Here is a 53,145-nt window from a genome sequence, read left to right as displayed (position 1 = left end):
ATTTCGACGTGAAGCCGGGTGTGAGTTCGTTCTGGTGTTCGTAAAGGCGGCCGGGGAGATCGCGCGTCACGCCGATATACAGCGTACCATTGCGTTTAGAGGCGAGAATGTAGACGTAACCCTTCATGGTTGAAGTGTGGCGCCGGCGACTATTGTACGCAAGTGGTCTTTTGCACCGCCGACGCGGCGCTGCTGGATTCCTGTGACAAGCACAGGATTGAGGAGGAGGGGATGACCCTCGGTCTCCTTCAACCAACGTGGTGAAAAATCTGCAGCCGCTGGCCTCACAACCCCGATGCCACCCGTGGCTTCTCCCGTTCGTGGATCAGCCTGATCGCCTCCGAATAACTGACGCAGGCGACGTCTTGCTTCCCGCAGACTTCCGTCACCAGCCGCTCCATCGCCCGCCAATAGGCGCCGCCGTTCATTTCGACGAAATGCAGGCCAATCTGGAGGGGGATGCGGTCGCCGTCATATTCCTTGTCGAAGGCGGCCCTGAAGGCGGAATAGGCGCGTTCCTCGAATTCGACGGTACTGCTCGGATTGTCGATGCCGCCGGAATGGCGGATGAAGAGGTTGTAGTCCATGGCGATGATCGGCCGATTGGACGGGCCTTCTGGAATGAGCGGCAGGCCGAAACGGATGAGCCCGCCCTTTTCCTCCGGCATGACCGGTCCCTTGGTGACGAGGCTGGCATCATAGCGGATGCCGGCCCGTCTTTCGGCTTCGACCAGGCCGGGGCTGGTGGAAAAATAGGGCGCGCGGAAACCATTGATCCCGGTCGCGACGAAATCCTTCCAGCCGGCCGGCTCCTCCGATCCGGCGCCGGCCGCCTTCCAGGCATTGGTCAGCACGTCGTGAAAGGTGTTGAACTCGGCGGTCCAATCTGCCGCCGTCCAGTCCTTGCCGTCGAAATGGCCGCAGGTATGGCTGGAAATGTCGTGGCCTTCGAGATGCGCTTGCCAGACGTGGCCGAGCCGTTCGCGAGCCTCTGCGGTCGTTTGGGCAAAGCCGATATTCGACTTGCCGGGCTTCTCGTTCGGCCCCTGATAGCTTTTGGCATTGGCGCGCTCGATCACCAGCGTGCAGGAGAGAAAGTAAGTGAAATGAGCATTGGTGCGCCTGGCGAGATCGCGGCTGCGCTGCCAGAGGTTGTTGGCGCCGGCACCGTCGAACGAGACCATCACCAGTTGTTTCGGCTTGCCAGCGGTATTGTCGGCGGCGCTGGCTGCGAAGGGCGCGGCGAAAAGACAGAGAGCGAGGGGAAGGGCAAGCGAACGCATAAGGTACCTGAATCATGGCGAAGGGCAGCGGGCTTTGTGGCCGCAGAATAAGGCGAAGCTTTGAGCGGCTAGCTTTAAGTGTGGATTCCGCCCGAAAGGCCACCAACGGGCTTCCTGGCGGATGTTTTCGCCTTTGCGCTCGCCGACTTTGCAAAACCGGTGACCACTTTTGCGCGACGGGAGTTAAGGGGGGCCTTACATCTCCGGGAAAATAGGCTAGAAGGCGCTTTTCCGCATGATGGGCCGGTTGGGCCGGAGACTTTGATGGCGCAGGACGACGACAGTTTTATTCGCGAAGTGAACGAGGAGCTTCGTTCCGATCAGTTCAGGGGTGCATGGCAGCGTTACGGCAGGATTGTGATCGCGGTCGCCGTGCTGATCGTCGTCGGTACGGCTGGTTATCGTGGCTATGAATACTGGAACACGCATAATTCTTCGCAATCGGGCGACCGTTTCCTGGCGGCCCTGAAGCTTGCTTCGGAAAACAAGAACGACGAGGCACTGGCCGCCTTCGGCGCGCTCGAAAAGGACGGCAGCGGCGCCTATCCCGTGCTCGCCAAGCTGCGCGCCGGCTCGGTGCAGCAGTCCAAGGGCGATGCCACCGGGGCGATCGCCACCTTCTCGGCGGTCGGCAAGGATGCCAAGGCGCCGCAGTCGATGCGCGACCTTGCCCGGATGCGCGCTGCCTGGCTGCTGATCGACAACGGCACCTATGAACAGGTGGCCGCCGAAGTGCAGACCATGGCCGTGCCCGCCAATCCACTTGCCAATTCCGCCCGCGAGGCGCTTGGTCTTGCCGCCTACAAGGCCGGCAAGGTCGCGCAGGCCAAGGAATGGTTCCAGCAGATCGCCAATGACGCCTCTGCGCCGCGCAATGTTGCCAACCGCGCGCAGATCATGCTCGACAACATCGCCTCTTCAGGCAAGGCGCCCTGACGGTTTCCGCCCAGGGCTTTAAGGATATAGAATGAGCTTCACCGTCGCCATTGTCGGACGCCCGAACGTCGGCAAGTCCACGCTTTTCAATCGCCTGGTTGGAAAGAAGCTGGCGCTTGTCGACGACACGCCGGGCGTCACCCGCGACCGCCGTCCCGGCGACGCGAAGCTCATCGACCTGAAATTCACGATCATCGATACCGCCGGTCTCGAAGAGGCCGGCCCTGAGACGCTCGAAGGCCGCATGCGTGCCCAGACCGAGGCCGCGGTCGACGACGCCGACCTGACGCTGTTCGTGGTCGACGCCAAGTCGGGCCTGACGCCGCTCGACAAGACCTTCGGCGAGCTTCTGCGCCGCAGCGGCAAGCCGGTCGTGCTGGTCGCCAACAAGTCGGAAGCGCGCGGTTCCGACGCCGGTTTCTATGATGCCTATACGCTGGGTCTCGGAGAGCCTGTTCCGATCTCGGCCGAGCACGGCCAGGGGATGATCGACCTGCGCGATGCGATCGTCGAGGCGCTCGGCGAGGAGCGGGCGTTTCCGGAAGACGATGACGAGGCGGAGACCAATATCGACGTCCGGGATTCCGATTTTGCGGACGAGGGCGAGGACGAGGCCGAGCCGGAATACGACGAGACCAAGCCGCTGCGCGTCGCCATCATCGGCCGCCCGAATGCCGGCAAGTCGACGCTGATCAACCGCTTCCTCGGTGAAGACCGGCTGCTGACCGGCCCGGAAGCGGGCATCACCCGCGACTCGATCTCTGTCGAGTGGGAATGGCGCGACCGCACCATCAAGATGTTCGACACCGCCGGCATGCGCAAGAAGGCGCGCGTCCAGGAGAAGCTTGAAAAGCTGTCTGTTGCGGATGCGCTGCGCTCGATCCGGTTTGCCGAAACGGTGGTCATCGTTTTCGACGCCACCATTCCGTTCGAGAAGCAGGACCTGCAGCTCGTCGACCTGGTGTTGCGCGAAGGCCGGGCCGCGGTGCTTGCCTTCAACAAGTGGGATCTGGTTGAAGACACGCAGGCGGTGCTTGCGGATCTCCGCGAAAAGACCGAACGGCTGCTGCCGCAGGCGCGGGGGCTTCGCGCCGTGCCGATTTCCGGCCAGACCGGCTACGGTCTCGATAAGCTGATGCAGAGCATCATCGACACCGACAAGGTGTGGAACAAGCGCATCTCGACCGCCAGGCTCAACCGCTGGCTCGATGGCGTGCAGACCCAGCATCCGCCACCGGCCGTCTCCGGCCGCCGCCTGAAGCTCAAGTATATGACCCAGGTCAAGGCCCGCCCGCCGGCCTTCATGGTGTCCTGCACCAGGCCGGACGCGCTGCCGGAAAGTTATATCCGCTACCTGATCAACGGGTTGCGCGCCGACTTCGACATTCCAGGCGTGCCGATCCGCATGCATTTCAAGGCGGGTGAAAATCCCTTCGAGGGACGCAAGAAGAAGCGGTGAGGGGTTTCTGGGTTTGTATCTGGCGTTTTTGGCTCTCCCGCGAGGCGGGAGGTCATCGCCTGTGAGGAACGGGGCGGTGCATCCTGCCGATCTCCCCCCTTGAGGGGGAGATGCCCGGCAGGGCAGAGGGGGGTGTCGCGGCACACTCTTCTGCCGCTGTATTTGCCGAACCGTCGTCACCCCCCTCTGTCACTTTCGTGACATCTTCCCCTCAAGGGGGGAGATCATTGGGAGACTGCCGCACCGTCTCTTTTCCTCCGGGCGAATATCGTCGTATGCAGGGAGAGCGCGCCTTGCGAGGCGAGCGGATGGGGATTGGCGTTATACCGTCGAAGGCCTAATTCCACCCCGTGGGGCCGGCAGTTTCGGCCGCCCTTGGGCAATCAGCACATTGTTCAAAAACTGTTTCGACGCCGCTTCCCAGGTGAATTTGCGGGCGAGCTGCCTTGCGTTTTCGCGCGAGCAGCCAAGCGCCGCAAGGCAGGCCAGGCGGAGATCTTCGTTGAGCGCCCCGGCACCCGAACCGTCCTCGATGATGTCGATCGGGCCGGTGACCGGGTAAGCGGCGACCGGCACGCCGCTGGCCAGCGCTTCCAGGATCGTGTTGCCGAACGTGTCGGTCTTCGACGGGAAGACGAAGACGTCGGCCTGGGCATAGGCGCGGGCGAGATCCTCGCCGGTCTTCATGCCGGTGAACAGCACGTTCGGATATCGCTTTTGCAAATCGGCGCGCGCCGGGCCGTCGCCGACCACGACCTTGGAGCCGGGCAGATCGAGATCGAGGAAGGCCGGCAGGTTCTTTTCCACCGCGACGCGGCCGACGGTCATGAAGATCGGGCGCGGCAGGTCGAAGGGCCGTTCGTCGAGATCCATCGGGTGGAACATCGTCTGGTCGATGCCGCGGCTCCAGCGCAGCAAGTTTTTGAGGCCGAGCTTCGAAAGCTCGCGTTCGAGGCTGGCGGTCGCCACCATGCAACCATTGCCGGCATTGTGGAACCAGCGCACGAAGCCGTGCAGCCAGCGGACCGGGATGGGGAACCGCGCCGCCACATATTCCGGAAAACGGGTGTGATAGCTGGTCGAGAAGGGAATGTTGTTCTTCAGGCACCAGCGGCGTGCGAGCAGGCCGAGCGGACCTTCGGTGGCGATGTGAACGGCAGTCGGCATCGACGCCTGAATGGCGCTGGCGATCTGCCAGTAGGTGGCGACCGACAGGCGGATTTCCGGATAGGTGGGGCAGGGAACGCTGGTAAAGTCCTGTGGCGTCACCATCGTCACGTCGACGCCCATCTGGGCGAGTTCCCGGTTGGTATTCTCGATCGAACGGACGACGCCGTTCACCTGAGGGTACCAGGCATCCGTCACGATGGTTATTCTTGTCATGGAAGGTCGAACCCGGTTGCCGATCCGTCCACGACTCGCGCCAACGGACACGTTTTCAGCCTTCTATCGGGAAAGTTTGTTACAGGCTGATGAAGGGGGCGTGGCGGGCACAGGTTGAACGGATTTCAGATAGGTAGCGTCATCAGATCAGCTGAGGAGGATTGCCCCATGATTACGTCGATCGTCGAGCTTCGCAACGTGGGCGGAACCGAGGCGGCTTTGGGCTGGGCCGGCAGCCATACGATCGTCGTCGACCGGCCGGAGGGCAAGGCCGGCGGGCGCAATCTCGGGTTCAACGGCGGACAGCTTCTGGCGCTGGCGATCGGCGGGTGTTTCTGCAACGACCTCCGATACGCGGCGCACGAGATGAACATCGATACCGAGGATATCGCGGTCAGCGTCACCCTTCAGCTCGAGGGCGCGCCGCTGATCGCCGTCGGTGCTGAACTCGACGTCATCTGCACCTCGGGCGATGGTGCCGACACCAAGGCCCTGATCGAACGCGCCAGAAGCGTCTGCACGGTCGCCAATTCGGTGATGCGGGGCTTTCCGGTGTCGTTCCGGGTTGCCGGCTGACGTCCTAGACGCGATGATCATGTCAGGGTTGTGACAGTCCTTTTTCTCTGTTTTTTCAGTTGCAAAATTCCCCATCGCATACTACCCATACATCCGTTCATTTCGGGGGATATTATGAAGCTTTCTCAAGTAGTTGCGTTAGCGGTTGCGGCCGCGTGCCTCGCATCATGCGGGCCGACACGAAATCAATATGAAGTGGTTGTAACCGCTTTGGAGGGGAGTTCCCGGGCGCGGAATGCCGTCTATGCAAATTGCCTTAAGAAAGAACGCACGACGGCCTGGAAGAAGGAGGCCTCCGTCTTCATGAACGTCTCGGAGGCGAAAGCCCCGGCTGTGTTCTGTCAACGGGCGCTTGACGGTCTTGTCAAACGCAGGATTACATTCGCGGATGTTTCCGCCGTTTATGCAGGCGATCTGACGCCGAATATCGTCAAGGTCCTGCAGGGACGATAAACTGGAAAACTGCGCAATGTAGCCGAGGCCCTGATCGAACGCGCCAAAAGCATCTGCACGGTCGCCAATTCGGTGATGCAGGGCTTTCCGGTGTCGTTCCGGGTTGCCAGCTGACCTCTGAGCGAGGCAGCCGGCGCCGGGGCGGTTAGTTGGCGGCGATGGTGAATTCCTGGTCGAAAGTCGAGGTCTGGTCACCGCTCATGTCGTGGATCGTGTAGGTCAGCGTGTATTTGCCCGCCGGCGCGCCCGTCAGCGTCAGGGTGAAATCCATCGAGAATTCCATGTTGGCGTTGTGGCTCTGGAGGACATTGGTGGAGAAGGCCTTCTGGTCGAGCATGACCTCGCCGTTCGCCGCCTTGATCTTCAGGTCCGATACGAAGTTGAGTTCGTACATGTCGTGGGGAAGCTCCTTCCAGCCGTAGCCGATCGGCTCGACATAGGTGATGACCTTTTCACCCGGCTTGAAAATGCTGGACTGCTTTTCCTGGTAGATTCCGTAGCCGGTCGAGGGCGCGGTGACGAAAGTCACCAGCCGTTCCGTCAGGCCGAGCTTTCCCCATGCCTCATAGGTCTTCGTTTCGGCCTTGGTCAGGGCGTCGATCGGGGCGGACTGTGCTGCGGGGGATAGGGCCAGGACGGTCAGGAAGGCAAGGGCGATACGCATTTTCATTTCCTCGTTGGGAGCGATCGTTTAATCGCCCCAACCCTTTCACAGAATGACTGAAAATTAATTTATGACACGGGCACGGAAAACAACGGAGATCTGGCGCCGATCTCGGCCTCTGTCGTCGGTCGCTGCCGGTCATGTCCGTCGGCGTTTCAGCCTGGCAGCAGCGCCGGGCTGATCAGCGCGCCGTGGTGGCCGATGACGACCGAGGCGACCGAGGCGCCGTAGGCGGCGGCCTGCGCCGGCGGGATACCGCGGACGAGGCGGGAGAGGAAGGCGCCGTTAAAACTGTCGCCGGCGCTGGTGGTGTCGACGAGCTCAGCGGTCCTGACCGAAGGGACGTGGACGGGAGCGGTGCCGCCGAAGCTCAGCGTTGCGCCATCCGCGCCGTTCTTGACCACGACGTCTCCGACGCCGAGCGCATGGTAGCGGGCGATGGTGTCGGCCACCGTCGCGTCGCCGAAATGGGTGGTCTCGTCGTCGAAGCTCGGCAGGACCAGCGAGGCCGCGCGGGCGCCTGCCTCGATCGTCCTCAGCATATAATCCTTGTTCGGCCAGAGGCGGGGGCGGATGTTCGGGTCGAAGGCGACCATCTTGCCGGAAGCCTTGGCGCGGCGCAGTTCCGACAGCAGCGTCTCGACCGCTTCGGGGCTGAGGATGCCCAGCGTGATGCCGGAGAAATAGAGGATGTCGGCAGCCTCGACAGCACTGCGCAGATGGTCGGCATCGTCGGCGAGTTTCTTTGCGGCGGCGGTGTCGCGCCAGTAGCTGAAGGTGCGTTCGCCGTTCTTCAGCGTGATCAGGTAGAGGCCGGGCGTCTTGCCTTCGATGCGGCGGATGAAGCCGGTGCCGATGCCGGCATCCCGCATCATCGACAGCATTTCGGTCGATAGGGGATCGTCGCCGACGGCGGTGAAATAGTCCACCGACCATTCGGCGGGCAGGCAGGCGCGCGCGTACCAGGCGGTGTTGAAGGTGTCGCCGGCAAAGCCTTTGCGCAGCAGGCCTTCGCCCGCCTGCGACAGCTCCACCATGCATTCGCCGATCGAAAGAAGCCGTCCGCCCAATTGCATTCCTCCCGTATTTTGAAACTCGCATAGGCCGAAGTTTCAGCCGTGGCAAGAGAGTGGATCCGGAACTTCGCAGAGCCTTGCTTATGCGTTGTCTTTTGAACGGGGGGCACTAGGTTGGGCTGGAACATTTGAGGAAGGAGAGTCGGACGATGGCGACACAGGCGGTGAAGGCGGTCGATGCAAACTGGTGGCGCGGCGCGGTGATCTACCAGATCTATCCGCGCTCCTTTCAGGACACGACCGGCGACGGGATTGGCGATATCAAGGGTATCACCGCCCGCCTGCCGCATGTCGCCTCGCTCGGCGTCGACGCAATCTGGCTTTCGCCCTTCTTCACCTCGCCGATGGCCGACATGGGCTACGACGTCTCGGATTACCGCAATGTCGATCCGATGTTCGGCGCGCTTGCCGATTTCGACGAGATGATGGCGGAGGCCGATCGCCTTGGGCTGAAGGTGATCATCGACCAGGTGATTTCCCACACCTCCGACCGGCATCCGTGGTTCGTCGAAAGCCGCTCAAGCCGTACCAATCCGAAGGCGGACTGGTATGTCTGGGCCGATCCGAAGCCGGACGGCACGGCGCCCAACAACTGGCTGTCGATCTTCGGCGGGCCGGGATGGGAATGGGACGGCGTGCGCAAGCAATATTACATGCACAACTTCCTGATCGCCCAGCCGGACCTCAATTTCCACAATCCCGATGTCCAGAACGCCATGCTGGACACGGTGCGTTTCTGGCTCGACCGCGGCGTGCACGGGTTCCGGCTCGATACGGTCAACTACTATTTCCATGACAAGCAGCTGCGCAACAACCCGCCGATGGTCTACGACACGGACGGTGCCGGCATGGAGACCGATACCAACCCCTATTCGATGCAGAACCACCTCTACGACAAGAGCCAGCCGGAGAATATCGACTTCCTGAAGCGGCTTCGGGCGCTGCTCGACACCTATGAGGGGCGCGCGACGGTCGGCGAGGTCGGCGACGGCCCGCGCTCGCTGACGACGCTTGCGATCTACACCAGCGGCAACGACAAGCTGCATATGTGCTATACGTTCGACCTGCTCGGCCCGGCCTTCAATGCGGCCTATATCCGCAAGGTAATGACGACCGTGCAGGACACGGTGACCAACGGCTGGGTGTGCTGGGCCTTTTCCAACCACGACGTGGTGCGGCATGTGACCCGCTTCATCGAGGCTCCGGAAGAACAGGACCGGGTCGCCAAATTGTCGATCACACTGATCTCGGTTCTGCGCGGCTCTATCTGCCTCTACCAGGGCGAGGAGCTGGGGCTGACCGAGGCGGAGCTTTCCTTCGAGGATCTGCGCGATCCCTACGGCATCCGCTTCTGGCCGGCCTTCAAGGGGCGCGACGGATGCCGTACGCCGATGGTGTGGGAGACGAGCGAACCGCATGCCGGCTTCACCACGGGTTCGAAAACCTGGCTGCCAGTTCCGGGCGAACATGCGGCCCGAGCGGTTGACGCGCAGGAAGCGCTTTCGGATTCGGTGCTGCACCACTACCGGGCGGCACTTGCCTTCCGCAAGGCGCATCCGCCGCTTGTCGACGGCGACATGACCTTCCTCGATACCAATCAGGACCTGCTCGCCTTCGTGCGCGAGAAAGGCGGCGAAAAGCTGCTGTTCGTCTTCAACCTGACCCGCAAGGCCCAGGATTTCACCCTGCCGAAACGGCTGAGCGAAATCCTGCCGGTCAACCTGCCGGGCTTCGTATCGCGGCTTGAGAAGGGCGTGGTGCAGCTCGACGCCCTTGACGTGTTCTGCGCGCGGGTGTGACGGTCCTTCAAGCCGTCGGCATATTCTCGAATTTCGGCAGGGCCGGATCGAGATGGTCCCAGGCGTGGCCGGCGGCATGCCAGGTCACGAATTGCGGCTTGTATAGGCTCGGATCGTCGAGGCTGCCGGCGCGGACGACGAAATAATCCGGCATGGCCGGGAACGTCATGTAGACCGGCGAACCGCAGGTGGGGCAGAAGGCCCGCCTTTTGACGGTTCCGCCGTCGCCTGTCGCCTCCCAATGGGTTGCATTGCCCTCGACCTTGACGGCAGCGCTTGGGAAGGTGAGGTGGGAGGCGTGGCCAGTGCCGCTTTCGCGCTGGCACTGGCGGCACTGGCAATCGACCATGACCGCCGGTTCGGCGGAGATTTCATAACGAAGTGCGCCACAGGCGCATCCGCCCGTAAAATGGGTGCTCATATCTTGTCTCCATGGGATGGCCCAGTCGCGGGCGGTGGGCGTTGGCGAAAACCTCCGCCCCGAGTCTCCCGAGGCGTCGTGGATCATGGGGCGGAGGTGACGACCGTGCTTCAGGCCGGGATGCGGCGGTCGTAATCTTCCTTGAGGCGGCTCCAGCCTTCCCAGAACGGTTCAGGCTTGGCGCCGGTCGCCCGGGCGACCAGGATGTCGAGATGCATGTGCCAGCCGGCGCCGACCATGACCATGTTGCGGCGATCGGAGATCCGCCGGTGCGTGACGGTGAGCAGGATTTCGCTGCCGGCTGGCTGAAGTTCAAAGCTGACCTCGCCGCGTGGCGGCCACGAGAAGACGAGGCGATGCGGAGGCTCGAAGGCGATCACTTCGCTCTGAATGCTGTGTTCGGCGGGAAAGCCTTCCGGCCTGCCTTCGGCCGAGCCGGCCAGTTCGTCGTTGCGCCAGGTGAGTTCGAAGGAGCTGCCCGCCTGTGCCGGTATGATGCCCGACGCGAGCCACTGGCGGCGAAGATCGCTGTCGGTGAGATAGTCCCAGATTCGTTCGATGGGGCCGGGCAACCGGCGCTGGATGCTAAAGGCGAAAGGTTCGGCCACAGCGCCGTATTTGTTCAACGATGTCATGTCGTTCATTGGTCTTCTCCCGTTTCAGATTTCCGTGGGGCAGGGGATTTCAGCGGGCTCTTCCGGATCTCGTCCCGGGCGCTCTTTTGAGCGTCCTCCTCCCTGAGAAGGCGTTCCAGGATATCGAGCCTGTTGGTCCAGAAGCGCTCATAGAAGGTGAGCCATTCGTGGGCGGTTGCAAGCGGGCCGGGTTCGAGGCGGCAGAGATGGGTGCGGCCGTGAATTTCGCGGCGGATCAGCCCGGCGCCTTCCAGCACCTTGATATGTTTCGAGGCCGCCGCGAGCGACATGTCGTGCGGCTCGGCCAACTGGCTGACGGTGCGCTCGCCCTGCGCCAACTCGCGGAGCATGCGGCGGCGTGTGCCGTCGCTGAGGGCGTGAAAGACCGTATCGATCGGATATGTGCTTAATTCAACCATGTGGTTGAATATGCGCGCATGCGATTTTATTGTCAACCGATCGGTTGAATAATTTTTGCGAAGAGGGAACCGGGCGGATCAGGCCTCGGCGTAGCGGACCGGTTCGCTTCTGAGCCGGGTGATATCCTGGATCGGCGGGGCGCCGAACAGGCGACGGTATTCGCGGCTGAACTGCGAAGGACTGTCATAGCCGACCTGATGGGCGGCGGTGGCGGCATCCATGGCATTGCCGAGGATGAGGCGGCGGGCCTCCTGCAGGCGCAGTTGCTTCTGGTATTGCAGCGGGCTCATCGCCGTCACCTCGCGAAAATGCTGGTGCAGAGAGGACGTGCTCATGCGTGCTTCGATCGCCACCTGCTCGATCGAAAAGGGGGCGGAAAAGTTCTGGCGGATCCAGGAAATCGCCCGGTTGACCTGCTGCAACCGGTTTTCAGGGGCGAGGATTTGACGGATCATCTCGGCCTGATCGCCACGCAGCAGCCGGAACATCAGTTCGCGCTCGATCAGCGGTGCGAGATAGGCGATCTCGTCGGGCCTATCGAGAAGCTGGGCGAGGCGGAGTGCGGCATCAAGGAATTCCGGGGTTGTGTGACTGAGGCCGATGCATTTCTTGCGCATGCTCGGGACACCTGGCGCAGCCGGCATGTCCACCAGCATCTCGCTCAGCAGCTTCAGGTCGAGATCGAGGCGCAGGCAGAGATAGGGCTTGTCCTGATTAGCCTCGATGACCTGGCCGGTGACCGGCATGTCGACCGAGACGACCAGATACTGGCCGGGGCTGTAGCGAAAGATATCGTCGGCCAGCATGACCTGTTTCGCCCCTTGCGCGATGATGCACACCGCCGGCTGATGGATGGCGTGCAGCGGCTCGGTCGGCTTCGACATGCGGATCACCGACAGGCGCGGGATCGCCGTTTCGAACACGCCGTCGCCATCGGTGTTTTGTGCAATCAGTCGGGCGAGTTGATCGAGTTTTTCCATCCTGGGCCTCGTGCGGAGGTGTGAATGCCGCGGAATACAGGATGTCCGCGGTTTGGTGTGGGCATCATATGGTGGCGCCGGTGGCCATTTCAATTGAGCTTCGGAGGATCGTGCAATCATGCCGGAGGACTGGTCTACCGCTCGCCCGCTGCTTTCCACCATATTCGGCTCGTCCGATCGAACCAGCCCGGATGCAAATGGAGATGGTGATGAGCAATTTTCAGCGCTTACTTGAAAGCCCCTTCCATTGGGCCGCCGATTTTGCCAGCGGCTTCCTCAAACGTTCCCGCGGCACGCAAAGACGCCGCCGCGAACGGATGCTCAGGAGGGAATATCTCAATGGCTGAAAGACTTTTTCGCGCCCCCTCGGGTTTCCGAGCCCCGCTCCCGTTTGCCGCCTTTGCGGCAGCCTTCGCCTTCATCGCGACGTTTACGGCGCTTGCACACGACATCACGGAACAGGAGAAGACCATGGCTGAACATCCCTATGCCGGAATGTGGGTGACCGAGGACAACCACATCCGCCACGAACTGCTGCCGAACGGCCGTTATGTGGAAGCGCGCGGCACCCGCGAAAGGGCCTATGAGGGCCGCTACTGGGTGACCGGCGACCATATCGACTACAAGGACGACACCGGCTTCACCGCCGACGGCGATTTTCGCGACGGAGTGCTCTATCATGCGGGGATGGTGTTGCGGCGGCGGTGAGCTAACCGATCAGCTTGTCGTAATCAGCGTGCGAGCCAATCCAGAACCAGATGAAATCCTCCCCGTCCTGGATGGCCAGCGCCCTCCAGGATTTTCCGACCCGAACCGACCAACGTGTGCCGATGCGCTTGAAATGTAATGATGGATGCTTCGGATACAGCTTCAGGAGTTCGAAATTTTCGTCGGCAAGCTTTTGCACCTGTTTGGGCAGCTTTGCATAGGCGGCCCAAAAGCCCGGGGTCGCATAGTGCTTCACAGCGATCTTGTCTTGCCGGCACGGAATTCGGCCAGGGCTTCCTCGGCAAGGCGATCGAATTTGCCTTCCGCGTCGTCTTTTTCGATCTGCCGATCCCAGCGTTCGGCTTGAAACTCTTCGAACCAGAGCGAGAATGCTTCCAGTTCTTTCGGGTCAAGTTGCGCCACGGATTTTTCAATCTGCTCGAGCTTGGTCATAGATCACCTCATTTCCGAGTAAGATAATCGTCGGTCGAGAATTTGCAAACTCACCCGATCAGCGCAAACCTATCCACATCGACCATGCCCTTGTCGGAAATCTTCAGGTGCGGAATGACGGGCAGCGGCAGGAAAGCGACCTGGAGGAAGGGTTCCTGGAGCGTGGTTCCGAGCGCGTAGGCGGCCTGGCGGAGGTGGTGGAGGGTGTCGCGCACCACTTCGTAGGGCTCGAGGCTCATCAGGCCCGCGATGGGCAGGGCGATCTCGCCGGTGACCTTGCCGTCCTCGACCACCACGAAGCCGCCGTGGATTTCGCCGAGGCGGTTGGCGGCCATCGCCATGTCGTCCTCGCTGACGCCGACGACGCAGATGTTGTGGCTGTCGTGCCCGACAGTTGAGGCGATCGCCCCTTTCTTCAATCCGAAACCCTGAACGAAACCATTGGCATGGTTGCCGTTCTTGCCATGCCGCTCGATGACCGCGACCTTGATGATGTCGCGATCGAGATCGACGCCGGTCTGGTTGCCCGCCGACGGCAGGCGGTAGCGGCGGTGTTCGGTGATGATCTTGCCCGGCATCACGCCGATGACCGGAGTTTCGCCCTCGGTGAAAGGCAAGCCGAAATGCATCGCCTGCACCGGGCGCGCCTTGACGCTGTCGAGACCGACCGGGGCGACGGGTCTGCGGGTGGCGAAAAGTTCGTCGGTGACCTTGCGGCCGGCGGAGAACACCATCTCAGCCTTGCAGTTTTCGAGGCTGTCGACGACGACGAGATCGGCCCGCCAGCCGGGGGCGACGAGGCCGCGGTCGCGCAAGCCGAACGCCTTGGCGGCGGAAATCGAGGCGGCGCAGTAGACGGCGAGCGGCTCGACGCCATGGGCGATCGCGGTGCGGATCATGTAGTCGAGATGGCCCTGTTCGGCGATGTCGAGCGGATTGCGGTCGTCGGTGCAGAGAGCGAGATAGGGTGACAGCCGCTCGGTGAGGAGCGGCATCAGCGCGTGCAGGTCTTTCGACACCGAGCCTTCGCGCACCAGGATATGCATGCCCTTGCGGATCTTTTCGAGCGCCTCTTCGGCGGTCGTGCATTCGTGTTCGGTGCGGATGCCGGCGGACAGATAGCCGTTCAGATCATTGCCGCGCAGCAGCGGCGCGTGGCCGTCGATATGATCGCCGTAGAAGGCCTCGAGCTTGGCGAGGCAGATCGGGTCCTTATAAATGACGCCCGGGAAATTCATGAACTCGGCAAGGCCGATGACCTTGGGGTGATCGCGGAAGGGCAGCAGCTTTTCGATCGGCAGATCGGCGCCGGCCGTCTCCAGATGGGTGGCCGGCACGCAGGAGGAGAGCTGGACGCGGATGTCCATGATCGTTTCCAGCGAGGAATCCAGGAAAAATTGTATGCCCTCGGTGCCGAGCACGTTGGCGATCTCGTGGGGATCGCAGATCGCCGTCGTCACCCCGTAGGGCAGGACGCAGCGGTCGAACTCGTGCGGTGTCACCAGCGAACTCTCGATGTGGAGATGGGTGTCGATGAAGCCCGGGACGACGATCTCGCCAGAAATGTCGATTTCAATCTTGCCGGCGTAGTCGCCGCAGGTGCCGACGATACGGTCACCGCAGATGGCGATGTCGGAGGCGACGAGTTCGCCGGTGACGAGATCGAAGAAGCGTCCGCCCTTCAGCACGATATCGGCGGGTTCGCGGCCGGTGCCCTGGTCGATGAGCGTTTCGAGACGGGTGGTCATGGCAGGCTCCTCGCTGAATCGGTCTCCTAACCTACCCGTTCCATGAGGAAACGGGGAGGGGCGATCGATGCAGGCGAGACGTCATGCGATATCCGTGCGGACATTGCCGCCGCAGAGGATGGTGGCGACGGTTCGGCCTTTGAGGTTCGCGCCGTTTTCCAGGAGACCGGCAATGCCGGCGGCGCCGGCTTCCTCGACAATGAGGCCGTAGTGGATGCGGCAGAAATCCCGCGCCTGGCGGATGGCCGCTTCGCTGGCTTCCCAAACCTCATCGACAGTCGTCCTCATGCAGTCCAGTGCGTAAGGGACGCATTCCCGAACCGCGATGCCATCGGCCGCGGTTGCTGCGGTCTCCGTGGAGACGAGCCGGCCGGTTTCATGAGATTGCTTCATGGCAGGCGCATTGGCGGCGACCACGCCGATGACCTTGCAGTTCGGTGCCCTGGCGCGGATCCAGGTGCCGATCCCGGTCAGAAGCGCGCCATTGCCGAGCGGCACGAGGATGGCGTCGAGTTCGACAGCTTGCCGGGAGAGGCGCTCGGTGATTTCCAGCGCGATCGTGCCTGCCCCTTCGGCGATACTCCGCAATGCGCCGTCTTCGACAAAGGGGCAGCCATTCGCTTGCGCATAGGCACGTGCGGCGGCTTTGGCGGCGTCGAAATCACTGCCTTCCAGCCGCACGTCGGCGCCGAGGCGGCGCATCGCCTCGATCTTGCCGGGATTGGCGGTGGTGGCGGAAAAGATCACCACCTTGCGTCCGCGCGCCCGGCCGGCATAGGCGAGCCCCTGGCCGAAATTGCCGGCGGAGGCGGAGACGACGGGCTGGTCGCCGGCCGGTTCGTTCTGCATCCACCAGTCGGTGCCGCGTCCCTTGAAGGAACGGATCGGATTGAGCGTCTCCACCTTCGCAAGGAGGCGAAGGCCGAGAGCCGTATTGGCCGTCTGCTGCTCGATCAACGGGCTGTTGGTGAAGACGGGATCGATGCTTTTCGACGCAGCGAGAATACCGTCGGCGGAAGGGTGTGGCTGGTTTTGTGTCATGGGGTTAAGATGCCAACGAAAAGCCGGTAGAATTCCTGAAGTCATGCTCATAACCAGGAATATCTCCCGGAATTTGCTTTAAAACCGGGAAATTCTCTTATGGCACTGACGAAAGCCGATCGCCAAATCCTCAAGCTCGTGCAGCGGGATGCGACCATCACCTTGAACGAGCTGGCCGAGCATGCGGGTCTGTCGCTCTCCTCGGCACAGCGGCGGCTGCAGAAGCTTCGAGAGGACAAGGTGATCCTGCGGGACGTTTCGATCGTTGATCCGAAAAAGGTGGGCATGGCCGTTTCCATGCTGGTGGAGGTGGAGCTGGAGCGCGACCGGCCGGAGCTCATGCCGCCGTTCCTGCGCTGGGTGGCGGATACGCCGGAAGTGCAGGAGGCCTGGGGTACGTCCGGCCGGGGCGATTTCACGCTGGTGATCCTCGTCCAGTCCGTCGAGCATTTCGATGTGCTGGCGGACCGGATGATGGAGATGAACCCGAATATCCGCAAATTCACGACGAGCGTCGTGCTGAAGACGCTGAAGCGGACGCTGGCGGTGCATGTCGAGTGAGCCCAGCCGGCGTCCGAGAACGAGGCTCAAAACAAACGGGCGCCCGAAGGCGCCCGCTGGTCATGCGATTTGAAAGATGTCACTCGGCGGCGACGATCTTGCCGTCTTCCCATTTGAACAGGGAAAAGCTCTGCGAGGTGAGGTCGCCCGTCTTGCCGTAGGTGAGCTTGCCGATGGCGGTGGCGATCGGTTCGCCGGACTTGATGGCCGCGGCCACCGCTTCCGTATCCTCGGCGCTCTTTGCCTTTTCGATACCGGCCTTGATGACTTCGACGGCGGCATAGGCGTTCAGCGTGAAGGCTTCGGCGGGGATTTTGCGGGCGGCGAGCGCTTCGGCGGCAGCCTTGGAATCCGGGCTCTTGGTGGCGTCGGATGCGTTGGTGAACACCGTGCCGGCCGCGGCCTTGGTGCCGATGTTCCAGAACTCGCTGTTCGACAGGCCGTCGCCGCCGATGATCGTCGCCTTGACGCCGAGATCGGCGAGCTGGCGGGCGAGCAGGCCGCCTTCCGGATGGTAACCGCCGAAATAGATCACGTCGACATTCTGCGACTTCAGGCGGGTCGTCAGCGCGCTGAAATCCTTGTCGCCCGGGGTGACCGCGTCGTCTAGCACTTCCTTGACGCCGCCGGCGTTCAGCGCTGCCTTGAAGGCGTCGGCAAGGCCTTTGCCATAGGCGCCCTTGTCGTTGATGATCGCGACTTTCTTGTCCTTGAAGGTCTTGAGAACGTAATTGGCGGCGACAACGGCCTGCTGGTCGTCGCGGCCGCAGGTGCGGAACACGTTGGTGAGGCCGCGCGTGGTGAGGGCCGGTGTGGTGGCGGTGGGTGTGACCATCAGCACGCCGTTTTCGGCAAGCGCATCGGAAGCCGGCATGGCGACGCCTGACGTCACGGGGCCGACGACGAAGCGGATGCCTTCGCCGACCAACTGGTTTGCGGCCGAAACGCCCTGCTTGGGTTCCGCGGCGTCGTCGGCCGCCTTCAGGACGACCTTTTCGCCGAGAATGCCGCCCTTCTTGTTGATTTCCGCAACGGCGGTTTCGGCGCCGTTCTTGACCTGGTCGCCGTAGGCCGCGACGGGGCCGGTGAGCGGGGCGATCAGGCCGATAACGATATCGGCATGAGCAAGCGGTGCGAAGGTCAGCGAGGCGAGTGCTGTCGCTCCCAGAAACGTCTTGAGGTTCATTTTGGTCTCCTTGGATGGGGGGCTCAAGCCCGCGGTGAACGCCGCATCCCTGCCTTCCGTCTTCGATGTCGCGCCGGGCGCGGTCGTGCCAAGGACGGATGGCGATGCGGTCGATACCGTGCCGAGCCATATTTGGCTTTCGGCGACCGGCCACCAATTCTGTATGAATTCCGCCAGATTTCCGCAAGAAGATAACAAAACGGCCGCGAATTTTGTGGTTTTCAACAGGGATTGCCCGGAAATTGCGGATGTTTGCCGACTTCCATGATTCCCGGCGAAGCTAGTCCTTGCGTTCCAGGGCTCCGAGGAAGGCCTGGATCTGCCCGTTGAAGGCCTGGAACTCCTTCGGGGTCATGCCGGACCGCTCCATCAGGGTGTCGCCGAGGCATGTGCTCTTCGCAATCAGGACGCGGCCGGCATCGGTCAACCAGACATGTACTTGCCGCTCGTCCGTCTTGCTGCGGCGGCGCTCCAGCAGTCCGGCCTGTTCGAGCCGCTTGACGGGCGGGGTGATGGTGCTCGATTCCAGGCCCAGCCTTTCCGCGATCGTGCCGATCGTCGAGCCGTCCTGTTCGCCGAGCACGCTCATAACGAGGTATTGCGGATAGGTGATGCCCATGTCGTCGAGCATCGGCTTGTAGACGCGATTGATGGCGATGTGGGCCGTATAGAGCGAGAAGCAGAGCTGCTCGTCGAGCGGCGGAAGGGGGGAGGCGGGCATGCTTGCTCCGGTGTTGTTCCAGGTCCTTCGCGACGTATAGCATAATTTTGATATCGCGATAAATATTTTTGTAGACAGGATCACAGGATGCCGCTACCCATATGTTTATCGCGATAACAAATATCGAGGTATAGAGATCGCGAGAATCCGAAGGGTGCGGTTCAAAGGAACGACACGCAACGGTACTATGAATGCCTGGCCGGCCCTTTTACTGCCGCGCCCGCCATTCATGTCGCAGTCATTGAAAAATCAGTTTCGAAAGGACACGAGAACCATGACCAGCAATTTCATCACCACCAAGGACGGCACGCAGATATTTTACAAGGACTGGGGTTCGAAGGACGCCCAGCCGGTCGTCTTTCATCACGGCTGGCCGCTCTCGGCCGACGATTGGGACGCCCAGATGCTGTTTTTCCTGCATCAGGGTTTTCGCGTAATCGCCCATGACCGCCGCGGCCACGGCCGTTCGACCCAGACCGACACCGGCAACGAAATGAATACCTACGCTGCCGATGTTGCCGAGCTCGCCGCCCATCTCAACCTGAAAAACGCCATCCATGTCGGCCATTCGACCGGCGGCGGCGAAGTTGCCCGCTACGTTGCCCAGTATGGCGGCGGTGGCCGGGTTGCCAAGGCCGTGCTGATGGGCGCCGTGCCGCCGATCATGTTGAAGACGGACAATAACCCGGGCGGCCTGCCTCTCGAAGTCTTCGACGGTTTTCGCGCAGCGCTTGCTGCCAATCGTGCGCAGTTCTTCCGCGACGTTCCGGCCGGCCCGTTCTACGGCTTCAACCGTGAGGGCGCGACCGTTTCGGAAGGCGTCATCGCCAATTGGTGGCGGCAGGGCATGATGGGCGGCACCAAGGCCCATTACGATTGCATCAAGGCGTTTTCGGAAACCGACTTCACCGAAGACCTGAAGGCGATCGACGTGCCGGTTCTCGTTTTGCATGGCGACGACGATCAGATCGTCCCGATCGCCGACTCGGCCCTGCTCGCGGTCAAGCTTCTCAAGAACGGCACGCTGAAGGTCTATGAAGGTTTTCCGCACGGCATGGCGACCACGCATGCGGATGCGATCAACGCGGATCTGCTGGCGTTCTTCAAGGGCTGAGGTTTTAGGGGTAGTGCTCAAAAATGAAAAGAGACGGCCGTTAAAGCCGCCTTTTTTGAAGGGCCGTTCGCTCGGCGATACCCCTCATCCGGCTGCCGCCACCTTCTCCCCGTTCTGACGGGGAGAAGGGATATGCCGCGCCGGTCTGCCCCAATCGCAGGGGCTTAGAACGGGCACGTCCCCTCGCCCCGCGCGCGGGGAGAGGGTTAGGGTGAGGGGCAAATTCCGTCCGCTTCGACCTTGCCTCAGATATTGCTCGTCAAGATCTCGCGCAGCTTGCCGAAAATCTCGTCGATATGGTGTTTTTCGACGATCAGCGGCGGGGACATGGCGATGGTGTCGCCGGTGGTCCGGATCAGCAGGCCGTTTTCATATGCCTTCAGGAAGGCCGTGAAGGCGCGCTTGGTGGGTTCGCCGGCGATCGGATCGAGTTCGATCGCGCCGATCAGGCCGAGGTTTCTGATGTCGATGACGTTAGGCAGATCCTTCAGCGAATGCAGGCCCGCTTCCCAATAGGGGGCGATGTCGCGGGCGCGGTCGAACAGGCCTTCTTCCTTGTAGGTTTCAAGCGTCGCAAGGCCGGCAGCCGAGGCGATTGGGTTGCCGGAATAGGTATAGCCGTGCATGAACTCGATCATGTGCTCGGGGCCGGTCATGAACGCGTCATGGATCTCGGAGGTGACGAACACGGCGCCCATCGGGATCACGCCGTTGGTCAGGCCCTTGGCGGTGGTGATGATGTCCGGCTTGACGTCGAAATACTGGGCGGCGAACGGCGCGCCGAGGCGGCCGAAACCGGTGATGACTTCGTCGAAGATCAGCAGGATGCCGTGCTTGGTGCAGATCTCGCGCAGTTTCTGCAGGTAACCCTTCGGCGGGATCAGCACGCCGGTGGAGCCGGCGACGGGCTCGACGATGACGGCGGCGACGGTCGAGGCGTCATGCAGGGCGACGATGCGCTCGAGTTCGGTCGCAAGATCGCCGCCATGTTCCGGTTCGCCCTTGGTGAAGGCGTTCTTGGCCGGCAGATGGGTGTGGGGCAGGTGGTCGACGCCGGTCAGAAGCGTGCCGAACATCTTGCGGTTGGAGACGATGCCGCCGACCGAGATGCCGCCGAAATTGACGCCGTGATAACCGCGCTCGCGGCCGATCAGGCGGAAGCGCGAGCCGTTGCCCTTCACCCGGTGATAGGCGAGCGCCACCTTCAGCGCCGTCTCGACCGATTCCGAGCCGGAATTGGTATAGAGAACGTGGTTCATGCCTTCTGGCGCGATATCGACCAGACGATTGGCGAGTTCGAAAGCCTTGGGGTGGCCCAGTTGGAAGGCGGGCGCATAGTCCAGCTCGCCGGCCTGCTCGCGGATCGCCTCGGTGATCTTCGGGCGGCAGTGGCCGGCATTGACGCACCAGAGGCCGGCGGTGGCATCGAGCACTTGGCGGCCGTCATGGGTCGTGTAATGCATATCCTTGGCAGCGACGAAAAGGCGGGGTTCCTGCTTGAACTGGCGGTTTGCCGTAAACGGCATCCAGAACGCCCGCAGGTCGTTGGGCGTGGTATTCAGGCGGTTGGACATGACATTCTCCATGGCCATTCGGTTTCTTCGGGTGGCCATTTCCCGGTCGGCGTCATTGCACCAAGTTTTGACTGCATGGTCAAATTATCAGGGGGATCGGAGGCGTCAACCGCCTTCGAACAAAGGGCCGCTGCGAATTCCTGCGTTGGAGCGAAATCGATTCGGACTGGCGTTGCTGGGTGGGGCAATCGATACGGATTTCGATAAAGGCTCAAGATTTCAACGCGGTTTCCACCGGTCGTGAAATTTGATTGCGTCTCTCTGGTCTTTTGGCGAAAGCTGCCAATATCGCCTGAAACTTCAATTCCGAGACCCTCATTGGCCGATCCCGATCCGAACGAACAAATCCATCTTGAGCGGCTGGAAGCGCTCGATGCCTATAATATCATGGACACCGAGCCGGAGCCGGAGTTCGACGATATCGTGCTTGTCGCTTCCACGCTCTGCGGCACGCCCGTGGCGCTCGTCAGCCTGGTCGAGAAGGACCGGCAGTGGTTCAAGGCGCGCGTCGGGTTCGAGGCTTGCGAGACGCCGATCGAGCAGTCGGTCTGCGCCCATGCGCTCGGAAGTTCCGATGTGCTGGTCATCCCCGACCTGCAGCTCGACCGGCGCACCCGCGCGAATACTCTGGTTACCGATGAACCGCATATCCGCTTCTACGCCGGCGCGCCGCTGATCACGCCTGACGAGGTGGTGATCGGCACGCTCTGCGTCATCGATGTCGAGCCGCGGCCGCAGGGGCTGGAGGAGGGGCAGAAGGCGGCGCTGCAGGCTCTTGCCCGGCAGGTTATCGCGCTCCTCGAAATGCGGCGCATCTCGCAGCGAAAGGATGACCTGTTCCGGCGCCAGAAGTCGATCAGCGCCAATATTCGCTCCAGCGTCAATGCGAGCCTGGCGGCGCAGGAGGCTGGAAGGGTCGGCACATTCGAAATTGATATCGGGACCTCGATGATGCGGGTGTCACGGGAGTTCTGCCGAATTTTCCACCTGCCTATCGCCGATACCTATCCCACCCGAGTGGTCGAGGAGATGGTCCTGGCGCAGGACAAGGATCTGCAGTCCAACGATGCGACCAGACGGAAGGGCAGTGCCCCGCTCGACGTCGAATATCGCATTCGCGTGCCGGGCTATGGCGTGCGCTGGATCGCCCGCAATGCCAGCTTTCGCCATGATGAGAGAGGCCGGCCGGTCAAGATGATCGGCACCGTCAGGGATGTAACCGCCGCCAAGCGGGAGGCTGCCCGCGTGCAGGCCCTGCTCGATCTTGGCGACCGGCTGCGCGACCTCAGCGACATGGAATCGATGGCGATCGCAGCCGGCGACCTGATGGCCAGGGCACTCGACGCGACGCGCGCCGGTTTCGGCATCGTCAACGCGGCCGACGAGACGGTGTCGGTGCCGCCCGAATGGTGCGCGCCGGGCGTGAAAAGCCTTGCGGGACTGCACCATTTCCGAGATTACGGGTCTTTTGTCGACGACCTGAAGCGCGGGGAGGCCGTTGTCATCGCCGACGTCGCCACCGATCCGCGCACCCGCGACCACGCGCCGGCGCTTCTTGCGCTTGGCATCCGCGTGCTCGTCAACGTGCCGATCTTCGAACTCGGGCGCTTCAGGCTCGTCGCCTTCATCCATCACGACCAGCCTTATCCCTGGATGGAGGAAGAGATTTCCTTCGTCCGCAGCTTCGGCAACCGCATCCAGATCGCGATGTCACGGGTTCAGGCCGAGCTAGAGCAGCAGATGCTCAGCAGGGAAATGAGCCATCGGCTGAAGAACACCCTGTCGATGGTGCAGGCGATCGCCACCCAGACGCTGCGGCCGGTGACCGAGCGCGACCATGTGGAGGCTTTCGAGAAGCGGCTGCATGCGCTGAGCACTGCCCATGACATCCTGTTCGAGCAGAACTGGACCAGCGCCTCGGTCTATGCCGTCGTCGACCGAACGATGAACGGGATCGGCATGCGGGACCGGATCGACGCGCAGGGTCCGAACGTTCGGTTCGGCCCGAAGGGCTCGCTTTCGCTTTCCCTGCTGCTGCACGAGTTGACGACCAACGCGGTGAAATACGGAGCGCTCTCGAACGATACGGGGAGGGTTGCGATCGACTGGCGCATTGAAGGCGCGGGAGACGGCGCGACCTTCTATCTCTCCTGGCGGGAAACCGGCGGGCCGCCCCCACGCCAGCCGGAGCGCACGGGTTTCGGCTCAAAACTTATTCGCATGGGATTGATCGGAACCGGCGGTGTTCTCGTTAGTTATGATCAACCGGGGTTCAGCGCTGAGATGACAGCTGTGCTCCTTCAGCTAGCACAGGCAGACTGACCGGATGGGACGATCCGCACCGCCAAAAAAACAGGCTGTCCTCGTTGTCGAGGACGAGCCCATCCTGCGCATGATGGCAATCGACCTCGTGGAGGATGCAGGATTCGAGGCGGTCGAGGCAGCCGACGCCGATGAGGCGGTGACGATCCTGGAAACGCGCACGGATATCCGAATCGTTTTTACCGATATCGACATGCCGGGCAGCATGAACGGCATGAAGCTGGCGGCTGCCGTGCGCGACCGCTGGCCGCCGATCGAGATCATCATCGTTTCGGGACAGGTCCGCTTGAGCGAGGAAGACCTGCCCGATCGCAGCGTGTTCTTTTCCAAACCCTACGATTGGCAGAAGGTGACCGCAACGCTGCGTCGCATGGCCTCGCATTAGGCGTGGTCGCGCGGATACGGAGCGTCATATCCGGTCGGCAGGCGGGCACGGAAATGCCCCAGCTGCCGGCGTTATGCCGGCCGCTGAGGCGGGTCAGCGTTATGCTATGTCAGCGCTGTCATTCCTACGCGGCTGCGGATTTCTTCTGCACCGGAGCACAGTAGATTTCTTCCAGCGTTTCAAGGACCTTGAGAACCGACTCGGACGAGCTGGAGTAATAAATGGTCTGCGCATCGCGGCGGGTCTTCACCAGCTTCTGAGCCCGCAGCTTGGAGAGGTGCTGAGACAGCGCAGATTGGCTGAGGCCAACCTGCGACGCGAGCGCACCCACGGCGACTTCGCCCTTCACCAGGCAGCACAGGATCATCAACCGCTTCGGGTTGGCCATGGCCGACAGCAGGCCCGCGGCCGCGTTGGAATGCTCAGATAGTGCCATCGTATCCATACGTTTTAAATTCCCCTCGTATTCCAAAGCGGCCCCCGGCTTCAAAATCCGGCCCATCGTCCTATGGGTGAAAATTAGCAAGGAGCAAAAGGGATTGTATATCCCTAAATTTCAGGTAACCAGTTATCGTATTTTAGTGATCTCAAAAACATAATCAAGAACGGCTTCGGGAGTCTTTGCAAGAACTTCGAATTCGTGCCTGAGTTGAAAATCCCCCGCAATAAGGTCGATTCCCGCTCGATCGACGCCTCCGAAGCGCCAGAGTTTCCCGTTTTCCGTGCCGATATGGGCAGCAAATTTCTGAGCCTGCTCGGTCATATTTTTTACATTTTCCTGGAGGTCCAGCCACTCCGCCGTGATTCCCGGCTCGGGAATCACGAGGTTAGATCCAGGCAGCATGTATGCACGGCCGAATCCTCCATTCAGGGATGCTGCCTGTGGAGTGATTCGGAAAAAGCGGAAATCACCGAAATCTGCATACAATGCAGCCTTGGGATGACGATCCAGAAAACGCTGGCGTATGCGTGCATGTTCGGGCGTGTCGCGGGCGACGTCCTCGGCGAGACATTGAACGGTGATCCGCGGATGGGCGAGCGGATCGCCCTTGCCGGGCTCGCCGGCCAGAAGCGAGCAGCGTGGGTCGGCGATGAGGCCTTTCGTATGGCCGGAGAGGCCGGAGACGAGAATGACCGGCACGCCGTCGACGTCGGTGCCAGTGAGGGCTCGGCTGGCTGAGGGGAAACCGGTTTCCGGATCGAGGACCGCCAGCGCCATGTGACGCGCTCCACGGACCAGCGTGCGGGCAAGCCGGCGGGCCTCGTCGTCGGTGTCACGCAGCACCTGCGGCCTGTCGGTCTTCCCGGTCTGCTGTTCGTCCGTCAACGCGTCCCTCTCCTTGTTCAGTTGCCGGGAAAGCGACCCGGCTCAGCCGTCGGCATACCATCCGGCGACACTAAACGAAAGGTGATTTTGCGGCTCAGCTTATCAGCCGTCGCGTCGGCGATGGCGGGTCAGGCCGGCAATCACGTCATCGGACGAAATGGTACCGATGATCGTGCCGTTGTCGACCACCCCGATGGCGCCCGGCTGACGCGACAGCGCATCGAGGATATCGACGAGCGGCGTTGTCGACAGCGCGGTGCCAGCGACAGTCGTGGTGCCTGCCGTGGTGCTTACGCCGGCCCGCATCACGTCGCCTGCGGTCAGCATGCTGATCGGGTTGAGGTGCTGCACGAAATCGGCGACATACTGGTCGGCCGGCGCCCGGACGATCTCCTGCGGCGTGCCGCATTGGATGATGTGCCCGCCCTCCATGATGGCGATGCGATTGCCGATCCGGAAGGCTTCGTCGAGATCGTGGCTGACGAAGAGGATGGTCTTCTTCAGCCGGCGCTGGAATTCGAGAAGCTCGTCCTGCAGGCGGGTGCGGATCAGCGGATCGAGCGCCGAGAAGGGCTCGTCCATGAGTAGGATCGGCGCACCGGTCGCAAAGGCGCGAGCAAGGCCGACGCGCTGCTGCATGCCGCCGGAGAGTTCGCCGACCTTGCGGCCGGCCCATTTCGTCAGGTTGACCAGTTCGAGCTGTTCGTTGACCTGCTTGGCACGCTCGGCATCCGGAACGCCGGCAAGTTCCAGCCCAAAGCCGACATTTTCAGCGACCGTGCGCCAGGGGAGAAGGCCGAACTGCTGGAAGACCATCGAGACCGTGTGCATGCGCAGATCCCGCAGCACTTTGGGGCTCGACTTGTAGGGATCGACCGGGCCCGAGGACGTGGCGACGCTGACATTGCCGCGCACGACCGGCGCGAGCCCGTTGACGGCGCGCAGCAGCGTTGATTTGCCCGAGCCGGACAGGCCCATCAGGACGAGGATTTCGCCCTCGTGGATGGTGAGCGACGCATTGGCGACGCCCAGGACGATGCCGGTCGCGGCACTGATCTCGTCGCGGGTCTTGCCCTGGTCGACCATCGCCAGCGCCCGTTCCGGCTTGTCGCCGAAGACGATGTCGACATTGTCGAAAACGACGCAATCGGTTTTCTGGGCTGTCATTGGCCGTCTCCCGTCGATGTGCGGAACATGCGGTCGAGGATGATCGCCAAGATGACGATGCACAGGCCTGAATCGAAGCCGCGCGCGACGTTGACGGTATTCAGTGCCCGCAGCACCGGTACGCCGAGGCCGTTGGCGCCGACCAGCGCGGCGATGACGACCATTGAGAGCGAAAGCATGATCGTCTGGGTGAGGCCGGCCATGATCTGCGGCATTGCGTAGGGCAGTTCCACCTTGCGCAGGATCTGCGACGGAGTGGCACCGAAGGCGACCGCCGCTTCCCGAAGCGAGCTCGGGGTCGAGACGATGCCGAGACGGGTGAGGCGGATAGGCGCCGGGATCGCGAAGATGACGGTGGCGATCAGGCCCGGAACCATGCCGAGGCCGAAGAGGATCAGCGCCGGGATCAGGTAAACGAAGCTCGGCAGTGTCTGCATCAGGTCGAGGACCGGCCGCATGGCTTCGTAGAACCATTGGCGTCGGGCAGCGGCAATGCCAAGCGGCACGCCGACCACCATGCTGACGGCGGTCGATGCGAGCACCAGAGCCAGCGTTTCGGTCGTCTCTTTCCAGTAACCCTGGTTAAAGATCAGGAGCAGACCGAAGAAGGTGAAGGCTGCGAGCACGAGGGAACGGCGCAGCCACCAGGAAAGCCCGGTCATGGCGGCCATGACGAATAGCGGATGCGGTGTCGCAAGACACCACAAAAGCCCGTCGATCACGGCCAGGAGAACGGAAGAAAGCCAGTCGAAAAACCAGTCGGCATTCGCCGTCAACCAGTCAACGACCGCCTTCGCCCAGGAACCTATAGGTATTCGATGGTCTGCGATCCAATCCACGAGAAAACTGCCGTCCATAAGGAGAGAAAGGGCGGGCTCCGGGGCAGGCGGTGCGCCGCCCCGGAAACATTTTCGGGACTGTTAGAGGCCGAGTGCCTTCTTGACGGCGGCAAGGCCGTCCTTGCCGTCATAGGTGGTGACGCCGGCAACCCACGGCTCGATGACCTTCGGATTGGCTTTCAGCCAAGTCTTGGCCGCGGCGTTGGCATCCTCGCTGTCGTTGAGGATCTTGCCCATGATGGTGTTTTCCATGTCGAGCGAGAACTTCACGTTCTTGAGCAGCTTGCCGAGATTCGGGCATTGGGCGACAAAACCGCCGCGCGCCACGGTATAGACCGTCGCGCCGCCGTAGTTAGGACCGAAGACGGTGGCGTCGCCGCCGGCGAGATAGGTGATCTCATGGGCGACGTTCATCGGATGCGGCGCCCAGGCGAGGAAGACGACCGGCTTGCTGTCCTTGTCGGCGCGGGTGACCTGGGTCAGCATGCCTTGCTCGGAGGATTCGACGACCTGGAAACCCTTGAGGCCGAATGTGTTGGCATCGATCAGCGAAACGATCATGCCATTGCCTTCGTTGCCCGGCTCGATGCCGTAGATCTTGCCGTCCAGTTCTTTCTTGTGGGTGGCGATGTCCTTGAAGTCCTTGATGCCGAGCTTGGCGCCGGCGGCATTGGTGCCGAGCGTGTACTTGGCGCCTTCAAGGTTGACGGCGACGCTCTCGATCGACTTGTCGTCGAGATAAGGCTGCAGCGCGTCCTTCTGCGCCGGCATCCAGTTGCCGAGGAAGAGGTCGATATCCTTGTTCTTCATCGAAGAATAGGTGACCGGGACGCCGAGGGTCTTGACGTCGGCCTTGTAGCCGAGGGCCTCGAGGACCTGGATGAAGGATGCGTTGGTCGAGGCAAGGTCGGTCCAGCCCACATCCGAGATTCGGACGGTCTTGCAGGCTTCCGGTTCGGCGGCAGATGCCGTGCCGACGATCGCGAGGATCGATGCGGCAGCGACGAGCGTGGTCTTCAGTGAGGTAGTCATGCGCATGGGCTGCTCCCGTTTTTTTGGTTCCCGCCATTATCAATATATGCTGCGACGAGGCAAGCGCGCGCATTCGCGGCGGACAATGGGGTGCATTTGCGACATTTGTGACTTTCTCGCCCAGCGTTGCGCAGTCTACAGTTTCCTGTGGTTTTCGGCAAAACCCGCTTTTTTCGAATCCCGATCGCGATCAGAAGGCAGATATGGCCAAGCTTTATTTCCACTACGCGACCATGAACGCCGGCAAGTCGACCATGCTGCTGCAGGCTTCCTATAACTACCGGGAGCGCGGCATGCGCACGGCGATCTTCACGGCGTCGCTGGACGACCGCGCCGGCCGGGGCCGGGTGGCCTCGCGGATCGGGCTTTCCTCCGACGCCATTCCCTTCGAGCCGTCCGACGATCTCTTTATGGGCATCGAGGCGATGCACCGGGAGGAGCCGATCGCCTGCGTGTTCGTCGACGAGGCGCAGTTCCTGTCGCCCGAGCAGGTCTGGCAGCTCGCCCGGATTTCCGACCGGGTGGGCATCCCGGTAATGACCTATGGCTTGAGGACCGATTTCCAGGGCAAGCTGTTTCCCGGCTCGCTGGAACTGCTGGCGATCGCCGACGAGCTGCGCGAGGTGCGCACCATCTGCCATTGCGGGCGCAAGGCGACCATGGTGGTGAGGCTCGACGAGGACGGCAAGCTGGTGCGCGAAGGTGCCCAGGTCGATGTCGGCGGCAGCGAAAAATATGTTTCGCTCTGCCGGCGGCATTGGGAAGATCAGATGCATTGCGATTGATGCTCGGAATTTAAACCTCCGTTCACCGTACGCAACGGAAGACGGCGGCGGCGCGGCAAAATTGATGCTGGTCAAAGTCTGCGGCCGGAAACATATTTATGTATCACATCCGAAACGTCCCGGCCTGACGGGGCGGTGGTTCCAAGCAGGAGTTCCCCGCATGCGCAAGACCACCAAAACCTTTACCCTTGCCACCAGCCTCGCCCTGTTCGCCCTGCCGGCCTTCACCGCCGAAATCGAGGTGAAGATGCTCAACAAGGGCAGCGACGGCGAGGCCATGGTGTTCGAGCCGGCGGCCGTGAAGGCGCAGCCGGGCGATACGATCAAGTTCGTGCCGGTTGACAAGGGGCATGACGTGGTTTCGATGCCCGGCCTAGTGCCGGAAGGGGTGGCCGAAATCAAAGGCAAGATCAGCCAGGAAGTTTCCTTTACCGCCGACAAGCCGGGCGTCTACGTCTTCAAATGCACGCCGCATTTCGGCATGGGCATGGTCGCGGTGATCGTCGTCGGCGACGCGCCGGCCAATCTCGACGCGGTGAAGGCTGCCAAGATGCCGAAAAAGGCAAAAGACCGGCTTGATGCGGAGATCGCCAAGCTGAAGCTCTGATCCTTCCAGGACTTTTTGCCGCCTTCCGATTTTTCCGGCAATCGAGCCGGGACGGCGTGGCATAATTCTGCAGCGGCGTTATCTTGGTCCTCAGACGGCGGGAGAATGGGCGTGGCGGCACCTGGGAATTTCGACAGCGAGATCGAGCGGATCGGCAACGTTCTGGCTGCAATGGGTGATGCGCTCGGGCCGATTTCAACGCTGCTTTCCGAAACCGCGCGGGATCTCGCCCTGCCGGACGAGGAGAAGCTGGCGGCGGAAGCCGAGCGGCTGACGGCGGAACGGCCCGAGCGGAAGGCGATCGAGTCGGCAACGGCTCGGCTGGTCACAGATCTGGCAGCAGAGATCGGCATCTGCGCCCAGGAATTCGACGATCGGGAGGTGCCGACGCGCTTGGAAACGCTGATCGGCTACGTTTCCGGGGCTGCCAAACATCGCCGGCAGCGGGCGCGCTGGCGCAGCCCGGCGCCGCTCAACCGGCTGGCTGAGCTCCTGCGGCGCGCCGACCTGCTTGTCGGTCTGGTGCGGCAGGAGCGGGATTTCCTGATTGGACAACGCAGGGAGAGCGAAGGCGACCTGGTGACCTTCATCGACCACCGCCCGGAGATCACCGAAAAGCTGCGCGGCGAGGACGGTGTTGCGATGACAGGCACGGACCTGGTCGGCCGCACGGAGCCGGCGATCCAGCTCTTTCAGGACTTTGTCGCAGGATTGAACGCGCGGATAGGCACCTGCAACATCCTCCTGCACAAGCTGATCGGCGATACGGAAAACCTGCTCATCCTCTACCGGGTGGTTGCCGATGCCGGGGGGCATGGCGATGCCGGCCTGAAGCCCGAACTTTTTCCGCATCTGGTGCCCGAGGTCGGGCGTTTCGCAAACGGCATGCTGACATTGCACGGGCTCGACCGGCGGCGGCATCGCGCCGACCAGGCCTTTGCCGAGCGATTTCCCGCCGAGGTCCCCGGGGAGGCGGCAAAAGCCGGTGGCGGGCAAGACGGCTTTCGACTGCCGACGATTGCCGGCTTCAAGCTCGTCCGGTCGCGATAGGTCCCGTCGAGAAGCCGGCTAGGTGTTTGATCCCAGGCTTTGATGGGGCATTCTTGTCTTGCGAATCAAAGGATGCGCTATGGGCCAGGTTCTTCATGGGAGCGCCACGACGACAGAGGCAGTCCGTCGAGCGATACAGCATAGTCAAGAGAGCCTGAGGACGCTTTCGAAGCGTTACGGGATCAATCAGAAGACCGTTGCCAAGTGGCGGAAGCGGACCTCAGTCACGGACCTTCCGACCGGCCCGAAGGAACCGAGATCGACAGTTCTCTCGGTCGAGGAAGAAGCGGTCATCGTCGCTTTCCGACGTTATACCCTGCTGCCACTCGATGACTGCCTCTACGCGCTGCAGCCGACAATCCCGCATCTGACACGGTCTTCGCTGCACCGCTGCCTGCAGCGCCACGGCATCGGCCGTCTGCCGGATGTTGAAGGCGACAGGCCGGCGGTGAAGAAGTTCAAGAGCTACCCGATCGGCTACTTCCACATCGACATCGCCGAGGTGCGCACCGAACAGGGCAAGCTGCACATGTTCGTCGCCATCGACCGCACATCGAAGTTCGCCTTCGTTGAATTGCACGAGAAGGCCACCACCGCCATCTCGCGCGAATTCCTCCTACGCCTGATTGAAGCCGTCCCCTACAAGATCCACACCGTGCTCACCGACAACGGGATCCAGTTTACCACGCCCGGCGCTGGAGGGTCGGCTGTGCCGCTGATCAAAGAAGCGATCGCCAATGGCGAGCGCTTCTGGGCCCATGCCTTCGAATACACCTGCGCCACCAACGATATCGAGCACCGCACGACCAAGCCGAAGCATCCGTGGACCAACGGTCAAGTCGAGAGGATGAACCGAACCATCAAGGATGCCACCGTCAGGCGCTTCTACTATGAAAGCCACAATCAACTTCGTCAGCACCTCGCCGACTTCGTCGCCGCTTACAATTTTGGCCGCAGGCTTAAGACCCTCAACGGCCTCACGCCTTACGAGTTCATTTGCAAAGCATGGACTTCACAGCCCGAACGCTTCACCCTCAATCCGCTCCATCAAATGCCGGGACTAAACAGCTAGGCATTCGTTTCTTGCGGTTGCGACGAAACGCTGCGCCCCGTTGTGCTTGTGACGCCGAGCACATATGTGTGAGCCAAGCCCAATCGGATGCACCCCGCCTCACGAGGAGACAGCGATGCTCGACCGGATTACCGCCTTCTTTCAAGGGATCGGCCAGGCCGTCGGGCGAGGCATAGGGCTGTTGATCGCCTGGATCGTCTGGCCGTTCATGGCCGCACATGGGTGGTACCGTCAGCGTCACTGGATGGTGAAGGGCCCGATCCTCGCCTTCCTGGTGCTGATGATCGGGCTCTACGGTTATTTCTTCTGGCAGACGCAGGTCTGGACCAATTTCAACCCGAATTTCGTCGACAGCTACCGCTGGTCGGAGCGCAACGTGCCGGCCGGCCAGGAACTGCCGGCAACGGCCCCTGCAAGCGCCAACGCGACCGCTCCGGCGACCGGCGCGAAACAATGCCAGTCGTCGGCGATCGTCGATGCCGCCGCCGATCTCACCGACATGAACGTCAACCAGAATGCCTGGATTTCCTCGATGCTGCTCTACCGGCTCGGGTTCTTCGGCATCGACTGGGATCACACGCCTTTCCTCGACAACAAGGCTTCCTTCCAGCGGGGCGTCAATCAGGCGGTACGGCGCACCGCAACGGAACTCGTCGATTCGCTTGGGCGCGTGCGCGGCACGTCGAGCATCAACAACAACCTCCAGGACGCCCGTGGCAACCTGCAGTTCGACGAATTTTCCTGGTATTTCGGGCTCAGCCCCTTTGGGCCGAAGACCCCGACCCCAAGCTATTATCGCGCGGCGATCAGCAAGCTGAGGGCGTTCAATACCGATCTGACCTCCTGCAACGCGACCTTCGACGGCCGCGCCGACAACCTGATCCAGTTCATCGACCGGATCGCCAACGATCTCGGCGGCACGTCGGCGATCCTGCGGGAGCGCTCGGAGAACTATAATGCCGGCTGGTTCGATACGCGCGCCGATGACCGCTTCTGGTTCGCCTACGGCCAGCTCTACGGCTATTATGCGGTGCTTGCAGCGGCAGGGGCGGATTTTTCCCAGGTGATCCGCGAGCGTAATATCGGGCCGCTGTGGACCGATACGCTGTCGCAGTTCAAGTCGGCGCTGCGCATCCAGCCGGCGATCATCTCCAACGGCCGCGAGGACGGCTGGATCATGCCGAGCCATCTGGCGGTGATGGGTTTCTACACGCTCAGGGTTCGCTCGAACCTGGTGGAATTGCGCTCGGTGCTCGACCGGTAAGCCGGCCGGTACCGGTCAGGTTTTCGGAAGGCTTGGCTCGTCGAGAAAGAACGTCACGCCGGGACGTTCGGCAAAGAACTCATAGGTCATGCCGACGACCTCGCCACTCGTGCCCGGCTTGTCGCGGAATTTGCCGACGCTGCGAACATATTTGTAGTCCTCCGCATCGGCTCGGATACGATAGATATTGTGGTAGGTCAGGCGCTCGCCGCTGGCGCGCTCGAAGGTTTCCATCAGTTGCGGCATGTCGTCGGGATGGATGCGCGCGGTGAGGGCAACCAAGTTCAAAGGACCGTTCTTCGGCTCCAGTCCGAAGATACGGCAGACGTCTTCGGTCGCGAAGAAGTGGCCGGTATCCAGGTCGATCCGCCAGTAACCGTAGAAACGGAAGGCCGAGGCGAGTTCCACCACCTCGTCGGCCGAGAGCCCCACTTCCTTGTATTGAGTATTGACGCGTTTTTCGGTGTGTTCGACCCAAAACGTCAATCTTTTTCTCCCATAGGCCGGGAGATAACGCCCCAACCTCACACTATGAGTCTCAATCTCAGAGCCTTAGCTACCAACTGGGTGCGGTTGACGCAATCCAGTTTCTTTATGGCATTGGTCATATATGCGTTAACGGTGTGGTCCGAGAGCGAGAGAATCCGTCCGATTTCGGACGATGTCTTGCCCTGTGCCGTCCAGCGGACGACCTCCAGCTCGCGGGTGGTGAGGGGGCCAGCGGTACCGGTCCTGGCACTTCGGCGGATCTTGTCGAAGACATCGAAGGCATGCAGCACGATCATGCCGATCTCGTTGAGCTCCATCTGGCTCAGCCGATGCCGGACGCCGTCGAAGCGCAGCATGAAGCGGCCGCCATCGATCGAATGCACTGCCATCGCGACGCTGGTGATGATGTCGTAGCGGCGCTGCAACTCGTCCATCTCGACCGGCACCGGGAAACCGCGCACGCTTTCGGGATCGTCGATCGACCAACAATAGGGAAGGGCCGATTTCGAGATGATCGGTGCGACCGGGCAAAGCTTCAGAAGCCGACGGCGGTCAAATTCCTGGACATAGCTTACCGGCAGCGTCGTCTCGACGATCATCCGCGACAAAAGCGTCTCGTCCGCTCTGGTGGCAGCGAAAAGCGTGATGTGGCGAAACCCGAACTCGTGGGCAACGCGCTTCATCGCAGCAAATATTTCCAATCGCGAATCCGCGGCGGAAATCTCGCTGTTCAGAATCGATTGCCGTTCCAAAGTGATCATGCGGGCGAGCAGACAGGTGATTTATGTGATCGTTAACAAATATACAAATCGGTTTGAATAGCCAGCGAAATTTCGTGCACTGCAACGGAAACCAGGATGGTTTCCGATATAGGCTCACTTTATTTCCATGAATTCATGGAGTTACGGGGTCAAGATTTATACGGGGATATATCCGGTTCCCTTAATTTCCTCCATGACGGCATAGGTGTGGGTTTCCCTGACCCCCGGAAGCGGGAGAATCACCTCCGAGAGGAACTGCCGGTAGGCTTCCATTCCGGCGACGCGTGCCTTCACCAGATAATCGAAGCCGCCTGCCACCATATGGCATTCCATCACGTCGTCGCTGCGCTTCACCGCGGCGGCGAATGCGTCGAAAACGTCGGGCGTGGTGCGGTCGAGCTTGACCTGTACGAAGACGAGCAGATTGCGCCCGAGCTTTTCCGGCGACAGCAAAGCGCTATAACCGGTGATGTATCCTTCGCGGGTCAGCCGCTTGACCCGTTCGGCGGTCGCCGTTGGAGAAAGCGAGACGCGATCGGCGAGCTCGAGATTGCTCAGGCGCCCCTCTTTCTGGAGCGCCCGGAGGATTTTTCGGTCGAGACGGTCGATGTCTTTCATATTTCGCTACATCTTGCTGAAATTGCCGTGAGATATCTCGTTAATGCCATAAAGATCCGCCGAAATCTCCACGAAATTCCAGCTATGGGGAGAATGAAACGGAGATGCATATGAGCCAGATTCTGACCGAGCCCTTTATTCCCTTCAATGCGCCTTATGCCGGCGACGACGACCGGCTGATCCGGCAGTTCGCCGCCCGCACCAGCTTTACCTCGGCGCAGGATGCGGCGATCGACCAGCGGGCGCGGCGGATGATCAATGCCATCCGCGACGGGGCCGGCAAGGTCGGCGGTGTCGAGGATTTTTTGCGCGAGTATGGGCTTTCGACGCGGGAAGGGCTGGCGCTGATGGTGCTTGCCGAGGCGCTGCTGCGCGTGCCCGATGCCCTGACCCAGGACCGGCTGATCGAGGACAAGCTGCGCGAAGGTGGCTGGAGCACCCATGAGGCTTCCGGCGAAAGCTGGTTCGTGTCGGCCTCCGCCTGGGCGCTCGCGGTTTCGGCGCGCGTCATAGGCCCCGGCGAGACGCCCGAGGGAATTTTGCGCGGTCTCGTCAAGCGCGTCGGCCTGCCGACCGTGCGCACCGCCACCAAGCAGGCGATGCGTTTCCTCGGCCACCACTTCGTGCTCGGCGAGACGATGAAGGATGCGCTTGTCCGGGCCGCCAAGAGCGAGGAGAAAGGGTACCGCCATTCCTTCGACATGCTGGGCGAGGGCGCCCGCACGGCAGAAGACGCCAAGCGTTATTTCCGCTCCTATGCGGACGCGATCCAGTCGATCGGTGCGCATATGAAAAAACACGGCAAGGGCAGGCAGCTTCCCGACCGGATGGGCATTTCCGTCAAACTTTCGGCGCTGCATCCGCGCTACCTCGCCACCCACCATGACCGGGTGATGGCGGAACTGGTGCCTGACCTTCTCGATCTCGCCCGGATGGCCAAGGAACACCAGCTCAACTTCACCGTCGACGCGGAAGAGGCCGACCGGCTGGAACTGTCGCTCGACGTGATCGCCGCCACCTTCTCCGATCCGTCGCTTTCCGGATGGGACGGGTTCGGCCTGGCGATCCAGGCCTATCAGAAGCGGGCGCCCCAGGTGATCGACTATATCGACCAGCTCTGCACCATGCATGGCCGACGGATGATGGTGCGGCTCGTCAAGGGCGCCTATTGGGACACCGAGGTGAAGCGGGCGCAGGAGCGGGGAATCGAGGACTATCCGGTCTGGACCCGCAAACCGGCGACGGACCTTGCCTATCTCGCCTGCGCCCAGCAGCTTCTCGCCAAGCGGGCGCGGATCTTTCCGCAATTTGCCACCCACAACGCGCTGACCGTCTCGACTATCCTGGAACTTGCCGGCCCCGACCGCACGGGCTTCGAGTTCCAGCGGCTGCACGGGATGGGCGAGGCGCTTTACGACGACCTGCTCGAAAGCAACGACCGGATCGCCTGCCGCATCTATGCGCCGGTCGGCGGTTATCGCGACCTGCTTGCCTATCTCGTCCGCCGGCTTCTGGAAAACGGCGCCAACTCCTCCTTCGTGGCGGTTGCGGGCGACAAACAGGTACCAGTCGAAAAGCTGCTGGAACGGCCGTCGGCGCGGCTCGGCCTCGATGACGGAATCAGCGCCCGGCATAAGCAGATCCCGCTTCCCTCCGACATCTACGGCCGCCGCAAGAACAGTGCCGGTTTCGAATTCGGCCACCGGGTCGAGCTCGAAAGGCTGATGGCCAGCGTTTCCAAGCCGTGGGGCGAGGTGAAGGCGGGGCCGCTGGTAGCAGGCGTCACCTCCAAGGCGGAGGAAAAGCCGGTTCGGTCTCCCTCAGATCGTTCGAAGATCGTCGGCACCGTGCGCGATGCGACGCCGGCCGATGTGGATGCAGCCTTCACGGCTGCGGCCAAGGCTTTCCGGGCCTGGTCGCGCCAGCCGGTGGAAATCCGCGCTGCCTGCCTGGAGCGAGCCGCCGGGCTGATGGAGGAAAACCGCGACCGGCTGCTGGCGCTGCTGGCCGCCGAGGCCGGCAAGACGCTGGATGACGGGATTGCCGAAATCCGCGAGGCGGTGGATTTCTGCCGCTACTACGCCGACAAGGGCCGGGAGCTATTCGCCATGCCCACGACGATGCCGGGACCGACCGGCGAGGACAACCGCCATTTTTGGCGCGGCCGCGGCGTGTTCGGCTGTATTTCGCCGTGGAACTTCCCGCTGGCGATTTTCCTCGGGCAGATTTCGGCGGCGCTGGTGGCCGGCAATACGGTCGTCGCAAAGCCGGCGCCACAAACGCCGCTGATCGCCCATGAGGCGATCAAGCTGTTCCACCAGGCAGGCGTTCCGGCCGAAGTGCTGGCACTGGTGCCGGGCGGCCCGGATGTCGGCTCGGCGATCACTGCGCATCGCAAGCTCGCCGGTATCGCCTTCACTGGTTCGACGAAGACGGCGCACGCGATCAACCGGGCGCTGGCCGCCAAGGACGGGCCGATCGTGCCTTTCATCGCCGAGACCGGCGGCATCAACGCGATGATCGTCGATGCGACGGCACTTTCGGAACAGGTGGCGGACGACGTGGTCGTTTCGGCGTTCCGCTCCGCCGGCCAGCGCTGTTCGGCGCTGCGCATCCTCTTCCTGCAGGAGGATATCGCCGACGGCATGCTGAAGATGATCGAGGGGGCGGCGGCCGAGCTCAATCTCGCCGACCCGGCGAAACAGAATACCGATGTCGGGCCGATCATCGACGAGAACCAGAGACAAATGCTGGCCGATCACGTCGCGGACATGCGGGCGAGAAAGCAGAAGATACGTTACGCCGGGGGGGAGGCGCCGCAGACCGGCAATTTCTTCGCCCCCCACATCATCGAACTCGACAGCGCCGCAGTGCTGACCAAGGAAGTGTTCGGCCCGGTCCTGCATGTGGTGCGCTGGAAGGCGAAGGAGTTCGACAAGGTGCTTTCGGCGATCGACGCCACCGGTTACGGCCTGACGCTCGGCATTCACAGCCGCATCGAGGCGACGATCCGCAAGGTGACGGAGGCGCTCGACACCGGCAATGTCTATGTCAACCGCAACATGATCGGCGCCGTGGTCGGCACCCAGCCCTTCGGCGGCTCCGGCCTTTCCGGCACCGGCTTCAAGGCGGGCGGGCCGGCCTACCTGATGCGGTTTGCCGAAGAGCAGGTGATCTCGGTCAACACCGCTGCCGCCGGCGGCAACGCCAGCCTGATCGCGATCGGGGAGGGGTGAGACGCGACGGCGCAGCCGGCAAAACGCTCCAGTGGAGCGTTTTGAGCGTCGAACGCGCCGAGCCCAAGCGAGGCGCCGGGAGCAGGAACGGTCCGGCGCAGCCGGAGCAATCGATCCAGTGAATCGATTGCAGTGACGAACGCGCGGAGCGAAAGCGAAGCGCCGGGGGCGTTTTGGAGCCAGATACGGCAGACCATCTCTTGCCCCCCGCGGACGGCGCGACTACCCAGAACCAAAAGGCTCGGAGCGATCCGGGCCTTCTTGCATTCCCCCTGTTGTATTTTTGCCAGGGAACTGTGCTCGCATAAATATGATCATTCGAGTCATGTTTTAATAATTGACAATAACACTCATGTTTTCTAATGGCATGAATAAGGCACTTTCTGCCTCCCGCCACAATCTTGCCAGAATTGAAAAGGGCCGCCGCCTTTCCGGTGCGTTGATACGCGCCGACGGTTTCGTGTGCCCTGTTGAAAGGACAGTCATGGTCACGCGACGTCTGCGATCCACCCTTGCCACCTGCACCGCGCTCGCGGTGTTCTCCCTCGCCTGCGGCGCGGCCGCCCAGCAGGCTACCCGGCCGCAGACGGACACGACGCTGAAGCCGATCGTGCTCAAGGGGAAACGGCTGAAGGCGGGGAATCCCGAAAGCACGCCGCTCGCCACGCAAACCACCGAAGCGCAGATCGACAACAAGCAGATCCGCAGCATCGAGGACCTGGGCCGCACGATCGATCCGGGCGTGAACTTCAGCCGTGCGACGAACTCGTTGAACATCCGCGGTCTGGAAGGCAGCCGTGTCACGACACTCGTCGACGGTATTCCGTTGACCTACCTGCGTGACAACGCGCGCAGCAATAGCGGCGGCGCCGATACCATGGATTTCTTTGCGCTGACGGCAGTCAATGTCGTGAAGGGCGGGGATTCGAGCCGCATAGGCGACGGGGCGCTCGGTGGCGCGCTTCTCGTTCGCACCTTGGAGCCGGAAGACCTCATCGGCGAAGGCAAGGATTGGGGCGGCAAGGTCGGCACCGGTTATGACAGCATGGACAAGAGCTGGTACGGAGGCGCCGCGGTCGCCAAGAAGATCGAGAACACCTCGATCATGTTTCTGGGTACCTACAAGAAGGGTCATGAGCGCCAGAACCACGGTTCGGTCGGGGGCTTCGGCCCGACACGCACGGCGACCAATCCGGCCGACTATGATCAGAGCAACCTGCTGTTCAAGCTGCGTCAGGATACCGAATCCGGTCATCGGTTCGGCTTCACCGCTGAGCGTTTCTCGACCGAGAAGGATATCGATTTGCGCCAGGCGCAGACGTTGACCGGCAACTATCGTCCCGGAAACCACGAATCCGGCGAAGAAAACCGCCGCACACGCGTTTCGCTCGACTACGAATACGACGCGCCGAGCACTGACGGACTGATCGACGCTGCGCAGGCGACGCTTTACTGGCAGCGTCAGGAGCGGGCGCTTACCCAGGATTCGTTCCGCTTTACGACAGTTCCCGGCGTCTACACGCGCGACAACCAGATAGAAGAAGCCGGCGTCGGCTTTACCGGCTTCCTGGACAACAACTTCCGGACGGGAACGGTCGACCACGTCTTTACGCTCGGCACGAACCTCTTCCTGTCGAGGGCAGAGCAATATTCCGCGGGCGTCGACTCATGCCCGGCCGCGCCGCCCTATGCTGGTGTCTTCGCGGGGTGCGCCAATCTGCACACCAATCAAGCGGATATGCCGGATGTGGACAGCACCAAGATCGGCATCTACGCCCAAGACCGCATGACGTTTGGCGACAGCGGCTTTTCGTTGACGCCAGGCCTGCGTTTCGACTGGTATGATCATTCGCCGAGGAACACCCCTTCCTTCACGAATAACGCATCCAACCCTTCCATGCCGGGCGGTTCGCAGGATAGCGCATTTTCACCCAAGTTGCTGGCCGAATACCAGCTTAATGATGACGTCACGCTTTTCGCCCAATGGGCGATGGGCTTCCGTTCGCCCACGGCGACCGAGCTTTATCTGAGCTATGGAAGCGTCGGCAGCTACGCGTCGATCGGCAATCCCGATCTGGAGCCGGAGACCAGCAGCGGGTTCGAAGTGGGCTCACGCCTGGGCGACGACAATTTCGGCGGTTCGATGAACTTCTTCTATACCCGCTATAAGAACTTCATCGATGGGCGGAACCTGACGGCTGCGGAAATCATCGCTCGTGGTCTCAACCCGCTCGATTACCAATTCTTCCAGCAGCAGATCAACCTGTCCAAGGTCGAGATCTTCGGGGCAGAGTTCTCGGCTCATAAGCGCTTCGACAGCGGCTTCAACGTCCGCGCCGGGCTGGCATTCACACGCGGTATCGATCTCGTCAACCACACCCACCTCGCTTCCGTCGCACCGGTCAAGGCAATCGTCGGCGCAGGGTACGAGACAGAGACCTGGGGCGTCGACGTGCTGTGGACAGGTGTCGGCAACGTTTCCTACAAGTCCAGCGCAACCTACAAGGCAGCGGGTTACGGGCTTGTCGACCTGACGGCATGGTGGGAGCCCGAGCAAGTCAAAGGCCTGCGCATCAATGCCGGCATCTACAACCTGTTCGACAAGAAGTATTGGGACGCACTCAACAACAAGAGCACGACGGTACCGGCGGCCACCGCAGACTACTACTCCGAACCGGGCCGGTCGTTCAAAGTCTCGCTGACCCAGCGATTCTGATCCGGACAAAGGGGCGGGGCGCCTGAGAAGGGTGGTGCGAGCGATCGCGCCGCCCTTTTCCTTGTGCACGCTCCCGGCAGCTATCCGGTTGCGGCTATTCACATAGCCTTTCCTTCGCTAACCATAACCCCAAGGACATGTTTGATCCGAAAGCACTTGGGGGAGCGAAGCTATGGCAGAGGTCAAATCCGACATCGAAATCGCACGCGCCGCGAAAAAGAAGCCGATCGTGGAGATCGGCGCGAAGCTCGGGATTCCCGTCGAGGCGCTCGCTCCCTACGGTCATGACAAGGCGAAGGTCGGGGCGGAGTTCATCGCGTCGCTTTCCGACCGGCGCGACGGCAAGCTGATCCTCGTCACCGCCATCAACCCGACGCCGGCGGGCGAGGGGAAGACGACCACGACCGTGGGCCTCGGCGACGGGCTGAACCGGATCGGCAGACGAGCCGTCATCTGCGTGCGCGAGCCGTCGCTCGGGCCGTGCTTCGGGGTCAAGGGTGGAGCGGCCGGCGGCGGGTATGCGCAGGTCATTCCGATGGAAGACATCAACCTGCATTTCACCGGCGATTTCCACGCCATCACGTCTGCCCATAACCTGCTGTCGACGATGATCGACAACCATATCTACTGGGGCAATGCCGAGAACATGGATACCCGGCGGATCAGCTGGCGGCGGGTGATGGACATGAACGACCGGGCGCTGCGCCAGACGGTCGTATCGCTCGGCGGCGTCGCCAACGGTTTTCCGCGCGAGAGCGGCTTCGATATCACCGTCGCCTCGGAAGTGATGGCGATCCTGTGCCTGGCGGCCGACCTCAAGGACCTCGAAAGGCGGCTCGGCGACATCGTCATCGGTTACCGGTTCGACCGCTCGCCGGTGTTTGCCCGCGACCTCAAGGCCGACAAGGCGATGACGGTACTCCTGAAAGATGCGATGCAGCCGAACCTGGTGCAGACGCTCGAAAACAATCCGGCCTTCGTGCATGGCGGGCCGTTCGCCAATATCGCCCATGGCTGCAATTCGGTGATCGCCACGCGCACGGCTTTGAAGCTCGGCGACTATGTGGTGACGGAAGCGGGTTTCGGGGCCGATCTCGGCGCTGAAAAATTCTTCGACATCAAGTGCCGCAAGGCGGGGCTGAAGCCGAATGCGGCCGTCATCGTCGCCACCGTGCGGGCATTGAAGATGAACGGCGGGGTGAAAAAAGAGGATCTGGGCCAGGAGAATGTCGAGGCGCTGAAGCGGGGTGCTGCCAATCTCGGCCGCCATATCGCCAATGTGCGGAAATTCGGCGTGCCGGTGGTCGTCGCCATCAACCATTTCACCTCGGATACGGAGGATGAGATCGCCGCCGTCAAGGACTACGCAGCGCGGCACGGCGCCGATGGCATTGTCTGCCGGCATTGGGCCGAAGGGTCCGCCGGCATCGAGGAGCTTGCCCTCAAGGTGGTCGAGCTTGCCGAGGGCGGCCAGGCGAAATTCCAGCCGCTCTATCCCGATCACCTGCCGCTCCTCGAAAAGATCGAGATCATCGCCTCGAAGATCTATCATGCCGGCGAAGTCACTACCGACCGGGGCGTGCGCGACCAGTTGAAGGCCTGGGAGGAGCAGGGTTACGGCGACCTGCCGATCTGCATCGCCAAGACGCAATATTCCTTCTCGACCGACCCCGCCTTGCGCGGTGCGCCGGAGGGTCACATCGTGCATGTGCGCGAAGTGCGGCTTTCGGCCGGTGCCGGTTTTGTCGTCGCGATCACCGGCGAGATCATGACCATGCCCGGTCTGCCGCGCGTGCCGTCCGCGGAACGCATCTTTCTGAACGAGGATGGTTTCGTGGAGGGGTTGTTCTGAGGGCTTGAGCGCTCGAGCCGCCTTGTGTTAAAGCTCGTCCGTCGAAAAAGGCAGGGCCGGATATGGTAAGCACGGCCCCTTCCGCAAGGAAGCTCTGATCCTTCGGTCCACCGTTGAGAACCCGCGACGAGAAACGGCACATCCCGTGCCGCTCTCGGCGGATTCTCGTGGCCTTTTCCGCGTCGCGTTCCGCCGGGGTAACCTTGCGAGAAAACGATGCGTATGAACCATATCGATATCCACGTGCCCGACGTTGCGGCAACCACTGCCTTCCTCGTCCGGCATTTCGGCCTGACTCTCCGTGAGACGCGCGGTGGGAACAGCCTTGCCATTCTTACCGACGATGCCGGCCTCGAAATTGTCGTCAGCCACCCGGTCGAGAAATTCGGCGGCGCCGAGCAGCAGGCGCTCGGGGTCGTCACCTACCATCTCGGTTTCATCCAGCCGGAGAAAGGCGAGGTCGACAGGCTTTATCGGGAACTGAAGGATGGCGATGCCGAACTGGTGGGGGAGCCACGCGAGATGCGTGGCGGCTACCTGTTCTATTGCCTGGCGCCCGGCCGGGTGATGATCGAGGTAGGCTGGCGGGGTTAGAGCGGCGATTGGCCCTCAGACGCGCCCTGAGGGGTATAGGAGAAGCGGAGACGGTGCGGCGTATTTCCTTCTCCCCGCTTGCGGGGAGAAGGTGCCGGCAGGCGGATGAGGGGCCGCTATCCCTCGGCTGCCGGCATGAATTTCAGATCCGGCGCATCCTCAGGCTCATTCAACCTACCGCGCCGTCGTCTCAATCTCAACGTCCGCGTAGCCGGTATGCGTGCGTTGTGGCGGGCGGCAGACGGCCTACCGGCAATACCGATATCCATCCTTCCGCTCCAGAACGTCGAGATGCAGATGGTTCTGGTGGGCCGCGTCGCTGCCTGGTGACAGGACGGTGGTGAAGTGGAGGCAGGCGCCGGCAGTAGCGGTGCGCTGGAAGGCGCCTTCCATGGTCGAGTCCTCGGCCCTAGGCTTCATCTCCAGCTTCTCGCCGTTGTCGAGCTTGAACGCGGCGACGTCGAAGGCGTTGCCGCGGGCATGTTCGGAAATTTTGCCGGTCGAGGCGCTGTTGCGCAGGCGGCAGGCGTAGGTGGAGCCGGGCACCAGCCCGGTGATCCTGCGGCCCGGCATGGCGATGTTGAGCGCCGGCTGAACCGTGTCCTTCAGCCAATGCGCCAGGCTGACCGCCGTCTTGCAGCGCATCGTCGCACCGCCGACCTCGACCCCCGGCAGCACTGTGGCAACGTCGATAGGGCTCTCTATGCCGCAGCCATTGCCCTCGTCGATCGGATCGGTGGCTTCGAATTTCGCGCCGAGCGAGGTGAGCTCGGCAAGGCAAGCCTTCAGCTCTTCGGGGTCTTCCTTGACAAGCGGTGGCGGCGGAGGTGGCGGAGGGGCTTCTGCCTTCTGCTCGTCCGGTTGCTTGCCGTCCGGCTTGGTTTCGCTCTGCTTGGTCTCCGGCTTTGCCGCATCCGTTTCGGGCGTCGCCGCCTGGCCAGGTTTGTCAATCGGCTGCGCCTCGGCGGCCGTGGCGCCCGGCTTTGGCAGGGGCTTCGGAACTTCGGCCTCATGGGCCGGCTCGGAAGCCGTGCCGGGTTGCTCGACAACGGGCGGCTTTTCAGGATTTTCGGCCGGATTTCCGTTGGGCCGGTTCTGCGCCACCGGTGCCGGTGTCTCGGGAACGGCGGGTTTTTCGGCGGGGCGCTCCGCCTGCTGAGGCGCCTCGGTCGGTTTCTGCACCTCTTCGACGGGCTTCGGGATTGGCAGGGGAACGTTTGCCAGCGCCGGCGGTTCGGGAATTGCAGTGCGTCCCTGTGATCGCGGGGACGCGCGGCGGCGCGGTGCGCGATCATGCGATCCGTCCTGCAGAAGGCGGGTCAGGAAGTTCACTTCCACGACGCCGGGCGGGACGTTGGAGTGTTGGGATATCGGTCTTTCGGGCGGCAGCCCGGCTCCGATGATCAGGGGCAGGCCTGCGAGAATTGCGATCCACGGATGCTGCATGCCGTATCCTTCTCGGCTGCGTTTCTTCGATCCTTGCGGGACGCTAAACGCGTCTCTCCGGTTTTGGTCGCATCGCAGCGCCAGAATTCTGTTTCCGGCTCGTGGAAATTCGCTTGCGCGGCTCGAAAACCCCAGCTAACAATTCGGCCCATGATGAACTCGATGACCATTGCTAACTGGTGGCCGGCACGCTCAACGCGGCCTTGACCAGTCATGTCCATCGACAAGACCACAAGCCGCCCGGAACCCGAGGCGGCTTTTTTGTTATCCGCCGCAGGCACCCGGGCAAAGACATTGGAGAGGCAGGACAATGGTAACGATCATTCGGGATGACGGTTCGGAAGTCTACGAGACAAGGGGCGGGATTGCGGTCAGCCGCCAGCGGCGCGCCGCACCCTATGCGGATGCGATCTCCTCCTATGTCGACAGGCTCGACGAGCGGCGCGGCGCGGTATTTTCTTCCAACTACGAATATCCGGGCCGTTATACCCGCTGGGATACGGCGATCGCCGATCCCCCGCTCGGCATCTCTTCGAATGGCCGCCGGGTGTGGATCGAGGCCTTTAACGGCCGCGGCGAGGTGCTGCTCGGTTTTGTCGCGGACAAGCTGAAGACGGTGGCCGAGCTGACGCTCGGGGAACGGACGGACCGGCGCCTCGACCTCACCGTCAACGAGCCGACGCGCGTGTTCACCGAGGAAGAGCGCTCGAAGATGCCGACGGTGTTTTCCGTGCTGCGGGCAATCGTCGACCTGTTCCATTCGGAAGCGGATTCGGCGATCGGCCTGTTCGGCGCCTTTGGTTACGACATCGCCTTCCAGTTCGATGCGATCAAGCTTTCGATGCAGCGTCCGGAAGACCAGCGCGACATGGTCCTGTTCCTGCCGGATGAAATCCTCGTCGTCGACCATCATGCGGCCAAGGCCTGGATCGATCGCTACGACTTTTCCAAGGATGGCGTGACCACCGAGGGCAAGGACCAGGAGATCGCACCCGATCCCTTCCAGCGCAATGATACGATACCGCCGAAGGGCGACCATCGGCCCGGCGAATATGCGGCCCTCGTCACCAAGGCGAAGGAAAGTTTCCGCCGCGGCGACCTGTTCGAAGTGGTGCCGGGGCAGAAGTTCATGGAGCGCTGCGACTCGAAGCCTTCGGAAATCTCCAACCGGCTGAAGGCGATCAATCCATCGCCCTATTCCTTCTTCATCAATCTCGGCCATCAGGAATATCTGGTCGGCGCCTCGCCGGAAATGTTCGTGCGAGTGTCGGGCCGGCGCATCGAGACCTGCCCGATTTCGGGCACGATCAAGCGTGGCGAAGATCCGATCGCCGACTCGGAACAGATCCTCAAGCTCCTGAATTCCAAGAAGGACGAGTCCGAACTCACCATGTGCTCGGATGTCGACCGCAACGACAAATCCCGCGTCTGCGAGCCTGGCTCGGTGAAGGTGATCGGCCGCCGGCAGATCGAGATGTATTCGCGGCTCATCCATACCGTCGACCATATCGAAGGGCGCCTCAGGCCCGACATGGACGCGTTCGACGGCTTTCTCAGCCACGCCTGGGCCGTCACCGTCACCGGCGCCCCGAAACTGTGGGCTATGCGCTTCATCGAGAACCACGAAAAGAGCCCGCGCGCCTGGTATGGCGGGGCGATCGGTATGGTCGGCTTTAACGGCGACATGAATACCGGCCTGACGCTGCGTACCATCCGCATCAAGGACGGCATTGCCGAGGTGCGCGCCGGCGCGACGCTGCTCAACGACAGCGATCCGAACGAGGAAGAGGCAGAAACCGAACTGAAGGCGTCCGCTATGCTGACAGCGATCCGTGATGCAAAGGCCGGCAATGCGGCCAAGGCTGGCCGCGACGTGGCGCGGGTGGGCCAAGGGGTCAAGATCCTGCTCGTCGACCACGAGGACAGTTTTGTCCATACGCTCGCCAACTACTTCCGCCAGACGGGGGCTACGGTGTCGACCGTGCGTACGCCGGTGCCGGAAGAGGTGTTCGACCGCTTCGATCCGGACCTCGTCGTGCTTTCGCCCGGGCCCGGCAATCCGAAGGATTTCGACTGCAAGGCGACGATCAAGATGGCGCGCTCGAAAGGCCTGCCGATCTTCGGCGTCTGCCTCGGCCTGCAGGCGCTGGCCGAAGCCTATGGCGGCGAATTGAGGCACCTGGCGCTGCCGATGCACGGCAAGCCTTCGCGCATTCGCGTCCTGGAGCCGGGCATCGTCTTCTCAGGGCTTGCCAAGGAGGTGACCGTCGGGCGCTACCACTCGATCTTCGCCGATCCGAAGACGCTGCATCCGGATTTCATGATCACCGCCGAAAGCGAAGACGGCACGATCATGGGCATTGAACACGTCAAGGAGCCGGTGGCGGCCGTGCAGTTCCACCCGGAATCAATCATGACGCTCGGGGGCGATGCCGGCATGCGGATGATCGAAAACGTCGTGGCACATCTGTCGCGGCGGGCAAAGACCAAGGCGGCGTAAGGTGTCGGCCGAAGCCATCGCGATCGACTCTATCCGCGAGGACCATATCGAGAGCTTCCACAAGGCGCTCGACACGGTCTCGCGCGAGCGGAAATATCTGACCTTCCTGGAGGCGCCGCCGCTCGAAAGCGTGCGGACATTCGTGCTCGACATGATCGAGAACGGCCATCCGCAGGTCGTCGCCGTTGCCGGCGGCGACGTGGTCGGCTGGTGCGACATCCGCCGGTATCCCCAGCCGACGCATGCCCATTGCGGCACGCTCGGCATGGGCATCATCCCCGGCTATCGCGAAAAGGGGCTCGGCACGCGGCTGATCCGCGCCGCGGTCGGGCAGGCCCGAGACCGCGGCTTCCACCGCGTCGAGTTGCATGTGCACGCCGACAACCTGCGCGCCATCGCGCTCTATGAAAAGGTCGGCTTCGTGCGCGAGGGCCTGGCGCGCGACGCGGTGAGGATCGACGGGCGGTATATCGACAGCATCGGGATGGCTGTGGTGTTCGGGTAACAAGGCAGGAAATGTATCAATAGATGATACCTTTCCATTGATTTTTGTTGGTATCTCTCTATGATACGTTCATCGGGAGGCCAACCGTGATTCGATCGTACAAAGACAAGCTTACGCGCTCGATCGATAACGGTACGGTCAGGAAAGGTTTCCCTCCCGATCTTGTTCGTCGCGCCCAGCAACTGCTGACGGTGTTGAATGCGGCCACCTCTCTGGAAGACCTCCGTTCCCCTCCAGGCAATCGCCTGGAGAAACTTTCGGGCGATCGGGAAGGGCAACATTCCATCCGCATCAACAAGCAGTGGCGGATTTGCTTCGTCTGGACCAAAGCTGGGCCGGAGGAGGTCGAGATTGCCGACTATCACTAAGCCAACCATGGCACACAGGAGACCGTTATGAGCGTCAGCAACCTTCCGCCGATCCATCCCGGCGAGATCCTGCGTGATCTCTATCTCGAGCCGCTGGAGATGACGCCCTATGCGCTTGCCAAGAAGCTCAACGTTCCACGCACCCGCATCGAGCGGATCGTGGCGCAGAAGACCGGGATCACGTCAGATACAGCGTTGCGGTTAGCCAAGTTCTTCAAGACCTCTCCGGAATTCTGGATGAATCTGCAGAACAGTTTCGATCTTAAGATCGAGGCCGAGAACCTCAAGGACGAACTCGAACATATTCCTGAATACGAAGCGGCTGCGTAATAGCCTTTCCCATACGCAGATCGTGTCGATCTGACTAACTCGGGATCATTCAGCGGCATCCGCCAGCAGCGAAGCCTCCGCCGCCGCCGGCAATCTCTCGCACCTCTCCGCAAACAGCTTCTCGCTCAAAAAATCGACCAGCACCCGGACCTTCGGCGACAGATGCCGGCTGGAGGGCCAGAGGAGGTGGAACTGGCCGGGGGCGTTGAGGTGTTCGTCGAGGATGGTCCGCAGCCGGCCGTCGGCGACGGGTGCCCTTGCCAGGAAATCCGGCATGCAGCCGATGCCGAGGCCGGCGATGACCGTGTGGCGCAGCGCCTCCATGTTGTTGCAGGTGAGCGCCGTGCGCAGGTGCGGCTCGGCGCCTTCGGGCGGCAGGGTGATCGGCAAATCCTGGATCTTGCGGCTGTTCGGATAGCGGAAACGGATCGCCAGATGGCCGTCGAGCTCGCGCGGGCATTCGGGAGTGCCGTGGCGTTCCAGGTAGGAAGGCGCGGCGCAGAGAAGCATCTGGAAAGGCCTGAGTGTCCGTGACATCAGCCGCGAGTCCGGCAGGTTGCCGCTGCGGATCGCCACGTCGACCTCTTCGTCGATCAGGTCGACGACCCGGTCGTTGAAATCGAGATCGAGTTCGATCTCGGGGTAACGCTCGACGAATTCCGGCAGCACCGGCAGCAGAAGATGATAGGTGACGATCGGCACGCTGACCCTGAGTTTTCCGCGCGGCACGGCGATGGCGCTTGCCAGCGAGGCTTCGGCATCGTTGAGGTCGTCGAGCACGCGGCGGCAGCGTTCGTGGAACAGCCGGCCTTCTTCGGTCAGGCGCAAGCTGCGCGTCGAGCGCTGGAAAAGCCGGACGCCGACATCCTTTTCGAGATTGGTGACGGCCTTGCCGACCGCCGAAGCCGAAAGACCGAGCACGCGGCCGGCTGCAACGAAACTGCCGAGATCAGCGGTGCGCACGAAGGCCGTCAGTCCACCCAGGCGATCCATAACCATCTCCCATTCGAGCGTTTTCTTCCGTCATATAAGGAACAGACGGAGGATTTTCTAATCATTGTGTCAAAACTATCTTGTGTTGGTCAATCGATACCCTTCCGGCCGGATCGGTTTGGGTGACGGCTTCTCCCAGGCCGCCAGCCTTTCTTTTTGCTCCAACACAGCGGAATCTCGGATATGAGAGACAACACACATGCTGCAACGGCGGCCGGACGGCTGTTCGTTCTGTTCGCAGTCTGCTGCGCGGCGGCCGCTATGCCGCTCACCTTCACCGGCACGGCCGTCGGCCTGCCCGCCATCAGCCGTGCGCTCGGCGGCAGCCCGATTGCCCTCAACTGGGCCACCAATGCCTTCATGCTTTCCTTCGGCAGCACGCTGATGGCCGCCGGCGCGCTCGCCGACAGTTATGGGCGCAAGCGAATTTTCCTGAGCGGCCTGGGTATCTTCGCGCTGTTTTCGATCGGTCTCGCCTTCGCGGGCGATATCGTCTGGTTCGATGTGCTGCGGGCGCTGCAGGGCATCGGCGCGGCAGCCGCCTTTTCCGGCGGCATGGCGTCGCTCGCGCAGGAATTCGACGGCGCGGCGCGGCTCAGGGCTTTCAGCATCGTCGGCGCCAGTTTCGGCATCGGGCTCGCCTTCGGACCGATCGCGTCTGGATGGATGATCGCCATGTTCGGCTGGCCGGCAATCTTCTTGCTGGTCGTTGCGCTGGCGGCGGTGGCACTGATACTCGGCGCAATCTTCATGCGGGAATCGCGCGATCCCGATGCTTCCGGTCTCGACTGGAAGGGAGCGCTCAGTTTCACCGCGGCGCTGACCGCTCTGACTTTCGGCGTGCTCCAGGCGCCGGAAAGCGGCTGGGGCGACCCGCTTGTCATCGTCATGCTTCTGGTAGCCGTCTTGGTTTTCCTCGCCTTCGTGCTGATCGAACGGACCGTGGCGCGACCGATGCTCGACCTCACGCTGTTTCGTTATCCGCGTTTCGTCGGCGTGCAATTGCTGGCAGCGGCGCCGGCCTATGCATTCGTGGTGCTGCTCATCCTGCTGCCGGTGCGGTTCATCGGCATCGAGGGCATGGACGAGATCGCCGGCGGGCGGATGATGATCGCCCTGTCCGGGCCGCTCCTCGTCCTGCCGATCGCTGCCGGGCTGCTGACGCGCTGGTTCGCGCCGGCGACGATTTGTGGCGCGGGCCTGGCGATTTCGGCGGCTGGCCTGTTCTGGCTCAGCCAGTTTCCGGTCGGCTCGGAGCCGATACTGCTGATCGCGCCACTCCTGACGATCGGCGTCGGCATCAGCCTGCCCTGGGGCCTGATGGACGGTCTCGCCGTCAGCGTCGTGCCGAAGGAAAGAGCCGGTATGGCGACCGGCATTTTCAGCACCACGCGGGTTGCCGGCGAAGGTGTGGCGCTTGCGGTGGTGACGGCGGTGCTTTCGGCGCTCACCAGCGCGAACCTCGGCAGTGGCGCCGGCGACCAGGCGGGCGCGATTGCCCAGCGGCTGGTGACCGGCGACCTGCGAGATGCGGCGGGACTGCTGCCGTCGATGGGACAGGTGGCCCTGCTGCAGGGTTACAGCCACGGGTTCTCCTCGCTCCTGTGGCTGCTGACCGCGATCACGGCACTGACAGCGGTCGTGGTGTTCCTCTTCCTCGGGCGGGGAGGGGAGACGGCGGAGGATATCGCGGAGGAGGCGGAACTGGCCGCCGCTGCCGCGACGCGATCCGACGAGAACCGATTACGCCAGCCGGCCCTTTGACAAACGGCCTTTGACAAACCGGCTCATCTGAGCCATATGCAGGCTATCCGGAACCGCCGCAGCGAGACGATCTCGCTGCGGCGGTTTCGCCGTTTTGGGCCTTCGGTCCTGCAAATCATTCGCACGCGCAAAAAGGAAGACATGGTGGCGAGGGAAGTCAAAATCGTCGAGCGGCTGGCCTTCTGGGGCATGCCGCTGTCGCTCGGCGTCATGTTCTTGAAGATGCTGGCCTGGTGGATGACGGGCTCCGTCGCGCTGCTGTCGGACGGGCTCGAATCCTTCGTCAATGTCGCCGCCGCCTTCATCGCCTATTTCGTCATCCGCTATGCGCAGCGCCCGGCAGACCATGACCATCAGTTCGGCCATCACAAGGCGGAATACATTTCTGCGGTCGTCGAAGGCGGGCTGATCATCGTCGCGGCATTCCTGATCATCAGCGAGGCCTGGGACGGACTGTTCGCGCCGAAACTGCCGGATGCGCCGGTGCTGGGCCTGGCGATCAACGGACTGGCGGCGGTCATCAACGCTGCCTGGGCGACGACGCTGATCCGGGTCGGCACCGCCCATTATTCGCCTGCAATGGCAGCCGACGGCCGGCACATCATGTCCGACGTGGTGACTTCGGCCGGGGTCTTCGTCGGCCTCGTCCTCGCCGTTGTCACTGGATACGCAATCCTCGACCCGGTGCTCGCCATCCTGGTCGCGATCAACATCCTCTGGCAGGGCTACAAGGTGATCGCCCATTCCATCGGCGGGCTGATGGACCGGGCGCTGGAGCCGGACGAGGAGGCGGCGGTGCGCGAGGCGATCGCCACCCATTCGGTCGGCGCGCTTGGCGTCCACGACTTGAAATCGCGCCGGGCGGGGGCGGCTGTCTTCATCGATTTCCATCTGGTCGTGCCGGCTGGCATGAGCGTCGCAGAAGCGCATGCGATCTGTGACCGCTTGGAAGATGCGATCAAAGCGAGTATTGCCGGCGCCACATTGGCAATCCATGTGGAGCCCGAAGGCGAGCGCGCCCATGGACAGAAGGTAGACGTGGAAGGAACAGGCAAATGACGATGACCGATGTCAGCGGGCTCTCGCAGCTCGGATCTCACGTGGAAGCCCCGCAGAGCCCGGAAACTGCGGTGCTGGAAAAGGTGCCGAACGGCAACCAGGGCACCGATTACGTGGTGCGCTTCACGGCGCCGGAATTCACCTCGCTCTGCCCGATGACCGGCCAGCCGGATTTCGCCCATATCGTCATCGACTATATTCCGGACGGGTTCCTGGTGGAATCGAAGTCGCTGAAGCTGTTCCTGCATTCGTTCCGGAACCACGGCGCGTTCCATGAGGATTGCTCGATCTACATCGCCAAGCGGATCGTGGACCTGCTCGCCCCGAAGTGGCTCAGGATCGGCGCCTACTGGTATCCGCGCGGCGGCATCCCGATCGACGTGTTCTGGCAGACGGGCGAGGCGCCGGCAGGCGTGTGGCTGCCGGAGCAGGGGGTCGCGACGTATCGCGGGCGTGGGTGAGGCGTAACGGCTTGCCGGCAAAACGCTCCAGTGGAGCGTTTTGAGCGCCGGGATGGTGCGGCAGGCTCTTTCATCCCGTCACTTCAAAACCGAGCGAGTGTGGCGTCCGATCGACATTGATGTTGGAATCCGCCAGCCCCCCTCTGCCCTGCCGGGCATCTCCCCCACGGGTGGGGAGATCACAAGCGGCACGACCGCCGCTTTCAAAGAACGGCTGCGGGGAAAGAGACGTCAGATTAAAGGCGACGAGAAGGCCGCCAGCCGATCTCCCCACCTGTGGGGGAGATGCCCGGCAGGGCAGAGCGACTGTCTTGTGCGTCAAGCGCTTTGCCATGGTTTATTGTCCCGGATGATGGCGTTGAGGATTGTGAGGAGCTTTCGCATGGTGGCGACGATGGCGACGATCCTGGGT

54 protein-coding genes are annotated in these 53,145 nt (G+C 62.2%); 27 read left to right on the top strand and 27 right to left on the bottom strand.

Annotation, left to right across the window (positions count from 1 at the left end):
- Together AC1DLT_RS29460 and AC1DLT_RS29455 are read right to left on the bottom strand one after the other, a co-directional pair.
- Positions 1–127: GIY-YIG nuclease family protein (locus AC1DLT_RS29460; RefSeq protein WP_477489077.1), on the bottom strand; the 127-nt coding region annotated here is incomplete at its 3' end.
- Between the two features lie 157 nt (positions 128–284).
- Complete coding sequence (locus AC1DLT_RS29455) at positions 285–1,283, bottom strand: polysaccharide deacetylase family protein (protein ID WP_477489076.1); 999 nt, start codon at positions 1,281–1,283, stop codon at positions 285–287.
- Between the two features lie 264 nt (positions 1,284–1,547).
- Here AC1DLT_RS29455 and AC1DLT_RS29450 point away from each other — a divergent pair, with 264 nt between their 5' ends.
- Positions 1,548–2,219, top strand: coding sequence for a tetratricopeptide repeat protein (locus tag AC1DLT_RS29450; protein ID WP_255759528.1), 672 nt, complete (start codon positions 1,548–1,550; stop codon positions 2,217–2,219).
- 31 nt (positions 2,220–2,250) lie between these two features.
- The gene (gene der, locus AC1DLT_RS29445) at positions 2,251–3,678 is read left to right on the top strand and encodes a ribosome biogenesis GTPase Der (protein WP_105414977.1); all 1,428 of its coding nucleotides are present in this window, start codon (positions 2,251–2,253) and stop codon (positions 3,676–3,678) included.
- 321 nt (positions 3,679–3,999) lie between these two features.
- On the opposite strand, the gene AC1DLT_RS29440 is transcribed toward der, so the two are convergent.
- Positions 4,000–5,061 carry a glycosyltransferase family 4 protein gene (locus AC1DLT_RS29440; RefSeq protein ID WP_247138675.1) on the bottom strand — a complete coding sequence of 354 codons (1,062 nt, stop codon included), beginning with the start codon at positions 5,059–5,061 and terminating at the stop codon, positions 4,000–4,002.
- A 168-nt stretch (positions 5,062–5,229) separates the two neighbouring features.
- Here AC1DLT_RS29440 and AC1DLT_RS29435 point away from each other — a divergent pair, with 168 nt between their 5' ends.
- Together AC1DLT_RS29435 and AC1DLT_RS29430 are read left to right on the top strand one after the other, a co-directional pair.
- A complete protein-coding gene (locus tag AC1DLT_RS29435) occupies positions 5,230–5,637 on the top strand; it encodes an OsmC family protein (RefSeq protein ID WP_477485289.1) in 408 nt (135 codons plus the stop codon).
- 114 nt (positions 5,638–5,751) lie between these two features.
- The gene (locus tag AC1DLT_RS29430) at positions 5,752–6,090 is read left to right on the top strand and encodes a hypothetical protein (protein WP_247138677.1); all 339 of its coding nucleotides are present in this window, start codon (positions 5,752–5,754) and stop codon (positions 6,088–6,090) included.
- A gap of 145 nt (positions 6,091–6,235) precedes the next feature.
- Here the strand turns inward: AC1DLT_RS29430 and AC1DLT_RS29425 are convergent, their stop codons facing one another.
- Both AC1DLT_RS29425 and AC1DLT_RS29420 read right to left on the bottom strand, forming a co-directional pair.
- Positions 6,236–6,754 (bottom strand): DUF3324 domain-containing protein, encoded by a 519-nt coding sequence (locus tag AC1DLT_RS29425; protein ID WP_247138678.1) that lies wholly within the window; start codon positions 6,752–6,754, stop codon positions 6,236–6,238.
- Between the two features lie 155 nt (positions 6,755–6,909).
- Entirely contained in the window at positions 6,910–7,824 is a 915-nt protein-coding gene (locus AC1DLT_RS29420) for a sugar kinase (RefSeq protein WP_477489075.1), read from the bottom strand.
- 155 nt (positions 7,825–7,979) lie between these two features.
- Between AC1DLT_RS29420 and bglA the strand changes: the two genes are divergently transcribed.
- Complete coding sequence (gene bglA, locus AC1DLT_RS29415) at positions 7,980–9,629, top strand: beta-galactosidase BglA (protein ID WP_477489074.1); 1,650 nt, start codon at positions 7,980–7,982, stop codon at positions 9,627–9,629.
- Between the two features lie 7 nt (positions 9,630–9,636).
- Here the strand turns inward: bglA and AC1DLT_RS29410 are convergent, their stop codons facing one another.
- The 4 genes from AC1DLT_RS29410 to AC1DLT_RS29395 all read right to left on the bottom strand — a co-directional run bounded on the left by AC1DLT_RS29410 (position 9,637) and on the right by AC1DLT_RS29395 (position 12,085).
- Positions 9,637–10,050 carry a GFA family protein gene (locus tag AC1DLT_RS29410; RefSeq protein WP_477489073.1) on the bottom strand — a complete coding sequence of 138 codons (414 nt, stop codon included), beginning with the start codon at positions 10,048–10,050 and terminating at the stop codon, positions 9,637–9,639.
- Positions 10,051–10,160: 110 nt separating this feature from the next.
- Positions 10,161–10,694, bottom strand: coding sequence for an SRPBCC family protein (locus AC1DLT_RS29405; protein WP_477489072.1), 534 nt, complete (start codon positions 10,692–10,694; stop codon positions 10,161–10,163).
- On the bottom strand, positions 10,691–11,104 hold the full coding sequence (locus tag AC1DLT_RS29400) for an ArsR/SmtB family transcription factor (RefSeq protein WP_477489071.1): 414 nt from the start codon (positions 11,102–11,104) through the stop codon (positions 10,691–10,693). The genes AC1DLT_RS29405 and AC1DLT_RS29400 overlap by 4 nt, the downstream gene beginning before the upstream one ends.
- A 78-nt stretch (positions 11,105–11,182) precedes the next feature.
- Positions 11,183–12,085, bottom strand: coding sequence for an AraC family transcriptional regulator (locus AC1DLT_RS29395; RefSeq protein ID WP_477489070.1), 903 nt, complete (start codon positions 12,083–12,085; stop codon positions 11,183–11,185).
- A 209-nt stretch (positions 12,086–12,294) separates the two neighbouring features.
- Here AC1DLT_RS29395 and AC1DLT_RS29390 point away from each other — a divergent pair, with 209 nt between their 5' ends.
- Both AC1DLT_RS29390 and AC1DLT_RS29385 read left to right on the top strand, forming a co-directional pair.
- A complete protein-coding gene (locus tag AC1DLT_RS29390) occupies positions 12,295–12,432 on the top strand; it encodes a hypothetical protein (RefSeq protein WP_157885155.1) in 138 nt (45 codons plus the stop codon).
- A complete protein-coding gene (locus tag AC1DLT_RS29385; protein ID WP_477489069.1) occupies positions 12,425–12,793 on the top strand; it encodes an Atu4866 domain-containing protein in 369 nt (122 codons plus the stop codon). Before AC1DLT_RS29390 ends, AC1DLT_RS29385 begins: the two co-directional genes overlap by 8 nt.
- Before the next feature lies 1 nt (position 12,794).
- On the opposite strand, the gene AC1DLT_RS29380 is transcribed toward AC1DLT_RS29385, so the two are convergent.
- The 4 genes from AC1DLT_RS29380 to AC1DLT_RS29365 all read right to left on the bottom strand — a co-directional run bounded on the left by AC1DLT_RS29380 (position 12,795) and on the right by AC1DLT_RS29365 (position 16,035).
- Positions 12,795–13,049 (bottom strand): ParE family toxin-like protein, encoded by a 255-nt coding sequence (locus AC1DLT_RS29380; RefSeq protein ID WP_477489068.1) that lies wholly within the window; start codon positions 13,047–13,049, stop codon positions 12,795–12,797.
- Entirely contained in the window at positions 13,046–13,246 is a 201-nt protein-coding gene (locus tag AC1DLT_RS29375) for a hypothetical protein (protein ID WP_477489067.1), read from the bottom strand. The genes AC1DLT_RS29380 and AC1DLT_RS29375 overlap by 4 nt, the downstream gene beginning before the upstream one ends.
- A 50-nt stretch (positions 13,247–13,296) precedes the next feature.
- Positions 13,297–14,994, bottom strand: a complete 1,698-nt coding sequence (gene ade, locus AC1DLT_RS29370; protein ID WP_477489066.1) for an adenine deaminase — start codon at positions 14,992–14,994, stop codon at positions 13,297–13,299.
- Between the two features lie 81 nt (positions 14,995–15,075).
- On the bottom strand, positions 15,076–16,035 hold the full coding sequence (locus tag AC1DLT_RS29365; protein ID WP_477489065.1) for a threonine ammonia-lyase: 960 nt from the start codon (positions 16,033–16,035) through the stop codon (positions 15,076–15,078).
- A gap of 99 nt (positions 16,036–16,134) precedes the next feature.
- Here AC1DLT_RS29365 and AC1DLT_RS29360 point away from each other — a divergent pair, with 99 nt between their 5' ends.
- A complete protein-coding gene (locus tag AC1DLT_RS29360; RefSeq protein ID WP_477489064.1) occupies positions 16,135–16,596 on the top strand; it encodes an Lrp/AsnC family transcriptional regulator in 462 nt (153 codons plus the stop codon).
- A 79-nt stretch (positions 16,597–16,675) separates the two neighbouring features.
- Here AC1DLT_RS29360 and AC1DLT_RS29355 read toward each other — a convergent pair whose 3' ends face one another.
- Both AC1DLT_RS29355 and AC1DLT_RS29350 read right to left on the bottom strand, forming a co-directional pair.
- Positions 16,676–17,782, bottom strand: coding sequence for a branched-chain amino acid ABC transporter substrate-binding protein (locus AC1DLT_RS29355; RefSeq protein WP_477489063.1), 1,107 nt, complete (start codon positions 17,780–17,782; stop codon positions 16,676–16,678).
- Between the two features lie 280 nt (positions 17,783–18,062).
- Positions 18,063–18,503, bottom strand: coding sequence for a MarR family winged helix-turn-helix transcriptional regulator (locus tag AC1DLT_RS29350; RefSeq protein ID WP_477489062.1), 441 nt, complete (start codon positions 18,501–18,503; stop codon positions 18,063–18,065).
- Positions 18,504–18,777: 274 nt separating this feature from the next.
- Between AC1DLT_RS29350 and AC1DLT_RS29345 the strand changes: the two genes are divergently transcribed.
- Positions 18,778–19,617, top strand: coding sequence for an alpha/beta fold hydrolase (locus tag AC1DLT_RS29345; RefSeq protein ID WP_477489061.1), 840 nt, complete (start codon positions 18,778–18,780; stop codon positions 19,615–19,617).
- Positions 19,618–19,862: 245 nt separating this feature from the next.
- On the opposite strand, the gene aptA is transcribed toward AC1DLT_RS29345, so the two are convergent.
- Positions 19,863–21,191: an omega-aminotransferase AptA gene (gene aptA, locus AC1DLT_RS29340; protein WP_477489060.1), complete on the bottom strand. Its 1,329-nt coding sequence runs from the start codon at positions 21,189–21,191 to the stop codon at positions 19,863–19,865.
- A gap of 318 nt (positions 21,192–21,509) precedes the next feature.
- Here aptA and AC1DLT_RS29335 point away from each other — a divergent pair, with 318 nt between their 5' ends.
- Entirely contained in the window at positions 21,510–23,513 is a 2,004-nt protein-coding gene (locus AC1DLT_RS29335; RefSeq protein WP_477489059.1) for a GAF domain-containing protein, read from the top strand.
- 4 nt (positions 23,514–23,517) lie between these two features.
- Positions 23,518–23,898, top strand: coding sequence for a response regulator (locus AC1DLT_RS29330; protein WP_038588450.1), 381 nt, complete (start codon positions 23,518–23,520; stop codon positions 23,896–23,898).
- A gap of 124 nt (positions 23,899–24,022) precedes the next feature.
- Here the strand turns inward: AC1DLT_RS29330 and AC1DLT_RS29325 are convergent, their stop codons facing one another.
- The 5 genes from AC1DLT_RS29325 to choX all read right to left on the bottom strand — a co-directional run bounded on the left by AC1DLT_RS29325 (position 24,023) and on the right by choX (position 28,269).
- Positions 24,023–24,343, bottom strand: coding sequence for an ArsR/SmtB family transcription factor (locus AC1DLT_RS29325; protein ID WP_038544336.1), 321 nt, complete (start codon positions 24,341–24,343; stop codon positions 24,023–24,025).
- A gap of 123 nt (positions 24,344–24,466) precedes the next feature.
- Positions 24,467–25,225 (bottom strand): HugZ family pyridoxamine 5'-phosphate oxidase, encoded by a 759-nt coding sequence (locus AC1DLT_RS29320; RefSeq protein ID WP_477489058.1) that lies wholly within the window; start codon positions 25,223–25,225, stop codon positions 24,467–24,469.
- 102 nt (positions 25,226–25,327) lie between these two features.
- Positions 25,328–26,392 carry a choline ABC transporter ATP-binding protein gene (choV, locus tag AC1DLT_RS29315; protein ID WP_038544332.1) on the bottom strand — a complete coding sequence of 355 codons (1,065 nt, stop codon included), beginning with the start codon at positions 26,390–26,392 and terminating at the stop codon, positions 25,328–25,330.
- Positions 26,389–27,231, bottom strand: a complete 843-nt coding sequence (gene choW / locus AC1DLT_RS29310; RefSeq protein WP_038549479.1) for a choline ABC transporter permease subunit — start codon at positions 27,229–27,231, stop codon at positions 26,389–26,391. The genes choV and choW overlap by 4 nt, the downstream gene beginning before the upstream one ends.
- Before the next feature lie 81 nt (positions 27,232–27,312).
- Positions 27,313–28,269: a choline ABC transporter substrate-binding protein gene (choX, locus tag AC1DLT_RS29305; RefSeq protein ID WP_038588442.1), complete on the bottom strand. Its 957-nt coding sequence runs from the start codon at positions 28,267–28,269 to the stop codon at positions 27,313–27,315.
- Positions 28,270–28,466: 197 nt separating this feature from the next.
- On the opposite strand from choX, the gene AC1DLT_RS29300 reads away from it, so the two are divergent.
- From AC1DLT_RS29300 to AC1DLT_RS29280, 5 genes are all read left to right on the top strand, one after another.
- A complete protein-coding gene (locus AC1DLT_RS29300) occupies positions 28,467–29,048 on the top strand; it encodes a thymidine kinase (RefSeq protein WP_038544328.1) in 582 nt (193 codons plus the stop codon).
- 160 nt (positions 29,049–29,208) lie between these two features.
- The gene (locus tag AC1DLT_RS29295; protein ID WP_477489057.1) at positions 29,209–29,655 is read left to right on the top strand and encodes a pseudoazurin; all 447 of its coding nucleotides are present in this window, start codon (positions 29,209–29,211) and stop codon (positions 29,653–29,655) included.
- A 111-nt stretch (positions 29,656–29,766) separates the two neighbouring features.
- Complete coding sequence (locus tag AC1DLT_RS29290; protein ID WP_477489056.1) at positions 29,767–30,705, top strand: hypothetical protein; 939 nt, start codon at positions 29,767–29,769, stop codon at positions 30,703–30,705.
- Between the two features lie 79 nt (positions 30,706–30,784).
- The gene (locus tag AC1DLT_RS29285) at positions 30,785–31,777 is read left to right on the top strand and encodes an IS481 family transposase (protein WP_477489055.1); all 993 of its coding nucleotides are present in this window, start codon (positions 30,785–30,787) and stop codon (positions 31,775–31,777) included.
- 115 nt (positions 31,778–31,892) lie between these two features.
- On the top strand, positions 31,893–33,041 hold the full coding sequence (locus tag AC1DLT_RS29280) for a DUF2333 family protein (protein ID WP_477483001.1): 1,149 nt from the start codon (positions 31,893–31,895) through the stop codon (positions 33,039–33,041).
- A 15-nt stretch (positions 33,042–33,056) separates the two neighbouring features.
- Here AC1DLT_RS29280 and AC1DLT_RS29275 read toward each other — a convergent pair whose 3' ends face one another.
- From AC1DLT_RS29275 to AC1DLT_RS29265, 3 genes are all read right to left on the bottom strand, one after another.
- The gene (locus tag AC1DLT_RS29275; RefSeq protein ID WP_477483000.1) at positions 33,057–33,527 is read right to left on the bottom strand and encodes a PAS domain-containing protein; all 471 of its coding nucleotides are present in this window, start codon (positions 33,525–33,527) and stop codon (positions 33,057–33,059) included.
- Between the two features lie 38 nt (positions 33,528–33,565).
- Positions 33,566–34,231: a helix-turn-helix transcriptional regulator gene (locus AC1DLT_RS29270; RefSeq protein ID WP_477482999.1), complete on the bottom strand. Its 666-nt coding sequence runs from the start codon at positions 34,229–34,231 to the stop codon at positions 33,566–33,568.
- Between the two features lie 216 nt (positions 34,232–34,447).
- Complete coding sequence (locus AC1DLT_RS29265; protein ID WP_038544317.1) at positions 34,448–34,909, bottom strand: Lrp/AsnC ligand binding domain-containing protein; 462 nt, start codon at positions 34,907–34,909, stop codon at positions 34,448–34,450.
- 110 nt (positions 34,910–35,019) lie between these two features.
- Here AC1DLT_RS29265 and putA point away from each other — a divergent pair, with 110 nt between their 5' ends.
- From putA to AC1DLT_RS29245, 4 genes are all read left to right on the top strand, one after another.
- Positions 35,020–38,145 (top strand): bifunctional proline dehydrogenase/L-glutamate gamma-semialdehyde dehydrogenase PutA, encoded by a 3,126-nt coding sequence (gene putA, locus AC1DLT_RS29260; protein WP_477482998.1) that lies wholly within the window; start codon positions 35,020–35,022, stop codon positions 38,143–38,145.
- A gap of 484 nt (positions 38,146–38,629) precedes the next feature.
- Positions 38,630–40,861, top strand: a complete 2,232-nt coding sequence (locus AC1DLT_RS29255) for a TonB-dependent hemoglobin/transferrin/lactoferrin family receptor (protein WP_477489054.1) — start codon at positions 38,630–38,632, stop codon at positions 40,859–40,861.
- 172 nt (positions 40,862–41,033) lie between these two features.
- Entirely contained in the window at positions 41,034–42,713 is a 1,680-nt protein-coding gene (locus tag AC1DLT_RS29250) for a formate--tetrahydrofolate ligase (protein WP_477489053.1), read from the top strand.
- A gap of 216 nt (positions 42,714–42,929) precedes the next feature.
- Entirely contained in the window at positions 42,930–43,307 is a 378-nt protein-coding gene (locus tag AC1DLT_RS29245) for a VOC family protein (RefSeq protein ID WP_477489052.1), read from the top strand.
- A 246-nt stretch (positions 43,308–43,553) separates the two neighbouring features.
- Here the strand turns inward: AC1DLT_RS29245 and AC1DLT_RS29240 are convergent, their stop codons facing one another.
- Together AC1DLT_RS29240 and AC1DLT_RS29235 are read right to left on the bottom strand one after the other, a co-directional pair.
- Positions 43,554–44,753: an extensin family protein gene (locus AC1DLT_RS29240; protein ID WP_051899777.1), complete on the bottom strand. Its 1,200-nt coding sequence runs from the start codon at positions 44,751–44,753 to the stop codon at positions 43,554–43,556.
- On the bottom strand, positions 44,711–45,064 hold the full coding sequence (locus AC1DLT_RS29235; RefSeq protein WP_157885154.1) for a hypothetical protein: 354 nt from the start codon (positions 45,062–45,064) through the stop codon (positions 44,711–44,713). The genes AC1DLT_RS29240 and AC1DLT_RS29235 overlap by 43 nt, the downstream gene beginning before the upstream one ends.
- Here AC1DLT_RS29235 and AC1DLT_RS29230 point away from each other — a divergent pair.
- The 4 genes from AC1DLT_RS29230 (at position 45,064) to AC1DLT_RS29215 (ending at position 48,456) form a co-directional block, all read left to right on the top strand.
- A complete protein-coding gene (locus AC1DLT_RS29230; protein WP_038544309.1) occupies positions 45,064–47,253 on the top strand; it encodes an anthranilate synthase in 2,190 nt (729 codons plus the stop codon). The two genes, AC1DLT_RS29235 and AC1DLT_RS29230, sit on opposite strands and share 1 nt — an antisense overlap.
- A 1-nt stretch (position 47,254) precedes the next feature.
- Positions 47,255–47,758 carry a GNAT family N-acetyltransferase gene (locus tag AC1DLT_RS29225; protein ID WP_477489051.1) on the top strand — a complete coding sequence of 168 codons (504 nt, stop codon included), beginning with the start codon at positions 47,255–47,257 and terminating at the stop codon, positions 47,756–47,758.
- An 86-nt stretch (positions 47,759–47,844) separates the two neighbouring features.
- Positions 47,845–48,126, top strand: coding sequence for a type II toxin-antitoxin system RelE/ParE family toxin (locus AC1DLT_RS29220; protein WP_477489050.1), 282 nt, complete (start codon positions 47,845–47,847; stop codon positions 48,124–48,126).
- Between the two features lie 27 nt (positions 48,127–48,153).
- Positions 48,154–48,456, top strand: a complete 303-nt coding sequence (locus AC1DLT_RS29215; RefSeq protein ID WP_105429022.1) for a HigA family addiction module antitoxin — start codon at positions 48,154–48,156, stop codon at positions 48,454–48,456.
- Between the two features lie 45 nt (positions 48,457–48,501).
- Here the strand turns inward: AC1DLT_RS29215 and AC1DLT_RS29210 are convergent, their stop codons facing one another.
- Complete coding sequence (locus AC1DLT_RS29210; protein ID WP_477489049.1) at positions 48,502–49,449, bottom strand: LysR family transcriptional regulator; 948 nt, start codon at positions 49,447–49,449, stop codon at positions 48,502–48,504.
- A gap of 183 nt (positions 49,450–49,632) precedes the next feature.
- Here AC1DLT_RS29210 and AC1DLT_RS29205 point away from each other — a divergent pair, with 183 nt between their 5' ends.
- The 3 genes from AC1DLT_RS29205 to queF all read left to right on the top strand — a co-directional run bounded on the left by AC1DLT_RS29205 (position 49,633) and on the right by queF (position 52,733).
- On the top strand, positions 49,633–51,213 hold the full coding sequence (locus tag AC1DLT_RS29205; protein ID WP_477489048.1) for an MFS transporter: 1,581 nt from the start codon (positions 49,633–49,635) through the stop codon (positions 51,211–51,213).
- A 141-nt stretch (positions 51,214–51,354) separates the two neighbouring features.
- Positions 51,355–52,272: a cation diffusion facilitator family transporter gene (locus AC1DLT_RS29200; RefSeq protein WP_247039828.1), complete on the top strand. Its 918-nt coding sequence runs from the start codon at positions 51,355–51,357 to the stop codon at positions 52,270–52,272.
- A complete protein-coding gene (queF, locus tag AC1DLT_RS29195) occupies positions 52,269–52,733 on the top strand; it encodes a preQ(1) synthase (protein WP_247039829.1) in 465 nt (154 codons plus the stop codon). Before AC1DLT_RS29200 ends, queF begins: the two co-directional genes overlap by 4 nt.
- Positions 52,734–53,145: the final 412 nt, after the last annotated feature.

This window comes from Neorhizobium sp. 05N33 (assembly GCF_056397445.1).
Note: the sequence above shows the minus strand (reverse complement) of the source record. Positions and strands in the feature narration are given on the sequence as shown.

Bases quoted from the DNA above. Each gene is read 5' to 3' on its own strand.
- AC1DLT_RS29455 (WP_477489076.1), bottom strand. From the start codon at position 1,283: ATGCGTTCGCTTGCCCTTCCCCTCGCTCTCTGTCTTTTCGCCGCGCCC.
- AC1DLT_RS29450 (WP_255759528.1), top strand. From the start codon at position 1,548: ATGGCGCAGGACGACGACAGTTTTATTCGCGAAGTGAACGAGGAGCTT.
- der (WP_105414977.1), top strand. From the start codon at position 2,251: ATGAGCTTCACCGTCGCCATTGTCGGACGCCCGAACGTCGGCAAGTCC.
- AC1DLT_RS29440 (WP_247138675.1), bottom strand. From the start codon at position 5,061: ATGACAAGAATAACCATCGTGACGGATGCCTGGTACCCTCAGGTGAAC.
- AC1DLT_RS29435 (WP_477485289.1), top strand. From the start codon at position 5,230: ATGATTACGTCGATCGTCGAGCTTCGCAACGTGGGCGGAACCGAGGCG.
- AC1DLT_RS29430 (WP_247138677.1), top strand. From the start codon at position 5,752: ATGAAGCTTTCTCAAGTAGTTGCGTTAGCGGTTGCGGCCGCGTGCCTC.
- AC1DLT_RS29425 (WP_247138678.1), bottom strand. From the start codon at position 6,754: ATGCGTATCGCCCTTGCCTTCCTGACCGTCCTGGCCCTATCCCCCGCA.
- bglA (WP_477489074.1), top strand. From the start codon at position 7,980: ATGGCGACACAGGCGGTGAAGGCGGTCGATGCAAACTGGTGGCGCGGC.
- AC1DLT_RS29410 (WP_477489073.1), bottom strand. From the start codon at position 10,050: ATGAGCACCCATTTTACGGGCGGATGCGCCTGTGGCGCACTTCGTTAT.
- AC1DLT_RS29405 (WP_477489072.1), bottom strand. From the start codon at position 10,694: ATGAACGACATGACATCGTTGAACAAATACGGCGCTGTGGCCGAACCT.
- AC1DLT_RS29400 (WP_477489071.1), bottom strand. From the start codon at position 11,104: ATGGTTGAATTAAGCACATATCCGATCGATACGGTCTTTCACGCCCTC.
- AC1DLT_RS29395 (WP_477489070.1), bottom strand. From the start codon at position 12,085: ATGGAAAAACTCGATCAACTCGCCCGACTGATTGCACAAAACACCGAT.
- AC1DLT_RS29390 (WP_157885155.1), top strand. From the start codon at position 12,295: ATGAGCAATTTTCAGCGCTTACTTGAAAGCCCCTTCCATTGGGCCGCC.
- AC1DLT_RS29385 (WP_477489069.1), top strand. From the start codon at position 12,425: ATGGCTGAAAGACTTTTTCGCGCCCCCTCGGGTTTCCGAGCCCCGCTC.
- AC1DLT_RS29375 (WP_477489067.1), bottom strand. From the start codon at position 13,246: ATGACCAAGCTCGAGCAGATTGAAAAATCCGTGGCGCAACTTGACCCG.
- ade (WP_477489066.1), bottom strand. From the start codon at position 14,994: ATGACCACCCGTCTCGAAACGCTCATCGACCAGGGCACCGGCCGCGAA.
- AC1DLT_RS29365 (WP_477489065.1), bottom strand. From the start codon at position 16,035: ATGACACAAAACCAGCCACACCCTTCCGCCGACGGTATTCTCGCTGCG.
- AC1DLT_RS29360 (WP_477489064.1), top strand. From the start codon at position 16,135: ATGGCACTGACGAAAGCCGATCGCCAAATCCTCAAGCTCGTGCAGCGG.
- AC1DLT_RS29355 (WP_477489063.1), bottom strand. From the start codon at position 17,782: ATGAACCTCAAGACGTTTCTGGGAGCGACAGCACTCGCCTCGCTGACC.
- AC1DLT_RS29350 (WP_477489062.1), bottom strand. From the start codon at position 18,503: ATGCCCGCCTCCCCCCTTCCGCCGCTCGACGAGCAGCTCTGCTTCTCG.
- AC1DLT_RS29345 (WP_477489061.1), top strand. From the start codon at position 18,778: ATGACCAGCAATTTCATCACCACCAAGGACGGCACGCAGATATTTTAC.
- aptA (WP_477489060.1), bottom strand. From the start codon at position 21,191: ATGTCCAACCGCCTGAATACCACGCCCAACGACCTGCGGGCGTTCTGG.
- AC1DLT_RS29330 (WP_038588450.1), top strand. From the start codon at position 23,518: ATGGGACGATCCGCACCGCCAAAAAAACAGGCTGTCCTCGTTGTCGAG.
- AC1DLT_RS29325 (WP_038544336.1), bottom strand. From the start codon at position 24,343: ATGGATACGATGGCACTATCTGAGCATTCCAACGCGGCCGCGGGCCTG.
- choV (WP_038544332.1), bottom strand. From the start codon at position 26,392: ATGACAGCCCAGAAAACCGATTGCGTCGTTTTCGACAATGTCGACATC.
- choX (WP_038588442.1), bottom strand. From the start codon at position 28,269: ATGCGCATGACTACCTCACTGAAGACCACGCTCGTCGCTGCCGCATCG.
- AC1DLT_RS29300 (WP_038544328.1), top strand. From the start codon at position 28,467: ATGGCCAAGCTTTATTTCCACTACGCGACCATGAACGCCGGCAAGTCG.
- AC1DLT_RS29295 (WP_477489057.1), top strand. From the start codon at position 29,209: ATGCGCAAGACCACCAAAACCTTTACCCTTGCCACCAGCCTCGCCCTG.
- AC1DLT_RS29285 (WP_477489055.1), top strand. From the start codon at position 30,785: ATGGGCCAGGTTCTTCATGGGAGCGCCACGACGACAGAGGCAGTCCGT.
- AC1DLT_RS29280 (WP_477483001.1), top strand. From the start codon at position 31,893: ATGCTCGACCGGATTACCGCCTTCTTTCAAGGGATCGGCCAGGCCGTC.
- AC1DLT_RS29265 (WP_038544317.1), bottom strand. From the start codon at position 34,909: ATGAAAGACATCGACCGTCTCGACCGAAAAATCCTCCGGGCGCTCCAG.
- putA (WP_477482998.1), top strand. From the start codon at position 35,020: ATGAGCCAGATTCTGACCGAGCCCTTTATTCCCTTCAATGCGCCTTAT.
- AC1DLT_RS29255 (WP_477489054.1), top strand. From the start codon at position 38,630: ATGGTCACGCGACGTCTGCGATCCACCCTTGCCACCTGCACCGCGCTC.
- AC1DLT_RS29250 (WP_477489053.1), top strand. From the start codon at position 41,034: ATGGCAGAGGTCAAATCCGACATCGAAATCGCACGCGCCGCGAAAAAG.
- AC1DLT_RS29245 (WP_477489052.1), top strand. From the start codon at position 42,930: ATGCGTATGAACCATATCGATATCCACGTGCCCGACGTTGCGGCAACC.
- AC1DLT_RS29240 (WP_051899777.1), bottom strand. From the start codon at position 44,753: ATGCAGCATCCGTGGATCGCAATTCTCGCAGGCCTGCCCCTGATCATC.
- AC1DLT_RS29230 (WP_038544309.1), top strand. From the start codon at position 45,064: ATGGTAACGATCATTCGGGATGACGGTTCGGAAGTCTACGAGACAAGG.
- AC1DLT_RS29215 (WP_105429022.1), top strand. From the start codon at position 48,154: ATGAGCGTCAGCAACCTTCCGCCGATCCATCCCGGCGAGATCCTGCGT.
- AC1DLT_RS29210 (WP_477489049.1), bottom strand. From the start codon at position 49,449: ATGGATCGCCTGGGTGGACTGACGGCCTTCGTGCGCACCGCTGATCTC.
- AC1DLT_RS29205 (WP_477489048.1), top strand. From the start codon at position 49,633: ATGAGAGACAACACACATGCTGCAACGGCGGCCGGACGGCTGTTCGTT.
- AC1DLT_RS29200 (WP_247039828.1), top strand. From the start codon at position 51,355: ATGGTGGCGAGGGAAGTCAAAATCGTCGAGCGGCTGGCCTTCTGGGGC.
- queF (WP_247039829.1), top strand. From the start codon at position 52,269: ATGACGATGACCGATGTCAGCGGGCTCTCGCAGCTCGGATCTCACGTG.